A 45,887-nucleotide genomic window follows, 5' to 3' on the forward strand; every position below is an offset into this window, starting at 1 on the left:
TTTTCCGCCGTCTACCTGTTTGATTACATCCGGATCGTCTTTGGCAGCGAACCCGCCACGGTCGACGCGTCGCGGTTTCGAAACCCCGACGACCTGTTTCGATATGTGCAGGACACGATTGACCGCAAGCTGACGGATGCGAGTTTTACCATCGACTGCCTCGCGCGCGATGTCGGCCGGTCCCGGCGGCAACTTCAACGGGATTTCAGCGAAAACGGGACGAGTTTCACGCGCGAGGTACAGCAACGCCGCCTGATGTTCGTGCGCGCGCGGCTCGAACGGAATGCGCGGTTGGGAACGCGGGCGCCGATTTCGGAAATCGCCTTTCAATCCGGTTTCAATGACCTGTCGCATTTCAACCGGTTGTTTCGCAAACATCACGGGCTGTCGCCGCGTGAATTCTGTTCGCAGATCACCGCCAATCGCGGGAGTGCTGAATCGCAACATTAATTTTGGCGCGATCGGCAGTATACGTGGCGCACGACACCAAGATTTGTCATCGTCGCCATGATTAGGTGCCGTTCGCCGTGACAGGAACAGAGGTCGCGCGGCGGAGGAGTGGATGGCGTGTTGACAGAAGCGTCGCAGGGCTCGAGCGGTGGACGGCCGGGCTGGTGGGGCGCGCATGTTTCGCTTCGGCCATATCGGGAGGAGGATTGGTTTGAATAGTGTTGAGCATGATCGTTCGGCGCCGGTAGATGGCAGGTCGCATGTCGTCGGCGCGACGGAGCCGGACTTGAAGGATGTGACCATCCCGCAGTTGTTCCGTGAAACGCTGGATGCGTTCGGCGATCGAGAGGCATTGGTCTTTTCCGAAACCGGTCTGCGCCTGACCTATCGGGAGTTCGACGAGCGGATCGATCAATGCGCTGCGGGTCTGCTTGCGCTTGGCTTGCAAAAGGGGGATCGCGTCGGAATCTGGTCGCCGAACCGGTTCGAATGGGTCCTGACTCAGTTCGCCACCGCGCGGATCGGCGCGATTCTCGTCAATATCAACCCGGCTTACCGGTTGTCCGAATTGCAGCACGCGCTTCACAAGGTGGGGTGCAAGGCGTTGATCGCCGCGCCGGTGTTCAAAAGCTCGAACTACGTTGATATGCTTTGCGAGCTGCTGCCTGAACTGGCGAGTGCAAAACCCGGTGCCCTGCGTGCCGCGAGCCTGCCCGAACTGCGCCACGTCATCGTGATGAGCGCCGAGCCGGGGGCAGGCATGATGCCGTTTGACGACCTTGCAAAACTCGGCGGGGCCGACGAACGCGCACAGCTTGAGGTCATCGATGCGACGCTGACACCGCAGGAGCCGATCAATATTCAATTTACCTCGGGCACGACGGGATTGCCCAAGGGCGCGACCCTGTCGCATTTCAACATCGTCAACAATGCGAGGTTCGTGACCGACCGCATTGATATGACAGACGCGGATACCCTGGTGATCCCGGTGCCGTTGTATCACTGTTTCGGGATGGTCATGGGCGTGCTTGGCGCGGTCAGCAAGGGTGCGCGCATCGTCTTTCCCGGCGAAGCCTTTGACCCGGTGCAGACCCTGGATGCGACCGAGGCGGAACGCGCGACCGCGCTCTACGGGGTGCCGACCATGTTCGTGGCGATGCTGCAAGAACTTGGCAACCGATCGCGCGACCTGTCGAGTTTGCGGACCGGTATCATGGCGGGTGCGCCCTGTCCCATCGAGGTCATGAACCGGGTCGGCAGCGAGATGCACATGTCGGAGGTCACGATCTGCTATGGCATGACGGAAACGTCGCCGGTGTCATTCCAGAGCTTTACCAACGATCCGGTCGACAAGCGCTGTGAAACCGTCGGGCGCATTCATCCGCATCTTGAGGTGAAGCTGATCGACGAGTCCGGCGAGACCGTACCGGTTGGCGAACGCGGCGAGATTTGCACCAAAGGGTATTCCGTGATGACGGGGTATTGGGGCGACGAGGAGGCCACCGGCAAGAGCATCCGGGATGGGTGGATGCATACCGGCGATCTCGGTGTGTTCGACGAGCTGGGATTCTGTTCGATCGTGGGACGGGTCAAGGACATGATCATTCGAGGCGGCGAGAACATTTTCCCGCGCGAGATCGAGGAATTCCTGATCCGGCATCCCGCTGTCAGCGAGGCGCAGGTGTTTGGCGTTCCGGATGACAAACTCGGCGAGGTCGTCTGCGCATGGATCATAGAAAAGCCAGGCAGCGCGCTCGCAGCCGAGGAGATAAGGGCATTCTGCAAGGGGCAGATCGCCCATTACAAAGTGCCCAAACATGTGCGGGTCGTCGCCGAACTGCCGATGACGATCACGGGAAAACCGCAGAAGTTCGTCATGTCCGAACGTATGCAGGACATGCTGGCCAAAGAAGCGGAATAGGGGGCGCCGATGCGTGTCGTCGGTGCTTGCAGGCATGGTCCCGACCGTCTTGCAAGCAACAATTTTGTTGATCGGCTGATGATCACTTCGTAGCATCAAAGGGGTGGCTTCAGGTGCCGGTCTGGATTGAACTTTCTGCAAGAAAGGGCGTCTGCATTGAAAACAAAAGATAAAATTGGCGCATTTGTCCCGGCTTTTGGCGCGGCAGGCCAAGACCCGATCTTGGCCTTGTGGTGTCGTCTGATGCAACGTAGCCGGAACGCGATGATGGGGAGGGACGGCAATGGCTCTTGTGAGATCAGCTCCGGCATGACGAGGCGGATGCCCCGGTTGCGGACAGTCGCGAATGTCGTGCCGCGCGTTCGGTCGGATCGTTTGAGGCCCTGTTCCGCGCTCACCCAGCTCGCGCCCGGCAGATGGCGGGCCGACGCATGAAACTGAAACACCATTCACAACATACCAGCAGGTTGCCCATGAAAAACAAAGCTATAACCGCCCTTTCGCTCCTGGCCGTCCTTGGTGGGCAGGCCGGCGCGCAGGAAGTTGACCTGGAACCGGAAACGCTTGTTGTCGAAGAGCGCATTTCCGAGGGAGAACATGTCTATGTCATGGACATGGGCATTTCCGGTCCAAGCTCCATCACCGTACTGAATGCCGATGACCTGTCTCTGGAGGGGAATATCGGTGCCGGCAACTTCAGCCAGATGCTGATGAGTCCCGACAAGTCCAGCGTCTATACGTCGTCGGTTTTCATGAGCCGCTATACATATGGCGATGTCGAGGCCGTGGTGACAGAATGGGACTCGCAGGCGCTCACCGCCAAACGCGAAATCATCGTCTCCAACAAGCTCGCCCAAACCCTGAGCCAGCGCGGCGTGCTCAATCTGTCGTCCGATGGCGGTTATCTCGTGGTCCAGAACGCGACGCCCGCCACCTCGGTCAGCATTGTGGACCTGACCGAAAACAAGGAACTCGTCGAAATCCCGACGCCCGGCTGCTGGACCGCCTATCCGGCGCTGGATGACATGGCGTTCTCGACGTTGTGCGGCGATGGCACGGTGGTCAAATACAGCTATGCGGCGGATGGCAGCTTTGGCGACCCGGCGAGATCCGACAAGATATTCGATGCAGATACCAACCCGGTCTTTGGCAATGCGGTGCGCGTCGGCGGCAATCTGGTCTACGTGTCCTACGCGGGTGCCCTGCTGGTCGTTGACGACAGCGCAGACACGCCGACGCTGGTCAAGACCATCGAGTTTGCGGAAGAGGGCTGGGCACCGTCGGGATATAACCTGATGGGGTATCACGAACCGTCGCAGACGCTGTTCATCACGATGCATTCCAACCCGTTTGATGGCTCGCACAAGCTGCCCGCCGAAGAAATCTGGGCGATCAACATGGAGAGCGAAACCGTCGTCGGGCGGTCCGAAGCCAATGGCGAAGGCAATATCACCGTCAGCGGTGGTGATGTTCCGGCGGTGTTCGGTGTCGATCACCTTGGCGGCGTGCGTCGCTATGAAGTCACGCTTGGCGATACGGTGAGCCTGACCAAGGCCGCCGAAAGCGAAGGCGTCGCGTTCTTTGCCACCATCCTCTCGACCGACTACTGAGATGGAGGCCATCGCCCCCCTTGCATCGGTGACGATCACCACCTTTCTGGTGATCGTGATCATGCGCGCTGCCTGGCACAAGCTTGAACGGTTTCTTGAAACCGTGGGCTTCGCACAGGGCTATGGGGTGGTTCCGGACCGGTGGGCGGCACCGATCGTGCGAGTGTTGACGGCAATCGAAATCGGTATCGTGCTTGCCCTGCTGATCCCGGCGACGCGCATGCCGGGCGCCGTGGCCGCGGCCCTGTTGTTCACCGGTTACGGCCTGCTGATGGCAACCGCGCTGATGCGCGGGCGCAGCGAGATCGACTGCGGTTGCGGTGGTGCGCCGCAGATCGTGTCGGGGTATACGCTGCTCCGGAACGCGATACTCGCCGGACTCGCCCTGATCGTGGCCGTCTTGCCTGCGCAGGCCATCGGAGCGGTTGATGCCGCTGCGGCCATCGCAGCCGCACTGGTTCTTGCCGCGATCTACGCGGTCGTCGAAAAACTCGCCTCGCACCTGCCCAATATCCGCGCAGGAGAAAGCTGACATGACCCTGCTCGTCTTTTCCAACCTGTTGCTCTGGATCATCGTGATCGTTCAGATCGGAGTCATCTTTGCATTGGCCCGCCAGGTCGGCATCCTGTTCGAGCGGGTCTCTCCGGTCGGGGCGATGATTTCCGACAGCGGGCCGGGGCTGGGCGACAAGGTTGCGCCGATGGCGTTGCCAAACCTGAATGGCGAGGGTCTGACCCTCGCCGGCAAGGAGGGACGCGCGCAGCTGGTGTTTTTCCTCTCGACCAGTTGTCCGATCTGCAAGGCCCTGTTGCCGGCGCTGAAATCGATCCAGTCGGACGAGGCCGCATGGCTGGATGTGATCCTTGCATCGGACGGCCGCGAAGCGCTGCACCGCCGCCTGATCGAGGCGGAAGGGCTTCAGGGGTTCCCCTATGTCCTGTCCTCGGAACTCGGGATGAGTTTCCGGGTCTCCAAACTTCCCTTCGCCATCCTCATCGACAAGGACGGCAAGGTCGACGCCAAGGGTCTCGTGAACAGCCGGGAACAGCTTGAAAGCCTGTTCACCGCGTCCGAGACCGGAATACCCTCATATCAAGCCGCCGTTGCCGGCATGACCTCGTAACTCTTCGTTCCATCAAGAAGGAAACCGCCCATGACCCGTATCATCGACAAACTCCTTGAACGTCTCGACAAACGTGTCGAAACCAACATCCGCTCGTCCGCACGCCAACACGGCCGCCGCTCGTTTCTGGCGCGCACCGGATCGGCACTGTTCGGGGCCGCTGTTCTGTCGCCTGTGCTGCCCTTCGACCGTCGCGCTCATGCATCCGAAGGGGGCGGAGCGGAGGATCCGTGCAGCTACTGGCGCCATTGTGCCATTGACGGTTTCCTCTGCGATCAGTCCGGCGGTTCGCTGACCACCTGCCCGCCGGGATCTTCGGTGTCGGCGGTGTCCTGGGTCGGCACCTGCAGCAATCCGGATGACGGCAAGGAATACCTGATCAGCTACAATGACTGCTGCGGGAAACCGTTCATTCCGACCGCGACCTTCTGCAACAACAACAAGGGCGAGCGCCCCGGTTACCGCATGAGCCTGTATAATGACGTGAACTGGTGCACGGCCAACACCGACAAAGGCTATCATTGCACCGTGTCGATTGTCGTGGGTACGGCGGAATGAACCTGAGGGTTCTCCTTGGCGCGGCGACCCTGCTGTCCGGCGTTGGCCTGGCGCAGCAGGGGGCGGCGGATGGTGCGGAGCTGTTCGCGAATAACTGTGCCATCTGTCACAACGCGGGCGGTACGGGCACGCCGGGGCTTGCTCCGGCGCTGGACCGGCCCGAGTTCTGGCAGGCGCTGGGGGATAACGCGGGTGCCTATATCAGCACTGTCATGACAAAAGGGTTCAACATGCCGATCACCGTTCGTGGCGAGCGGTTTGCCGGTATGCCGATGATCCCGGTCACGGGTGTATCGGATGAGGACCTTGCCTCGATCGGCAGTTGGGTGCTCGCCAATCTGGGTGAGCTGGACCAGACTGTCACCGCGGAAGATGTCGCGCGCGCGCGCGGTGGTGCACTTAGCAACGCGGACCTCAAGGCGATGCGCCCCGAATCCGAATGAGGCTGAAATGAAACGGGTTCTGATTGCTCTGGCTGCGACGTGGATCGGCGCGGCACCTGCCGCCTCGTCGGAAAATGGAGCGACGCTGTCGCCGCACGCCAACTACCTTCTGTATTGCTCGGGATGTCATCGTCAGGATGGCGCCGGTGCGATCGAAGGCGGTATCCCCGCTTTTCAGGATTCGGTTGGCTATATTGCCGGTATCGAGACCGGACGGACCTACATCATGCACGTTCCCGGTGTGATTTCGACCAATATGTCCGATGCCGATGTGGCTGGCGTCCTGAACTACATTCTGGATCGATGGGGCGAAGAGGGCGGCGCGGATTTCTCCGCCGAGGAAGTCACGCGGCGCCGCGCCCTGCCGGTGGCAGATGTGGTCGTTTATCGTCGACAGGTCGTGAAAGAACTGAAAGAGGCCGGGATAGAGATCGCCGATTATCCCTGGCCCTGACCGGGGCCAGCCGCGCTTTGCGGCCGATCCGGCTCACCTGTTACTGCCCGCTGTCGGGTTCGCTTCGTGAAATGTGGTGCGACATGTCTTAGGTGGCCAATGACCATTCTCGCAATCGTGATTGCATCGGTATTCGCGACGACGTTTCTCGCGGGTCTGGTGGGCGGCGGATATTATTGGGATTTCGGCAATGCGCTCGGGTTCCTGGCATTGGCGGGCCTGCTGTTCCAGATGGTGCCCTATCCGCGATCACAGGCGGCGCGGCGGCATGAAAGACTCGGCTATTGGGTGCTGGCGCTTGCGATAGCCCATGCGCTCTGGTTTCTGGCAGGGGACGCGACGGTACGGGTTTACCTGCAGCCCGGCGCACCGTTCTACATGTGGGCCGGTTTGATCGGCCTCCTGGCGATGGCGGTGCTTTGCAGTCTCGCGCGATTGCCCGACCGGATGCGCGTTCACAGGCGATACAGCAGCTTTCGCACAACCCATCGTGTTCTGGGATTCGCCGTTGTCGCGGCCAGTGCGCTACACGTGCTGCCCAGCGGGTTTTACCTTGCGACATGGGTGCAATGGGGCGCGCTCGGGGCGATCGTGATGTGTACCTGCCTCGGTCGGGGCTACTGGGTTCGGCTGTCGCGTCCGCCATCGGCGTCCAGCGCCGTTTTCCTGATGTTTGGCGGCGTCGCGGTTCTGCTGTTTGTCCTGCTTCGGAATGGAGTGACATGAAGGAGATGCTGGCAATCCTGCTGCTGCTCGCTGTCGCGCTCGTCGTGCTCGGGCCCCCCTTTGCGTCTGTTTCGTCCGATCGTGCGGCCTTGTTCGAAAAGGGCGAACCGATATTGCCGATGACCTTTGCGCATAACGATCATTTCCGCGTGGCCTGCGCGACCTGTCACCACGAATTTGTCGACGGGACAGGGGGGCTGCCCTGCATCGCATGCCATGCCACCGACAAGCAGATCGCAGATCGGTTCGAAGATCAGTTTCACACCCTGTGCCGCTCCTGCCATGTACGGGAACAGGCACTGGGCCAACCGAGCGGCCCCACCCGACGCTGCGCCGATTGCCACCTGCCCGACACCGCGTTCTGATCGGCGTTTTGTGGCGTTAGATACGAGAACCAGCATCTCGTTCGCCGAACTGCTGCTCGGTCTGACGATGGCCAAGAAGACCTGGGGTTTTGGCCTTTGTTTCCTGTATCGGCGCAACGTCCAGGGCTATGGCTGAAACCATAAGCGGGTGTAAAGGCGGTCTTAAAGTGCGCCGGACCATCCTGAAACTGGTCCTGATCGAGCCGTTGAACTACTGCCGCGAAAGAGGCGCTAGAGCGCCGGAAATATCCTCACCTTCCAAGGAACTACGTGTGTTTCGCATCGATAAACGTGAAATGGTGCGGGTGAAGGGACTTGAACCCCCACGCCTTGCGGCGCCAGAACCTAAATCTGGTGCGTCTACCAATTCCGCCACACCCGCACATCCGCGTGGCATGCCATGCGGACATGCGCGGATTGGCGTTGCTTAGCAAAGCTCTCGCGGGGATGCGAGAAGAAATGCGTGTGGACTCGGGCAAATTACGCTTTGGGAAAGCCGCTGTCTCGGGCGCTACAGAGTGGCTCCGAACGCGGAGTCGGGTCACATTCCAAGTGCCGCGAAGACCTTGGGTATCTGCTCGGGGATGTCTTCGGCGATCAGGGCGGGGCCAAAACTCAGGGCGCATTCGGTGTGCAACCAGGTGGCGGTTTCGCTGGCCTGCATCGGACCCATGCTGCGCGCCATGAGCCCCGTGATGAATCCGGCCAGCACGTCGCCCGATCCGGCAGTGGCGAGCCACGGAGCGCGGCGATCATATTGCGCCGAGTGGATCGAACAGCGCCCGCCGGGTGCGGCAATCACCGTGGATGCGCCCTTGTAGAGGACGGTGCAGCCCGCTCGTTCCGCCGCCGCGCGCGTGGCATCCACCCTGGAATAGGCCGGACCGCGAGAGGGGTTGGCTGTCAGGCGGTCCGCGAGGTCGGGAAACAGGCGGGCGAACTCTCCGCCGTGCGGGGTCAGAACAACGCGATCGTGGCAGAGGTCGAACAGGTCGCCTGGCGCATCGCGAAACAGGCTCAGCGCATCGGCATCAAGCACGACAGGCCGCGCAAGCGGCAACACCGCCTCGATCAGTGCACGCTGCGCCGTGCCGGTGCCGAGTCCCGGACCGAGGCAGAGCGCGTTGAGACGTGTATCCCAGAGCAGTTCGGCGAGCGTGTCGGCGTCCGCGATCGGGGTCTGCATGATCGCGGTGACATGCGCGGCGACCTCGGATTGTGCGAGGGGCGGCACGCCCAGCGTCACCAGCCCGGCGCCAACCCGCAACGCGCCTCTTGCAGCAAGGCGGGCGGCCCCCGTGCGGCCGGGTCCACCCGACAGGATCAGCGCATGGCCCTCGGTATACTTGTGCCCGTCGGTGCGTTTTGACAGCGTCGCGGGGTCTGGCGGTTCCACCATCCAGACATGGCCTGCGCGTTCGTCGCTCTGTTCTGTGCGGGCAAGGCCGATATCCTTGACGACGACCTTGCCGCAACAGATGTCGGCGTTGTCGAGCCTGTGGGCGATCTTTTCGGTATGAAAGCTGACGGTGAGGTCGACTTTGGGGCAACACCCCAGCGATCTGCCGCTGTCCGAGCACATGCCCGATGGCACGTCGACCGAGACACAGCGGACGCCGAACTCGGCGCGGATGGTGTCAAGGTTGCCGAGAACGAATTCCGCATCGCCTTCGACAGGACGGGTCAAACCGGTGCCGAACAATGCGTCGACGACGACGTCGGGCATGGATTTGATGGTGCCGGCGCTACGCTCGTTCAGCGGGAAACAGGCGCCCTGCGCCACCCAGCGGTCGTGATTGGTGCGTGCATCGGGAGGCAGACGCCCGGCGTCGCCGAGCAAATGGCAGGTTACGCGCCATCCCCTGTCCTGTAGCAGACGTGCGATGACGAAACCGTCGCCACCATTGTTGCCGGGGCCGCACAGGATCGAGGCCGTGCGTTCCCCCGCTGCAAATTCGGGCCATTCCTGCAGAATCGCCTCGACCACGCCCGCGCCCGCCCGTTCCATCAGTTCAAGCCCGGTCACGGTGCCCGCCGTAATGGCGGCCTCTTCGATCGCACGCATCTGGGCTGCGCTTAACAGTTCAGGCATTTCAATATCCCGTCGATTCAATTTCGCCCCATTTTTGTGCAAATCGCCCAAACATGAGGCAGGTCAGCGGGTTTGATACGCGCGCCCCCCGTGTTGCCAGCGTAACCGATTGTGGACCCGAAATAGAAGTGGTCTGCCGCTGTTGAACACCGTCAGTCAGGAGGGGCTCATGAAGAAGATCGAGGCGATCATCAAACCGTTCAAGCTCGATGAAGTGAAAGAAGCGCTTCAGGAAGTCGGCGTGCAAGGGCTATCGGTGATCGAGGTCAAGGGCTTTGGCCGTCAGAAGGGCCATACCGAACTCTATCGCGGCGCGGAATATGTCGTGGATTTTCTGCCCAAGGTCAAAATCGAGGTTGTTCTCGATGATGACCAGGTGGATGGCGCAATCGAAGCGATTGTCGATGCAGCCAAGACAGACAAGATCGGCGACGGCAAGATTTTCGTCAGCCCGGTCGAGCAGACAATCCGCATCCGGACCGGCGAGACCGGCTCGGACGCCCTGTAGCCGATAGCAATACATTTTCCAGAGAGGGGAAATCAGGAATGAGCAAGGAAGCAGTTCTCAAGCTGATCAAGGACGAGGATGCCGAATACGTGGATATCCGGTTCACGGATCCGCGCGGCAAACTTCAGCATGTGACAGTTGTCGCCGATCTGGTCGACGAGGACTTTCTGGAAGAAGGCTTCATGTTCGATGGCAGCTCCATCGCGGGCTGGAAGTCGATCGAAGCGTCGGACATGAAACTCATGCCGGACACCGACAGCGTATATGTCGATCCGTTCTATGCGGAAAAGACGCTGTGTCTGCACTGTTCGGTTGTCGAACCGGACACCAGCGAGCCGTACGAGCGCGATCCGCGCGGCACTGCGGAAAAGGCCGAAGCCTATCTGAAAGCGTCCGGTATCGGTGATGTTGCCTATATGGGTCCCGAAGCGGAATTCTTCCTGTTCGATGACGTGCGCTACTCCAACACCATCAACAAGGTGTCTTACGAAGTCGACGCGACCGATGCGTCCTGGAATTCCGACACCGAATACGAGATGGGCAACATGGGGCACCGGCCCGGCGTGAAGGGCGGCTATTTCCCGGTCAACCCGATCGACGAAAGCCAGGACTTGCGGTCCGAGATGCTGTCGACCATGAAGCGTCTTGGCATGAAGGTCGACAAGCACCACCACGAGGTCGCATCCTGCCAGCACGAACTGGGCCTGATCTTTGGCACGCTGACCAAGCAGGCGGACGAGCTGCAGAAATACAAATATGTCGTGCACAATGTCGCGCATGCCTATGGTAAATCCGCCACCTTCATGCCCAAGCCGATTGCGGGTGACAACGGCTCGGGCATGCACGTGAACATGTCGATCTGGAAAGACGGAAAACCGTTGTTTGCCGGTGACAAATATGCGGACCTGTCGGATGAGGCGCTGTATTACATCGGCGGCATTCTCAAACACGCCAAGACGCTGAATGCCTTTACCAACCCGGGCACCAACAGCTACAAACGCCTGATCCCCGGCTTTGAAGCGCCTGTTCTGCGGGCCTATTCGGCAAGCAACCGTTCGGGTTGTATCCGCATCCCGTTTTCCGAGTCGCCCAAGGCCAAACGCGTCGAGGCCCGCTTCCCCGATCCTTCGGCAAACCCCTATCTCTGCTTTGCAGCCTTGTTGATGGCGGGTCTTGACGGGATCAAGAACAAGATCCATCCGGGCGAGGCGATGGACAAGAACCTCTATGATCTGCCGCCCGAGGAACTGGCCGGAATCGACACCGTATGCGGTTCGCTGCGCGAGGCGCTGGATGCGCTGGCAAATGACCACGACTTCCTGCTGGCCGGTGACGTGTTCACCAAGGACCAGATCGAAGGATATATCGCGCTCAAGATGGAAGAGGTCGAAACCTACGAGCATACGCCGCACCCGGTCGAATACGGCATGTATTACAGCTGCTGACCGGCACTGCATCAAGCGCGAGTTGAAAAGAGGCGTCCCGTTTTCGGGGCGCCTTTTTGCATGCGGGCAGGGCACCGGTCGTTTGGCCGATGATGTGCACAAGCCGGTTTCCATATGACGACGGTCTGCTAGACTCGGATGGCGGCAGACGGAGATTTGAGCAGCATGATGTCACTGTCCTTCAAACAGCTTGCCCTCGGGCTTGCGCTCGCGACCGGTCTGGCGCAGTCGGCCCTTGCCGCGACATGCGGCAATACCGGGGCCGGATTCGAAGCTTGGAAGGCGTCCTTCGCCAACGAGGCGCGCAAGGCCGGGGTCAAGGACCGTGGGTTGCAGGCCTTGTCGCAGGCGCAATATGCGACGCGAACCATCGCTGCGGACCGGAACCAGAAATCGTTCCGATATTCGCTGGACAAGTTCATGCAGGTCCGCGGCGCGGACACGATTGTTGCACAGGGTCGTCAGCGCAAGGCGCGCAATCCACAGTTCTACGCGGCGCTGGAACGGCAATACGGGGTTCCGGCGGGCGTGCTGATTTCCATTCATGGCATGGAAACCGGTTTTGGCCGTTTCATGGGCGATAGCCAGGTGGTGTCGGCCATCACGACTCTGGCCTATGATTGCCGCCGTTCGGATTTCTTTGTGCCGCATGCCATCGGTGCGCTGAAGCTGGTCGATCAGGGTACGCTAACCCCGGCGACGCTGGGGGCAAGGCACGGTGAACTGGGCCACACGCAATTCCTGCCCGGCAACGCGCTGAAATACGGAGTCGATGCCACCGGTGACGGCCGTGTCGATTTCTACAACATGACCGATGCCCTGGCGTCGACGGCGAATTTCCTGCGCAAGAAGGGCTGGAAACCGGGGCGCGGCTATCAGCAGGGACAGCCCAACTTCCAGGTGATCCAGCAATGGAACGCCGCCACCGTATATCAGCATGCCATCGCCATCATGGCCGCCCGGATTGACGGCTAACGCGCGATCACGATATCCGCGCAGAGCCCGCCGAGCGTTTCACTTGTGCCAAGCCGCAGCGCGCCGCCATGCGCGCGCGCCACGTCGGTCACGATGGCGAGACCGAGGCCAACCCCGCTGCCACGGTTCTGGTTGCGCGACGGGTCCAGCCGCGAGAACGGACGGATCGATTCGGCGCGCTGATCGGCAGGGATGCCGGGGCCGTCATCCTCGACGCGAATGCGCAGCGATTTTTCAAGCAATACGACAGAGACCTCGGCGCGGGAGCCATAGCGCACGGCGTTTCCGATCAGGTTCTCCAGCGCCCGGCGGATCGCCATGGGGCGCAACATGACCACGCCCTCGCCGGCCATCTCGCCCAGCTGCACGGGGGTGCCGGCGCGTTGCGCGTCCTCGACGATCCGGCGGACGAGGTCATGCGGGTCGGTCGCCTCGGGCTCGCCTTCGGCAACCCCCCTGGAAAAGTCGAGAAACGCGTCGAGCAGACGCTGCATCTCGTCCACGTCCCGCAGCAGGGGCTCGGCTTCGTCCTCGTCAATCATCGACAGGCCGAGCTTGAGCCGCGTCAGGGGCGTTCGGAGATCGTGGCTGACCCCGGACAGCATCAGGGTGCGTTGCTCGATCTGGCGCTCTATCCGTGACCGCATATCCAGGAACGCACCACCGGCGGCGCGCACCTCGATCGCACCCGTTGGCGTGTAGGGCACCGTTCTGCCACGTCCGAAGGCCTGCGCCGCATTGGCCAGCCGGGTGATCGGACGCAGCTGGTTGCGCATGTAGACAAAGGCGATGATCGTCATCAACGCTCCGAAAAACACCATTGTCACGATCAATTGGTGCGGGGCTGCTGCGGTCACGCTGCGGCGGCTGAAACTGATCCGGGCGGGGCCGAATTCGGATCGGAAATACAGTTGGATCGACCGGTTGTCGGGAAATGTGGCAGCCAGCAGATCGGGCATCGAATCGCGCACGGTCTGGCGGACGACGCGGGCAGAGTAATCATACCACCGGATGTAATCCCTCTCGGGCACCGCGTCGGGTGCGACAAACTGCACATCCATCTGGAATGCGGACAGGAAAGGCCGCATCAATTCCAGCGCCTCTTGCGGTGTGTCCGCCGTGGCAGCCTCGGCAATGATCACATCCAGTTCCCTGACCAGTGTCGAGGACATCTGGCTGGTGACATCTTCGAGGTGGCGCTGGATAAAGGCCACGGAGACCACCAGTTGCAAGCTCACAACCGGTAGAATAAGGATCAGGGCCGCCCGTCCATACAGGCTGCGCGGCATATATTGTTTGAGCCACCGGAAGAACATGGGCTAAGCCTATCGGGCCGCCACGGCAAGAGGAAGCGCAATGACCCAGCCGCCAGATGATTTCAACCCGATTCCGGGCATGCCCGAAACGCTGGAACCCGGTTTGCGGCGCGTTCTTGCGCCGAACCCGTCGCCGATGACCTATCGCGGCACCAACACCTACCTGCTCGGCACGCGCGGTCTGGCCGTGATCGATCCCGGCCCGCAGGATCCGGCGCATCTCGATGCGATCCTGAATGCTGTGACGCCGGGGCAGAGCATCACCCATATCGTGGTGAGCCATGCCCATCTCGACCACTCGCCGCTTGCCCGCCCCCTGTCGCAGCGCACGGGAGCGCCGATTCTTGCATTCGGTGCCGCCCATGCGGGTCGCAGCGCGGTAATGGAGCGACTGGCCGCCGACGGTCTGGCGGGCGGCGGCGAGGGCATCGACGAGACCTTTGAACCCGATCACGCGGTGTCGGATGGCGATACCATCGAGGGCGACGGCTGGGCGCTTAAGGTCATCCATACGCCGGGTCACATCGGCAACCATATCGCGCTTGGTTGGCAGGACCGGTGTTTTACCGCGGATCACGTGATGGGGTGGGCCAGCTCGCTGGTCTCACCGCCTGACGGGGATCTGACCGATTTCATGCTGTCCTGTCATCGGCTTGCCGAACGCGACTGGCGGGTGTTCTATCCGGGCCACGGGGCGCCCGTAACCGACCCGTCGGGCAGGCTGGACTGGCTCATCAGTCATCGAAAGGGCCGCGAGGCGTCGATCCTGGCGGCACTCGACTCGGGGCCGGCGACGGCGCGCGACCTTGCCGAACGCATCTATACCGATGTTCAGCCCGCTCTTTTGCCGGCGGCCGAACGCAACGTTTTCGCGCATCTTGTCGATCTCGCAGGGCGGTCGATGATCTCGCCGCTGGGCAGGCTCTCGTCTCAGGCCCGGTTCCGGCTGACAAACGCCTGAGACCGGTGGTGCTGTGACGCTATCGGTCAGAGGAGCGGTTCAAAGTCGTTCGAGCGGCTGACCTGACGTCTGTCACGCAGGATGCAACGATAGAGAATTGCGGTGGCGATGCAGGGTATGATTGCAAGCGCCGCAAGCGTCGTCATCGTTGCGGCGGGACCGATCCCTTCGATCAGGACCCCCCCGACAAGCGGTGCCACCGCGCTGGCCAGCAGCATTGGCCGCGCAAGTCTTCCCATGGTTTCCGCATAGGTTCCTGCGCCGAACAGCGCCAGCGGCAATGCCCCACGTGCGATTGACCACAAGCCGTTTCCAGCCCCAAACGCGATCAGCGCCACCGACGCCGGCAGGCCCATTTGCAGACCGGCGAACCCCAGAAGGATCAGCCCCGTCGCGGCGGCGGTCGTCCAGATCGGATGGTGACGTCCGCGTCCCAGCATTTCGAGTACGCGCGCGCCCACCTGCGCCGGACCGATCAATGTGCCAAGCCCGATTGCGGCGGCGATGGTCAGGCCGCCGGATGTCAGAATGGTCACCATGTGGATGGACCAGATGGTCGCCAGCAACGACAAGATCACGCCGATCACCGCGACGCAGAAAAAACGCAGATCGCCCGCGCCGATGCGTGCTGGCGGCGGGGCAGCGAAATCCCTGGCGGGGTGCCCTGCTTGCGCTGCCGCGCGCGGCAAAAGGAACAGGCATATCGGAACGGTCACCGTCAGATGTATGACCGCATAAATCAGGCAGGTGATGCGCCAGCCGTGCAACTCGACCAACCACGCGGATAAAGGCCAGCAGATCGTGCTGGCAAACCCGCCCCACAGCGTCAGATGCGTGATCGCGGACCGGGCGTTCTGGCCATAGATGTGGCCGAGCGTCGAGAATGCGGCATCATAAAGCCCGGCCGCCATCCCGACGCCGATGATGCTCCAGGCGACAAGATAGATCGGGGGTGACGGTGCCAGCCCCAGCATGACGAGACCCGCGGCGATGCATATCATGCCGAATGACAGGGTCGCCCGCCCGCCGCTACGTGCAATCCAACTGCCGATGGCCGGTGCGCCAAGCCCGGAGACAAGCAGGCCAAGCGACACGCCCGCGGACAAGAGGCTCATCTCCCAGCCGGTATCCCGCGCCATGTCCTGTGCCAGCGGGGCCATCAGATAGAAGGTGCTGCCCCATGACAGGATCTGCACGACTCCGAGGGCCGAGATGATTCTGGTCTGTTCCGTCATCATTTGGACGTCACCCTCTCATGACGGGTTCAGAGCGCGTTCCAGAGCTGGAATGCCAGTCCGGAAGCGAAGGAACCGCCGAGTGCGATGGCGAGATACAACAGGAAGACGGGGCGTTTGACCAGCGCCCAGACCGCGATTGCCGCCGGCAGCGAGGTCACACCACCGGCCACCAGAAATGCCAGGCCCGCACCTGGTGCCATGCCTTGCCCGATCAACCCGCCGACCAGCGGAAGCGCGGCATAGCCGTTGAGATAGGCGGGCACGCCAACCAGGGTCGCTATGCCGATGGGGGCGAGACCGGTGCCGCCCAGAGTGCGCGCCACAAGGTCAGCTGGCAGCCACGCCAGCATCAGACTCTCCAGCACAAAGGCGAGCGTGAGCCATTTTGCCAGGAACAGCGTTGTCCTGATACCTTCGCGGATAAATTTCGAGACCCTCTCGTTCTCCTGCCAGAAGGCCCAGACGACAGGTTGAGCGGTGCGAACCCTGGCCCCGCCGCATCCGCCATTGCCGATATTGTCGCGCAACGGGTCGGACAATCCACCTGACTTGGCCAGAACATGAACGACGGTGCCGCCGAATATCCCCAATCCGATTGCGGCGATCGTCTTTGCAATGGCGAATTCGACCCCCAGAACGCCGGTGGTCAACACGAACATCGACGGGTCCATCACCGGCGACGCCAACCAGAACGCCATCACCGCCGACAGCGGCACGCCCATCGAGAGCAATGCGGCAATCAACGGAATGACGCCGCAGGAGCAGAAGGGCGACAGCCCCCCGGCGAAGGCCGCGACAAGGATCATCATGGCAGGTGCGCCGGTAAAGGCCCGCGCGATCAACCCATCCGCGCCTGTTGCCCCGGCATAGGCGGCGATGCCGATCGACAGCGCAAGAAAGGGCGCGACATCCGCCAGATTCATCACCGTGAATCGGGCGCTCTGCGCAGCCTGGGCCGGATCGAACAGCAACAGGAACGCCAGAATACCGAATGACACGAGCCAGACCCGCTCGCTGGTCCAGAGCCTGTGGGCGATGTCGGCCACACGGGCACGGGTGGTTCGCGTGAGGGTGGTCATGGCTATTATCCTAGATAAATAGTTTCTTTTGCCCCGAAAAATCTGCCTCAAAAATCAATTGGACTCAGGCGGCATCGTCGCGCGTGAGCTTGACCCCGACACAGCATTCGGCGGTGAGAAACGAAACGGTTCGCTGCATCACGTCATAGTCGACCCGGTTCACGATCTGGCGTCCCATACGTTCCTGAACGACCAACCCGGCCTCGACCAGCGACTTGAGATGGTGGGCAAGAGTTGACGCCGGTATGCCAAGCTCGTGCCCGATATCCCCGACATTCAGCCCGTCATGACCCGCTCGCACCAGCAGGCGAAAGATTGAAAGGCGGGCATCATGGCCAAGCGCCGCAAGCGCGTGAACGACTGAACTATGTGTTGTCATGCCGTCAATATAGCTATTATTCTAGTTTTGTAAATATGTTCCGCTCAAGCCGCCCGGTCTCTACAGATCCAGTTCGAGCATGCCTCCTGCCTGCGTGGCGCGGGATTGACAGGTGATGATGGACGACTCGCGCTGGTGAGCGGAGAGCACAAGGTCGCGATGTTCCACTTCGCCCTCCAGCAAACCGCACTTGCAGACGCCGCAGATGCCATCCGAGCACTTGATGTCGATTGCAAACCCGTTGTCCTGAAGCACGTCGGCAATGCTTTGATCCACCGGAATCTCAAACTCGCGCTGCGATCTGGCCAATCTGACGCGAAACGGGTGGTTTTCGTAGTCAGGCAATTCCGGCACCGAGAAATATTCGAGATGCCGCGCGTCCTCCGGGAAGCCCGCCTGCCGGGCACTGTCCATGACGGCCTGCATGTATCGGTCTGCGCCACAGGCATAGATGTGCGTTCCGCGCTCGTAGGGTCCGATCAATCGCGCGAAATCTGCGCGGCCGCCTTCGTCCGAGATATGCAGATGCACCCGGTCGGCCCAGTCAAATCCCGACAAATCCGGCAGGAACCCGGCCCTTGCGCGGGACGGGATCGAATAGTGCAACTCGAAATCGCGGCCGTCCGCATGCAATTCATGGGCCATCGCGATCATTGGCGTGACGCCGATCCCGCCGCCCATCAACAGGTGACGCCGCGCTGGTACTGCGACCGGGAAGTGGTTGATGGGGCGCGAGACGAAGATCTTGCGCCCCTCGCGAAAGATCCGGTGCAGCAGGCGCGAGCCGCCACGTCCCGCGTCCTCTCGCAGGACGGCGATCTGGTAGCGCGAACGGTCCGCCGGTTCCCCGCATAGCGAATACTGGCGCAGGAACTCGGGAGCCACGACGATATCGATATGCGCGCCCGCCTGCCATTCGGGCAGACCGCCCCCGTCCAGCGCACGCAATTCATATTTTGTGATGCCCGGCGCCATGTCCTGCGCCAGCGAGATCTCCACATGCAGAACCGGGCTGGTGACATCGGCCCTGTATTCATGCGCCAGCCCGTCGGTTTCGCCCGCTGCCAGCCGTTTCTGGTATTCCTCGGCGGTGATCATCGCCTGATAGGCTTCGATGCCCTGTTCACGGTTCATCGGGAACGGGTAGGCATAGGGGTGCGGGGCTAGGTTCGCCGGATAGGCGGCCAGCGTCTGATCTTCGTACCTGAGGTCGAGATCTTTCTGCAATTCCCGGTGGTTGACCGGCGTTTTGGTCGGGTGATAGCCGCCATCTTCGTCCAGTTCCAGATCCCACCACCATTTCTTGACGGGGTTGATCGTGCCCTTGTCAAGCGCATCGTCCAGCCAGGCCAGCAGGGGCGCGGCCGACGGCATGTTCATCGCAGCCCAACGGAAGGGTTTTTCGACAAACAACCCTTCAAGATTCCACGGGCAGGTTTTCATGCAGCGTCCGCACATCGCGCCGCCCGGCTGCGTCACCCGGTAGGTGGTGCATTTCTGGCTGTCGGATTTCCAGATTTCATAGCCGTTGAACATCAGCTTTGGACCGGCGGTGATCGCGCCAGAGGGGCATTCGCGGGCACATTTGTTGCAGGATTCACAGAATTTCTGCAGGCCGAAATCAATCGGCCGATCGTGGGTCATCGGCATGTCGGTTGTCACCACACCCGATTTCAGGCGGGGGCCCAGGAACGGGTTCAGGATGACCTCGCCGATGCGGCTGACCTCGCCCATGCCCGAGAGCAGCAACAGGGGTGGTTGCAGGACTTCGCCATCCATCACGGTATGGGCCTTGGCCTTGTAGCCGAGGTTGCGCAACTGTTGCGCGACCACCCCCCCGATCAGCGAAAATCGCAGATAGGCGCGCATCGACTGGCTGACCGCGATCCAGTCGTCGCCGCTGGCACCCTCCATGGTTTCAAAACCCTGGTCGATGACCATCGACACGGCCTGATCATGCTCGGGTACGATCGGTGCCCCGACCGCATCGTGGGAATACCATGTCCAGTCCGGGCAGGCCGAGAGCCCGACAGCATCCGCCCCGAGGAAATAGCTCACCGCCTTGAGGTTTTCGGCATTGCGCGACGCATCCCCGGCAAGACGTTGGAGGGTCGGCTCACCATCCTGCAACAGTGTGAAGGCGCCCAGCAGCCGGCGCTGCGCAAAGGCGGGCGCCGACTTGCGCACGTAATGTCCTCCCTTTGCGCTGTCTTGCAGGCGCTTGCCCATTTCACCGAACTGCGCGCGCGCGAACATGTCCGCGCGTTTGGGAACGCGGGCAACGCGGTCTTCGTCGATATATGTCGTCGGCTTTTCGACACGGCGCAGGGTCTCGAACGGGTGGCCACCCTCCATGAAATCGCGGGTTTCGTAGGGATACTCCGCCAATGCCGGGCGCTTGCGCAGGGGATAGGGCCCACCGGTGACGGCAAGCGGCAGATCGCACCGCATCGCGAAGGTGGTGGTGACGGCCGCGATGCTGAAACGGGTTCCGGCGAAAGGATTGACCAGCGCCCCGCCCTGCACGATAGCAAGCCCGGAGGCGACTGCGACCCGATTCAGACAGACATCCGATGTGCTTTGCGTGTGCGCCTGCGCCTCCCATCCCAGAAGCCGGATATAGTTGGCCAGAACCACCGCAATTTCCGACGCGAGGATGCAACCGCGATGATCCTGCGCGTCCCGGATCCAGTCGGAGCCGCGTTCATCATCGCGGGGGTCGCGTTGATGCTCGATCAGGATTGCCAGCACGTGTGTATGAGGTGCAACGGGTTTCGGCGGTGCCTCCATTGACTCGCGCAAATCGGCCATCACCATGTCGATCCCCGACGCCAGCGTCTTGGTCTGTTGCGTCCTGAGCCGGTCGGCCAGCCTGTCTATATCAGGGTTGCGAAAAGGCTGCGCCAGATGTGCTGCGGCTGGCAGCTCCGCGATGCCCACCATCGATGCGTCGGCAAAATGGCAGAACGCCTTGATGTGGTTCGCCCGTTCGGCCGGATCATCCGGGCAGGTGGATTTGGTCTCGTTCACGAAACCGCCCCGGATCGCGTCCATCACCGCCTGATGATCCCGCATGGCGTTCACGATCGACACCGGATCGTCCTTGCGCGAAAACGACAGTTGCCGCGTCGCGGGAACGGCCGAAAGATCGGGCATCTCCTCCGTGCGCTTCAGGGTTTCAAGCGGAAACCGTCCGAGGTGAACCGGGCGTTTGGAATTGGAAAAAAGACGGGTCACGTGCGGTTCACCTGATAGTTTGGAGTGTTGGCGCAAGACTATGCGGGAAGCGGGGTGGTCACAACGCTCACACGGGGCTTGCCAGGAATGCCCGGGTCTGCCCCGCCGCCTGTCAGCGTAAGCAGCGGCCACCTACATCGTCAGCGACCGCTCGACGAGATCGCGCGCGCTCATGCCGGTCGTCGCCCCGAGCCCAGCAGCCTGCGCGTTCAGCGCAGAGATGACACCGCGTTGCCATGTGGAGCGCGCATCGCCGATGCGTGCAGAGCTGGCGGCGACCGTCGCGGCGGCGATGCCGCGCTCCTGCAAGGCGGGCAGGCGAGAGGTTGCCGCTCCGCCCGCGTCGTTGAACAGCGCGAGATACCCCTGCGCCTTGAGCGCATTTGCCGGATCATGTCCGAAGATCGCGCCATGCGACCCGGTGACGATGACCTTGCCCGCGTCCGCAGACGCAACAAGGCTGGCGGAATCCACCAGAACCAGCGCGCGCAATGCCCTTGCCGGGGACAGTTCCTCGCGGCCCTCCCGAACGTCGGGGCAGTCGCCCACCGGCATCGCAGCGGCCCGCAGCAGGTCGGCCGCCTCCTTGCAGGACAGTCCCGATGTCACGCCCAGGGCGGCGGCGGGCGCGTTGGCATGTGAAATGATGCCCCGATCCCGGATCTCGCGGGCCTGACCGATCGGCGCTGTTGCGTGATCGACAGCCGCCGCCGCCATACCCTGTGAGGCGAGCCAATCGAGTCCGCCAATTCCGGCGCGATCCAGCCCGATACCTGCATCGTGAAACACGCAGGCACGCAACCCGGCACGACGCGCAAGAAAAGCGGCAAAGACGCCACCATGCGATCCGGTGACGACGACCCGGCCCGCATATTCCGGCCCGAGCCTCGATACGCTGTCCGCCAGCAGGGGATCGTCAGGCAACCCGGTCCCCTTTCTTCACGGTAATCGCCCGACTGTCGGCGGCGGGCAGCATCCTGGAGGCATCCCGCGTCACCACCACATCCAGAACCGAGGGGCGCCCGGTTTCGGCCAGCGCCTGTTTCAGCGCGCCGGCAAAGGCATCGGGCGTTTCAACCCGCAGCCCCAGACAGCCCATGGCATTCACCACGTCGGCATAGTTCGTCTCTTCCAGGTCGGATGACTGATAGTTGCCTTCGCCATACATCAGGTGTTGCAATGCCTTGACATATCCCGACGCGGCGTTGTTGACCACGATGATGGTTGGCGCGATGCCCAGTCGGCGCGCCGTTTCCAGTTCGCCCAGCACCATGTTGAATCCGCCATCTCCGGTGATTGCCACCACAGCGCGGTCAGGGGCGGCCATGCAGGCGCCGATGGCGCCGGGCAGGCCATAGCCGATCGATGCAAAGCCGCGATCCGGGACGAAGCCCCGCCCGGCCCGGCGGCTGTCATACATCAGGCCGCCCCAATGCGCCGCAAACCCGCCATCCGCGATCAGGATGGCATCCTCGGGCAGGTGTCGGTTCAATTCGCCCATCATCCGACCCATGGCGACCGGGGTTTCGTCGCTTTCCAGCCGGGGGCGGGCCATCTCGCGCCAATCGCCCATGCGGGTCACGACGCTATCGCACCATGCGGCGCGGGCATCCGGCACAGCCTTGCCTGCCAGCGCCTCGGCCAGATCGCGCAGCCCTTCACGGGCGTCGCCCCAGAGCGGCAATTCGGGTGCATAGGTGCGTCCGATTTCCTCGGCGACGCAATCCAGATGGATCACGGTCTTGCCCGGTGCGGGAACCGTATAGCGTTTGGTTGCGATTTCACCGAGCTTGCAGCCGATGACCAGCAGGCAATCGCTCTCGTCGATCATGGTGTTGGCGATGCGGTCATAGCGCCCGAACAGCCCTGCCGACAGCGGGCTGGTGCAGGGGATCGCGCCCTTGCCGCTCATGGTGTGGGCAACGGGTATCCGTGCGGTTTCGGCCAGTTTCGTCAGCTCCGTCGCGGCCCGCGAAATATGCACGCCGCCTCCGGCGAGGATCAGCGGGCGTTCCGCCGCCGCCAACATCGCCGCCGCTCTGGCCAGGGTTTCTGCCTCGGGCCGGCAGCGCAGAGCTGGGGCGGATTGATAGCGCGGGTCACAGACAAAATCCGCGTCGCCAAAGCCGTGCGTGCCGTGGCACACATCTTCGGGCACGATCAGAACAACGGGCCCGGGGCGCCCGGTCGTGGCCACCTGAAAGGCACGGCGCAGCAGTTCGGGGATGCGATGCACCGCTTCGACCCGGATCACCTCCTTGGCGGCGGGACGCAGGATGTCGGCCTGATTGGTTTCCTGCGTCATGTTTTTCCAGCTGTGATCGCGATGCGTGTCGCCGACGATGGCCACGAGAGGCGATCCGGCGTTCAACGCTTCGACCAGCCCCGTGACCAGATTCGTCGCGCCCGGACCCAGCGTCGCGTCCACCAGCCCGACCCGGCCGGATACCTTGGCATAGGCATCGGCGGCAAAGGTGCCGCAGCGTTCGTCGTTGATCAGGTGGTGGTTCAGACCCAGACGCCGCGCCGCGTCGTAGAAGGGCAGCAGCTGGAATCCTCCCATGCCGAAAATCGGACCGGCATCGTGGGCCAGAAGGGTGCGGGCGAGGGCCTCGCCCCCGGTCATTTCGTTCGTATCGGTCATTTGGTCCTCGGATCAGGTGATGCGATAGCCTAGCAGCCGGGGCAGCCAGAGCGCTATTTCAGGAAAGATGATGATGAGAGCCAGGGCCACGGCCATCGCCAGCAATAGCCAGCCGACCCAGCGGAACGTGGATTCGAGCGGTATGCCGGCAATCTTGGCGGTGACCATAAGGTTGACCGCGACAGGAGGCGTGAACTGGCCCATCGCGATATTAATCGCCAGCACCACGCCAAACCAGACATAGGACCATTGAAAGGCCTCGATGATCGGCACCAGCAACGGCAACGTGATGAGATAGATCGACACCCCGTCCAGCACCATTCCCGCAAGCAGCATCACGAACATCACAAGGAACAGGATCACCCACTGGTTGTCGCTGACGCTCAGCAGCAGGTCCGCCGTTGCCGAGAATGCGCCCATGGTCGACCCGGCCCAGGCGAACAGCCCGGCAAGTGACAGGATGATCATCAGGACGCCCGAAATCTTGGCGCTTTCGGCAAGCACGTTATAGACATCGCGCCATCCCATCGTGCGATAGAGGACGGTGCCGACGAACAGACCATAGAACACGGCGACCACGGCGGTTTCCGTCGGGGTGAAAAGACCCGAGCGCAGCCCGCCCAGGATGATCACCGGAGCCATCAGGCCCGGCAGGGCGCGGCGCAGGCTGGGCCAGAAGGGCGGCCGTTCGGATTGCTCGTCGGCCCCGAAATCGTGACGTTTGCTCAGGATCAGGGTGGGAACGGCAATCGCGACGCCCAGCAGCAGGCCGGGGATCATCCCGGCGGCGAAGAGCGCGCGCAGGTCCATGCCCGGTATGATGACGGAATAGACGATCATCGCGATGGAGGGCGGGATCAGGATCGCGGTCGAGGCGCTGGCGGCGATCACACTGGCGGTAAACGGACGGGGATAGCCCGCCTTGACCATCGACGGCAGCATGACCGTGGCGACGGCCGCAGCGTCGGCAGGACCGGATCCGGACATGCCGCCCATGATCATGCAGACGAGGATCGCCACCAGAGCCAGCCCGCCCCGGCGCGGCCCGATCAGCGCTTGCGCAAATTCGACAAGGCGCGCCGCCACGCCGGAGCGTTCGAACATCGCTCCGGTCAGGATGAACAGCGGGATCGCGATCAGCGGATATTTTGCGACGGCCGCATAGGTATTGGGACCGATCATGCCCAGTGCGGTTGCATCAAGCCCCAGCCAGACCCCGACGGCGCCGCCCAAACCGAGCGCGACTGCAATTGGCGTACCGATCAGCATCAGACCGACGAACACGGCCAGCAGGAGAATATTGGCCAGGATCATGCGCGACGCCCGTTGCGAAAGCGCGCCCATGCCCGACCCAGCACCCGCATCAGGATGGCGATACAGAGAATTGGCATCCAGATCGTGTAAATCCAAGACGGATTGCCAAGCCCCGGTGTCGTTTCCTCCCATTTCCATTCCGAATAGGTGACGCGCGCGCCGAAATAGATGACGAGCGAGAACATCAGCGTGGTCGCCAGCACGGTGATCGCCTCGCAGAGGCGCTGCCAGAAGACGGGCAGGCGATCGACGAAAAATGTGATGCGAATGTGCTCATTGCCGGCAAAAGCCGCCGAAGCGCCCACGAATGTCATGAAGACAAGCAGAAATACCGAGTATTCTTCGGTGAAGGCAAAAGAGACGTTTGTGGCATAGCGGACGATCACGTTGGCAAAGGAGATCAGGCAGATCAGAGCCATCGCCGCAGCGCCAAGCGCTTCTTCGATCCGAACGGGGACGACGGTGTGTCCGGTTCCGGTTTCACTGTCAGGTTGCTGCTCGATGCTGTCCATGTCGCGCCCTTTGTCTGGGCCGGGCCCGGTTCCGGACCCGGCGGTCGTTTTCGTCAGCGGTTGGCGATGGATTGTTCGGCCATGTCGACAAGATCCGTGCCGATTTTCTCTTTCCAGGCGTCATAGACCGGTCGCGTCACGTCGACAAAAGCCTGGCGCTCTTCTTCGGTCAGGGTGATGACTTCGACACCATGCCCTTTGATTTCCTCGATCACGCTCTGGTCGTCCTCGGTCAGCCCCTTGCGGGCGATCTCGATGCCGTGGGCGCCCGCATCAACCGCGGCTTGCCGCAAGATGTCCTGATCTTCTGGGGTGAAACTCTCCCAGACCTGCGGGTTCACGACAAAGATCAGCGGATCGGCCACATAGCCCCAAAGCGTGACATTGGTCTGGCCCAGTTCGTGCATGTTCAGAACCGTGTAGATGGTCAGCGGATTTTCCTGCCCATCGACGGCTCCGGTGGTCAGGGCGGGCTGCGCGTCTGCCCAACTCATCTGGGTTGGGTTCGCGCCCATTGCAGTGAACATGTCGTTGTAGATCGGAGAACCGACGACCCGCAGCTTCAACCCCTTCATGTCTTCCGGTGTGCGGATCGGGGTTTTCGAGTTGGTCACCTCGCGAAAACCGTTCTCGGCCCAGGCCAGCGGGACCGCGCCCTTGGATTCGATGATCTCGAAGAGCTTTTCGCCCACCGGACCCTGTGTCAGAGCGTCCAGCGCCGCGTAGTCCGGCATCAGGAATGGCAGGCTGAACAGGTTGAGTTCGGTGATCTGGGGTGACCAGTTGATGGTCGAGCCCACGGCCATGTCGATCACACCCTGACGGATCGCGGTGAATTCGCGGGTCTGGTCGCCCTGCACCAGTTGCACACCGGGATAGATCTTCATGTTGATCCGTCCATCGGTGCGTTCGGCGGTCAGTTCCGCCCATTTCTCGGCGGCGATTCCCCAGGGAAACGGTGCGGGCACCACGGTCGAGACCCGGTATTCGGGCTTGTAATCCTGCGCCAGCGCCGCGCCAACGCCGAGCGTCGCGACAGCCGCACCTGCCATCATAATGGACTTGAGTAATTGCATCTTGGTCCTCCCTAATCGTCGTTGTGGCGGGCTTTCCGCCGGTTCAGTTTGCCGGGCAAGGCGCGACAAGCGCCCGCGCGGCGTCGATGATAGCTGCGTCGCCGACACGGGCGCGATCCTCCAGCGCAGGCGCGTAGGCGACAGGAATGCGTGGTGCGCCCAGCCGGCGTACCGGGGCCTTGAGTTCGTGGTGCAAGGCCTCGGCGACACTTGCGGCGATTTCCGCACCGAACCCCGAGACGCTGACCGCCTCCTGCACGACCAGCAGGCGACCGGTGTGCCTGACCGAGTTGAACACGGTCTCCTGATCCCATGGCCAGAGCGTGCGCAGGTCGATCACCTCGGCCTCGATGCCGGCTGTTGCGAGCGCCTCGGCGGCGCGCAGGCACCCGTGGCGCATCCCCGACCATGTCACGATGGTCACGGCATCCCCGCGACGGGCGATGTCGGCCTTGCCCAGCGGTACGACGTGCTCTCCCTCGGGCAATTCACCCTCAAGCCCCCACAGGTTCTTATGTTCGAGGTAAACGACGGGATCATCATTGCGGATCGCGGATTTCAGCAGGCCGAGGTTGTCGGCCGGCGTGGCAGGGGCAACCACGACGAGGCCGGGAATATGGGTGTACCAGCTTTCCAGCGATTGCGAATGCTGGGCGGCGGACGACCGCCACATGCCGATGGGTTCGCGCACGACCATCGGGACTCGCATCTGCCCGCCGAACATGAAACGCGCCTTGGCCGCCTGGTTGACGAGTTCATCGATCGCGCAGAGGGCAAAGTCGGAGAACCGCATTTCGACGATGGGCCGCGTGCCGGTCATGGCTGCACCGACCGCGGCGCCCATGATACAGGCCTCCGAGATCGGCGTGTCGGCAATCCGGTCTGCACCGAACATGTCTTGCAGGTCGCGATACTGTCCGAAGACACCGCCACGACCAAGGTCTTCGCCAAGCGCCCAGACCGCCTTGTCGCGTTGCATTTCTTCGATCACGGCCCGTCGGCCGGCGTTCAGGTAGGTGTCCGTTGCCATCAGAATGCCCTCTCGCGGGGATCGCCCATGTCCTGCACATCGCTGAAGGCGGCCATCGGATCGGGCCAATCCGTGTCGCGTGCCTTCGCTGCGATTTCGGTCATTTCATCGACGGCCTGTTGACCGGTTCTCGCCAACACATCGGGCTCCATGCCCGCCATCGTCAAGGCCGCGCCCAGTCGGGCGATTGGACAATTCCCGCGCTGGGCTTCGACCTCTTCGGCAGGGCGATAAAGGGCGGGATCGACCGCCGTGTGGCCCGTGATCCGATAGGTGCGGCAGTGCAACAGGACCGGTCCCTTTCCGGCGCGAATATCGGCAATGGCAGTCCGCGCTGCGGCATCGACGGCCAGAACGTCATTGCCGTCAACCTCGACCGCCGGAATGCCGAGGCTTTCTGCACGTGCTGCGGCTCCTGCGCCGGCGGTCATGTCCCGCGTGCGGGTGGTTGCCGAAAAACCGTTGTCCTCACACACGAACAACACCGGCAAATCGAATACGCGCGCCCAGTTCAATCCCTCCAGAAACGGTCCGCGGTTGATCGCGCCGTCGCCAAAGATGCAGGCGACAATCTGCTCCGATCCCTGAAGCTTGAGGCCATGTGCCGCGCCGGTGGCAATCGGAATGTTGGCGCCGACAACTCCGTTCGCACCAAGCATGCCGACACCGAAATCGGCGATATGCATCGATCCGCCCTTGCCGCCACAGGTTCCGCCTGCGCGGCCGAACAACTCGCGCATCATGGCCAGCGGGTCGGCTCCCTTCGCCAATGTGTGCCCGTGGCCGCGGTGCGTGGACAGCAGCAGGTCGGCGGATTGCAGGTTGCAGCATACCCCTGCCGCGACGGCTTCCTGGCCGATCGACGGGTGAATTGCGCCGAGAACCAGCCCTTCCTTCTGAGCGGCGATTGCCGCCTCTTCGAAGGCGCGGATGCGATGCATGAGCGCGAACATTTCGCCAAAGCGTTCGCGATCGAGGTTATGTGCATTATCCATCGGCACCAATGATCCTTTCGGCGTTTTCAGGGGGTCTCCGCCCGAGGGCGCGGGCCTCGGCCTGCAGCAGCGCGACCAGTTCGGCACGGCGCGGTTCCTCCATGCGTTCCCGGATGGCGGCGATTGACAGCGCCGCTATGACGCGTCCGGCATCGTCCAGAACAGCGACGCCAACCGCATTCATCGCGTTGACGATCTGTCCGTCGTTGAAAGAGTAGCCATCCCTGCGCGCTGCGGCGATCATGCGTCGCAGCGCGTCATCGCCAAATCGGGTGAAATTGCGACGTTCCGGGGCACTGATCGCAAGAACCCTGTCGATTTCGTCATCGGGCTCGGACGCGAGAAGGGCGAGCGAGCCTGCGCCGACACCAAGCGGGCGCCGGTCGCCAACCGAAAGGGTCAGCGAGCGTATTGGATAAGAACCTGTGCGCCGGTCGGCGCAAACCGCCTGATCGCCATCCCGGATCGACAGGAATACGGTGTCGCCTGTCGATTCAGCAAGGCGATCCAGTGCCGTGCGGGCCTGGTCCAGTACATGAAAACGCCGTGCGGAAAGGCCCAATGCAAACAGACCGTACCCCAGTCGATAGCGCCTCGCGGCTGCGTCATACTCGACATAGCCGACCTCTCCGAGTGCCCCGAGCAATCGCAACGTCGTGCTTTTACCCAGCCCGGTGGCTTCGGCGACATCCGACAGGCGCAGGCCGTCAGACGTTTCGTCAGACAAGACACGAAGGACCGCAGCAGCGCGGTCGATGGTTTGCATCGTTGGCAAGAAGCGCCTCTCCTAAAGTTCCGCTGAGTGGAACTTTTCCCCTTCTGTGATGGAACAACTTTTTTTCGCTTCTGGCAAGTGCCTCTTTTTGAGAATGCGGGCGATGCCGATCCGGAACCGACCATGCCCGGGCGGGATGTTCAGGATGTGCACGGCATGTGAACGCATGGTCGCGAAACGGGGTTTTATTCGACCGGATAGGCGGCCGAGGTATTGGCGCCGTTATTCACCTTCGTGACGGTGCAGGACAGGACATCGCCCTCTATCGACGGATCGATAACATGGATCGGGTTCCGTTCCCCGGAGATCATCTTGTTGCTGCTGCTCCAGCGAATGCGATCGGTTTCGAATTGTTCACGCCCTCCCATGATCAATGCCCGGTCGGGTCACCCGCGCATGTAGTCACGATACCATTTCACAAAGGCTTTCAGACCCTCGCGATAATCGGTCTGCGGCGTATATCCCGTAAGGGATCGCAAAAGGTCGGCATTAGCCCAGGTCGCCTGAACGTCGCCTTTTTGCATTCCCAGATAGTTGCGTTGTGCCTTGACGCCGAGCGCATCTTCCAACGCCTCGATGAAATCGAGCAAACGTACTTTTTCCGAGTTTCCGATATTCACGACGCGATAGGGCGCAACTGTGGACAGGCTGTCTCCGGGGGCGATGTCATCTGGTGTTTCCGGCCGCACCGGAACCGCATCGATCAGCAAGCGAATGCCACGCACCAGATCGTCGACATAGGTGAAATCGCGGTACATGTCACCGTGATTGTAAATGTCGATGGATCGTCCGCCCAGGATCGCATCCGTGAACTTGAAATAGGCGAGGTCGGGTCGCCCCCACGGTCCGTAGACCGTGAAAAAGCGAAACATCGTGGTCGGGATGTTCCAGAGATGGGCATAGGAATGCGCCATGCTCTCGTTCGCCTTTTTTGTCGCGGCATAGATCGTCAACTGACGGTCGGCCTTGTCCGTCTCGCGAAAGGGCATGTCTTCGTTCGCGCCGTAGATCGAGGATGTCGAGGCCATCAGAAGATGGCGCACCCTCAGCTTTCTCGCGGCTTCCATCACGTTGAACGTGCCGATGATGTTGCTGTCGATGTAAGAGCGCGGCGCTTCCAGCGAATAGCGTACACCGGCCTGTGCCGCCAGGTGGACAATCACTGCCGGCTGGAATTCCGTTGCCGTGCGCTCCAGTTGATCGTCGTCTTCGAGCAGCGCCTCCGTCGTGGAAAATTCCGGGTTTTGCAGAAGGATCTGCTGCCGCCGCCGTTTGAGCGTGACATCATAGTAATCCGTCATCCCGTCATAGCCGTGTACGCGAAAGCCCTCGGCCAGCAGCAATCGGCACAGATGAAATCCGATGAACCCCGCGCTTCCAGTCACCAGAACCCGGGGTGTTTCGGTTTGCGCTGTCATCCGGAAAGCCTCTGACTGATCTGGTGAGCGCGGCAAGTGCGCCCGCTGGGTCAGGCAGTTACATCACGTCACGCCAGGGGTATTCAAGGGGTGCAGCGCAAGGCCGATGAACCGGCCTAGTTGATCACCGCGAATTCGATCCGCCGGTTGCGCGCCTTGTTTTCGGACGATGTGTTGGCAACCAAAGGCTGCGCTTCGCCATAGCCGATTGCACGCATCCGTGACGCCGGGATGCCCTTTGACTGAAGATAGCCGGCAACCGCCTCAGCGCGGCGTTCGCTCAGCCGCAGGTTGGCGACATCGCTGCCATCGGAGTCCGTGTGTCCCGCCACCTCGATGGCGAGTTCCGGGCATCTGTTCACGATATCGAACAGGTTGTCGAGCAGTGGCGTGCTTTTTGCATCGAGGCGCGCGCTGCCGGTCGCAAAGTAGATATTGCCGGTCCGCGACAGGATTTCGAACCGCCCGACACAGGCTTCACGGTCAAGGTTTCCCTTGGTTTCCAGCGCGGCAGAACCCGGCGCCACGACATTCGTCAGCACCGCCATGTCCGGTGGTGTGCCGGGGCTTGAACGGTCAAAAACAAAGTCGAAGCTGACAATTCCCAGGGGCGCTATGTCAACATTGGCCGCTTCCTGCAACTTTATGCGCCCGGCTTCCAGGTTGTGTTCCTCCAGCGTGACCGCGATGGGGGTCGTCGTCGAGACAGCCACGCGATCATTATCGATCAGGGTCACCGCAACTTCGGCGGATTTGCTGACCGAAACACCGTGCACGGTTGCGGTATAGTCGACATCGATCATCTTGCGCCGGCTGGTGTGCAGGTCGGTCAGTTGTGCCGGATCAAGATCGACGGTGATGGTCGCTTCCGGATGCAGGAAGGTTTCAAAGAACAGGAACCGCATCCGCACATTGCGCAGGTCGACCTTGGTATCGACAGAGTCCATCAGAACGCGGATCTGCGCCTTGCCCTCCTCTGTGATCAGTCCGCTGATCGTGGCGAAGGTGTTGGTTTCCGCGACATTGCCCTTCTTGATCGACATGAACCGCAACTCCGACGCTGCTGCATCAAGGGTCCAGCCGTTTTCAAAAGGATCCGTGGTTTGTGCGCCGGCGCTTGGCGGCGCTCCAATCAACAGCGAACAGCCCAGCAGGCAGGTATAAAGCGAATGGCGGACAAATCGGAGTATCATGGCAGTCCCTGCTTATGCGAAAGTTAACAAATTCTAAACGGTTGCATGGCACTTGGGTCAGAGTAACAGGAAACTTGCACCCTTGTGGGAGAAAAGCGATAGTTGCATTGAAAATATCTGAATTTGGCTGACTTCTCGCGAAGTTTGGCGCTGAAAATACACGATCCCTTTGGGAAAAGCGGCTATGAACAGGAAGAGGGCGTTGCACCTGCGCATTGCATTCAATGTCTGTTGTCTTTTGTTCCTGCTTGTGGCTGCGCCGCTGCGGGCGCAGGAGCGTCTGGCCCTTGTCATTGGCAATTCCGCCTATAGTGCGGTGTCACCGCTCGATAATCCGTCGAATGACGCAAGGCTCATCGCGGAAACGCTCGAAGGGCTCGATTTCAATGTCACGCTGCTTCTCGATAGCGACCAGGCCGCGATGAAGCGCGGCATTTCCCGCTTTGGTCGCGACCTGCGCAACGCCGGGGCGGATGCGACCGGGCTGTTCTATTATGCCGGGCATGGTGTGCAATCCTTTGGCACAAACTATCTCTTGCCTGTGGATGTGGCGCTTGCGGATGCCGCAGATCTCGACCTCGTGGCGGTCGAGGCGCAATCGGTGCTGCGCCAGATGTTTTCCGCGCGCAACAAGACCAATATCATGATCCTCGATGCGTGTCGCAACAATCCGTTCACCGATATCCCGCAATTCAACGACAACGGTCTTGCCGAGATGCAGGCACCGACCGGCACGTTCCTGGCCTATGCGACCGCGCCGGGCGGCGTTGCGTTGGACGGGCAGGACGGCAACAGCCCTTTTACACAGGCTCTGGCGTCGCAAATCACCACTCCGGGCATGCGTATCGAACAGATGTTCAAGAAGGTGCGGATCGACGTGATCGACAGAACGGCGGGGCAGCAGACGCCATGGGACTCTTCCTCGCTGACCAGTGACTTTGTCTTTGCCGAAGAAGAGCCGCTGACGCCGGCGGAACTGCAGGAGCTACAACTCTGGAACTCGGTCCAGGCTTCGGGTGATCCGGTCCAGATCATGCTGTTTCTGCGCGGATACCCTGACGGGACCTATGCCGGCGATGCCCGAGCGCTTTTGTCGGTGCTGATGGAAAGGGAACTGTCGCAACCGGAAGCGGCCAACCCCGCGCCGGTTGCACAAGGCCCATCCGCTGAAGAACAGAAAATGTTCGAAATGGCGCAGTCGGAGGCCAGCACCGAATCCTACCAGGCCTATCTTGATGCCTACCCCGAGGGTGTCTTTGCCGAATTCGCCAATGGCGAGCTCGTCGCGCTCCGCGAGAAAGCCGGTCATGATCCAGAGGGTGAGGGCGTGACCGCCACGCCCGAGGTCGCGGCGGCAGCTGTGCCAGCAACACCCCCGGCCCCTGCGGCGGCGGGTCCGATCAGCTTTGAAACGGCCCTCGTGTCCGACCTGCCAGAGATATCCGGGCGGTCGATTGCGGAACTCATCAAGATGTCGCCGCTCTTTCCGCCGGTGGAGGGGTTGCCCGAGGAATACTGGAAACAGCAGACCTGTTCGAATTGTCACCAATGGACACAGGAACGGCTCTGCGATCAGGCCGGTGCCTATCTGAGCGCCAGCATGGAGCGTTCACTCGACAAGAAACACCCGTTTGGCGGCGCCTTCAAGCGGCATCTCAGGACCTGGGCCGAAGCTGGGTGCAACTAAGGCGTTGCAGGGTATTTCGACAAGCGGCGTTTGTGGTCAGGAGGCGTGCGGATCAAGCCGAAGGTGCAGGAATACGCTGTTGGGGTCAGGGCCATAGCCGGGGATCGGGTCGCATGGGGTGAACCCGAGAGAATTATAAAGTGCGCGGGCAGCTTCGAAATCCGGAAGCAGCTCGGAACCTGTCTCAAGCGCCATCGCCGTGTTTCCGGTTTTGGCGGCCTCTGCTTGCAGGAACAGCATGATCCGACGTGCCAGCCCGCGGCGTCTCGCAGTCCGCGCAACGTGAACTGACTTGATCTCCACCAGACCGTCACCCAGATCCTTGAGTGCGCCACACCCCTGCGGCACACCATCCCCGAACAAGGCCCAGAACCGAATTTCCGGGGCACGCAAGGACTGAACCGGCAAGGCGTGAATGCTGTCTGCGGGGGTTGTTTCCCGGCTATGTGCAAGATGCGCGTCGATCATCGCGCGGATCGTCGGTGTGTCGGGATCGGCCGGGCGAATCTCGATGCGCTTTGCCGGGGGCCTCAATGGGTCCAGACCGTGCGCCGGCTCGCAGCGAAATTGTCCGCATAGCCACCGGGGCGGATGTTCTGTTTGCGGGTCTTGGGCTCGATCACCTGGGCGTCGATACCATGGTCCCTGGCATAATCCAGCGCGGCCTCCTTGCTGGAAAAGCGCAGCCGTACCTGGCTCTGCGTATCTTCCGAGGAGGTCCAGCCCATCAGCGGATCGACATCACGCGCGCTGGCCGGGACAAAGTCGAGCACCCAGGTACGGGTCTTGGCCATGCCCGATGTCATCGCGTTTCTCGCCGGCTTGTAGATGCGTGCACGCATTGGTCGCTCCTGTGGTCGTTGCGGCTTTTATCAGCGATTTAGCGTCTCGGGGCAAGCGTGGTTTGCTCGCGCGCAGGCGGTGTTCTCATGACAATAATTGGCATGAGCGACGCAGATGCTCTGAATCCGGGGTTGAACCCGGACGGAAAGAGAACAAGTTTGAGGAACCTGCCGCCCGGAGAACCACATGCCTCACGTTCATACCGATCGCTCGATGCCGATGATGTCCGCGCCCGATGCGGCACCTCGCGAAAAGCTCGAAGGCGGCAAGCGGCTGGTGATGTCCACCGAGTTCGAGCCGGCGGGAGACCAGCCCACCGCAATCGCGGAACTGGCGCAGGCCGTGCGGGATGGTGAGCGCAATCAGGTTCTGCTCGGTGCGACGGGCACCGGCAAGACATTCACCATGGCCAAGGTCATCGAAGAGACACAGCGACCGGCGATCATCCTTGCGCCCAACAAGACACTGGCCGCGCAGCTTTACGGCGAGTTCAAGGGGTTCTTTCCCGACAACGCGGTCGAGTATTTTGTCAGTTTCTACGATTATTATCAGCCCGAAGCCTATGTGCCGCGCAGCGACACCTATATCGAGAAGGAAAGCCAGATCAACGAACAGATCGACCGGATGCGCCACTCGGCGACCCGGGCGTTGCTGGAGCGCGATGACGTGATCATCGTGGCCTCGGTTTCGTGCATTTACGGTATCGGCTCGGTCGAAACCTATGGCGCGATGACACAGGATCTGAAGGTCGGGCAGGAGTATGACCAACGCAAGGTCATGGCAGGCCTCGTGGAACAGCAATACCGCCGCAACGATCAGGCGTTCCAGCGCGGCAGCTTTCGCGTGCGCGGTGACAGTCTAGAGATTTTTCCGGCGCACCTCGAAGACCGGGCCTGGCGGCTGTCGTTCTTTGGCGAAGAACTTGAAAGCATAACCGAATTCGATCCGTTGACCGGGGAAAAGACGGACACGTTCGAACAAATCAGGGTCTATGCCAACAGTCACTATGTGACGCCGAAACCAACGCTGAATCAGGCGGTTATCAATATCAAAAAGGAACTGCGCGAGCGGCTGGACCATCTGGTTGCAGAGGGCAAACTGCTTGAGGCGCAGCGGCTGGAGCAACGCACCAATTTCGACATCGAGATGATCGAGGCGCAGGGGTTCTGCAACGGGATCGAGAATTACTCGCGCTATCTGACCGGGCGTGCGCCGGGCGAACCGCCGCCAACTCTGTTCGAATTCATCCCCGACAACGCCATCGTGTTCGCCGACGAAAGCCATGTTTCGGTGCCTCAGATCGGCGGCATGTACAAAGGGGACCACCGGCGCAAGTTCACGCTGGCCGAACATGGATTCCGGCTGCCCAGTTGCATGGACAACCGGCCGCTGAAGTTCGAGGAGTGGGACGCGATGCGTCCGCAATCGGTGTTCGTTTCGGCCACCCCTGCGTCCTGGGAGGTCGAACAGGCGGGCGGTGTCTTTGTCGAACAGGTGATCCGGCCCACCGGCCTGCTGGACCCGGTGGTCGAGATCCGCCCGGTCGAGACGCAGGTGGACGACCTGCTCGACGAGGTGCGCAAGGTTGCGGCCAACGGGTTCCGCACGCTGGTGACCACTCTGACCAAGCGCATGGCCGAGGACCTGACCGAATACATGCACGAGCAAGGTATCAAGGTGCGCTACATGCATTCGGACATCGACACGCTGGAGCGGATCGAGATCCTGCGCGATCTGCGGCTTGGGGCGTTTGACGTGCTGATCGGGATCAACCTCTTGCGCGAGGGGCTGGACATCCCGGAATGCGGGCTGGTTGCCATTCTCGACGCGGACAAGGAAGGATTCCTGCGCAGCGAAACCTCGCTGATTCAGACGATCGGACGCGCGGCGCGGAATGCGGACGGGCGGGTCATCATGTATGCCGACAAGATCACCGGGAGCATGGAGCGCGCGCTTGGCGAAACCGACCGCCGCCGGGCCAAGCAGATCGCCTATAATGAAGAGCACGGGATCACGCCGGAAACGGTCAAGAAGAATGTCGAGGACGTGCTGGCCGGGCTGTATCAGGGCGACACCGACATGTCGCGGGTCACGGCGACCATCGACAAGCCATTGCATGGCGGCAATCTCGAGGCGGTGCTCGATGGCTTGCGCACCGACATGCGCAAGGCGGCAGAGAATCTCGAATTCGAAGAGGCCGCCCGCCTGCGCGACGAGATCAAGCGGCTGGAAGCGGTGGACCTCGTGGTGTCCGACGACCCGCTGGCGCGGCAATACGCGGTCGAGAAAGCCAGCGAACAGGCGGTCAACTCCCGTGGGCGGTCAACGGCCGGACGACCGGGGCAGCGCGGCGGGAATGTGAAGCGGCGGGGGCGCTAAGCCCAGCCCGTGCCCGGCCCGATCTGCATCAATAGCGCGCTGCGTACCCGCTCGTTCTTGCCCCCCCTACAGACTCAAAAGGTCCGCTGGAGCTTTTGCAAGACGCCTTCCGGACTGAGGTCGGACTCAGGGGATCAGCTTGCCTTCTGCTGGTTCTCCGCCAGTTTCCTGTCAACCAGTTCCACCGTGGCGGCGAGGTCGGCGTTGTTCTGGCCGAGCGATTGGGTGATCAGCAGGATCAGCTTGTCGACCCTTTCGATGGCAGGAGCTCCGGCGGCGATGGCGCGGGCGGCGGAGGAGGGTTTCAGGAGACCCTCGGCGGCGCGCGCGTATTTCTCGAAGGGCACCATGTCTTCGGGCTCGGCGCCAAGGCCCACCACCAGATCATTCACCGCGCCATAGATCGCGCGGGATTTGTCGAGGTCGCCATGCACCGCGTCGCGGATGGCGATGGGATCGCCGGGCTGGATGCAGCGATAATTGCCGGTGGCCAGCATTGCCCATTTGGCAAACGGAACGAACAGCGAGTCGAAGGCGCGCAGTTTCACCGGCACGTCCTTGCCGTCGATGCGATAGTCGAGGATGCCCTGTTCCAGTTCGGCGAGCATCGCATCGGCCTTGGTGTCGTGGAAGCGGGTGACCTTGAAGTTGGTCGGCAGCCCCACATGCAGCACGTTTGCTTCTTCCTCCGGCGGGCGGAAGGCCTGGGGATCGGGCGAGCAGAGGGTCATCAGCGCCGGGTCGAACTTGGTCCAGATGTCCGGATCCTGATAGGCGCCGCCAAGCGGCGTGCAATCTAGATCGGGGATGCGGCGCATGTAGGGCAGGGGGGGCATGTTCATGATCGACATGCAGGGCACCCGCGCTTCGGCCACCTTGGCCAGCAGCTCACGCAGGGACGGGTGGGAATATTGCGGCTCCTGCATCGCGAGGCAGACCAGGTCATATTCCTGCGGCTGAGCATCCTGTGGCGTCTGGGCGTCCAACGTGCCGTCAAGATCGCCTGACAGGATGCTGCGGTGGTTGTCCTCGTCGCGCAGCTTGATCCGTACCTCGGTGCCCTTGCCATTGATCAGCGCCGCCGTCTTGTCGCGGCAGACCAGGGTGACGTCATGCCCCGCGGCGAGAAACTTGGTGCCCAGAAGCGAGCCATAGGACGCGCCGAGAATGAGAATTTTGTAAGGCATGAGAACAGTCAGCTCCGTAAGTTGCGCAATCCGGCGGGCCGGATAGAAACAGGTGGAGGCCGTTTGGCCGATCCGTCGGGTTCGATGTAGAAAGCATTTGCCGCTCATGCGCAATATTCTATCGCGGCAATCGTGCAGACTTTAGTCGCGGGTGTGGTTTTGACGCGCGCGTCGCTGTGGGCGGAAGGTGTGACGCCTTCCGCCCCTGCGCGGTCAGCCCAGAAGGTCGACCAGAGTTTCACCCAGTTTTGCAGGCGAGGGCGAAACACGGATACCGGCCGCTTGCATCGCTTCGATCTTGTCTTCGGCACCGCCCTTGCCGCCCGAGATCACTGCGCCCGCGTGGCCCATCGTGCGGCCCGGAGGGGCGGTACGCCCGGCGATAAAGCCGACGACAGGCTTCTTGCGTCCCTTCCTGGCTTCGTCGATCAGGAATTGTGCAGCGTCCTCTTCGGCGCTGCCGCCGATTTCGCCGATCATGATGATCGACTGGGTCTCGTCATCGGCGAGGAACAGTTCCAGCACGTCGATGAACTCGGTTCCCTTGACGGGGTCGCCGCCAATCCCTACCGCCGAACTCTGGCCCAGCCCGGCCGCAGTGGTCTGGAACACCGCTTCGTAGGTGAGCGTGCCCGAGCGGGAGAGGACGCCGACCGATCCCTTCTTGAAGATCGAACCGGGCATGATGCCGATCTTGCACTCGTCCGGCGTCATGAGGCCGGGGCAGTTGGGGCCGATCAGGCGGCTGTTCGAGGCCGCGAGCTTTTCCTTGACCCGCACCATGTCGAGCACCGGAACGCCTTCGGTGATACAGGTGATCAGGTCGATGCCCGCATCGATGGCTTCCTCGATGGCGGCGGCCGCGCCTGCGGGCGGAACGTAGATCACCGATGCGGTGGCGCCGGTGGCGTCCTTGGCCTCGGCAACGCTGGCGTAGATCGGCAGGCTTTCACCATTGGAGCCGGTCCAGTTGGTGCCGCCCTTTTTCGGATGGGTGCCTGCGACCATCTGCGTGCCGTGATAGGCCAGCGCCTGTTCGGTGTGGAACGTGCCGGTCTTGCCGGTCAGGCCCTGAACGATGACCTTGGTGTTCTTGTCGATCAGAATGGACATGCTCTTACCCCTTCACGGCCTTGACGATTTTCTGTGCGGCGTCATCCAGATCGTCCGCTGCGATCACATTGAGGCCGCTGTCATTGATGATGGCCTTGCCTTCTTCGACTTTCGTGCCTTCCAGCCGCACGACCAGTGGCACCTTGAGGCCGACGTCCTTGACCGCCTGCACCACGCCCTCCGCGATGACGTCGCAGCGCATGATACCGCCAAAGATATTGACGAGAATGCCTTTGACGTTCGGGTCCGAGGTGATGATCTTGAACGCGGCGGTGACCTTTTCGGTGGTCGCACCACCGCCCACGTCGAGGAAGTTGGCGGGTGACGCGCCGTAGAGCTTGATGATGTCCATCGTCGCCATCGCGAGGCCGGCACCGTTGACCATGCAGCCGATCTCGCCATCCAGCGCGATATAGGCAAGATCGTATTTGCTCGCTTCGATTTCCTTGTCGTCTTCTTCGGTTTCGTCCCGCAATTCCATGATGTCGGGATGGCGGAACAGGGCGTTGCCGTCAAACGAGACCTTGGCGTCGAGCACCTGTATATCGCCCGCCTTGGTCACGATCAGCGGATTGATTTCCAACAGGCTCATGTCCTTGCTGGTGAACGCTTCGTAGAGTTGCGCGAAAAGTGCCTTCCCCTGCGCGCGCGTGTCGCCGGTGAGCTCATAGGCGTCGGCAATCTTTTCCGCGTCCGCGTCGGTCACGCCCTGCGATGCGGTGATGCCGATCGTATGGATCTTGTCGGGTGTTTCCTCGGCCACGGCTTCGATGTCCATGCCACCTTCTGTCGACGCCACAAAGGATGTCTTGCCGGTTTCACGATCGACCAGGATCGACAGGTAAAGTTCCCGGTCGATGTCGGCGCCGTCCTCGATATACAGCCGATTGACCTGCTTGCCTGCCGGGCCGGTCTGCTTGGTCACCAGCGTGTTGCCGAACATTTCCTTGACATTGTCGAGCGCCTCTTCGGCGGAAAAGGACACGCGGACGCCGCCCTTGGCATCTTCGGCCAGTTCCTTGAACTTGCCCTTGCCGCGTCCGCCCGCGTGGATCTGGCTTTTTACAACCCAGACGGGACCGGGAAGCGATGCAATGGCCGCCTCGGCCTGATCCAGGCTGGTGATGGGAACGCCGTTGGCGATCGGAGCGCCGAATCCTTTCAGCACCTGTTTGGCCTGGTATTCGTGGATATTCATTCGTCTTAGACTCCCGGTGTGGAATTTTACTTGATGAGTGGCAAAAGCTCTTTGAATTCGGGGGTTCCTGCGCGGCCAAGCCATTCGAAGACCACCATCTCCGCGGTTACGATGCCAACGCCCGCCGCACTTAGCCGGGCAAGACAGGCGCGCTCGCTTTCAAGCGTGCGGGACGCTGTCGCATCGGAAACGACAAAGACATCAAAGCCCGCTTCGACGAGGCTTTCGGCAGTTTGTACCACGCAGATATGTGCCTCCATTCCGGCAATAACGGCCTGCTTGCGTCCGAGCGCGAGAAACGCGTCGGCGAATGCCGGGTCTTCCATACATGAAAAATGCATCTTGGGCAGGACTAGTGCGCCTTCTGCGGCGTTTCGTACCTCTGGCACTGTCTTGCCAAGCCCTTGCGGATACTGTTCAGTCAGCAGTGCCGGCACCCCGGTGCGTCTTGCGGCGGTCAGCAGTAGCCGCGTATTTGCGATGGTGCGCGCAGGGGCTTGCATGGCAGGCACGAGCCGTTCCTGCATGTCGATCACAACAAGTGCCGAATCCGTTGCTCTGATCAGCATCCCTTGCTCCAAATGGCAGATTCGATTTCGCAGGTATGTGGTATACCACAGAGAGTTTTGTCAAGGTAGTTTGCTGATTTTCCACAATATAAAATCTGTTGACCGATGATGTTCCTGATGTATGGTATACCACATACACAATTTCAGCCGCCTCTATCTGGGGTCTGACTGAAACGCCTTGGGAGGGGTGCTTCGCGTGTCGATTGGTGACAGTCTGAATCCGATTTCGGTGAACTTCACGCTGAAGGATCACACGTTCGAGGTTCTGAAAGAAGCCATTCTGAACATGAATATCTACCATCCTGACGCCGATCTTCGGCTGGATGAGCGGCAGCTTGCCGAACGCCTCGCGGTTTCACGCACCCCTATCCGCGAAGCCTTGGCGCGGTTGGCCCATGAGGGGCTGGTGCAGATCGTGCCGCGCCGGGGTGTGTTCGTCCTGCGCAAGTCGCGCGACGAGATCCTGCAGATGGTCGTGACCTGGGCGGCGCTCGAAAGCATGGCCGCGCGGCTTGCGACCGAGGTGGCGAGCGATGCGGATCTGAAGGCGCTGCGCCGCTTTGCCATGCGCCACAGCAGCGATGCGGTCCGAGCCGAGCTCGAAGAGTATTCGGATGCCAATATCAAGTTTCATCAGACGATTCTTGAATTGTCAGGTTGCGAATTGCTCAAGACGACAGCGGACGGGTTGTTCACGCATATGAAGGCGATCCGCAGGCGGGCGATGGGCGAGAGCGATCGCGCGCGCAAGTCGGTTGCAGATCATATCGAGATTATCGAGGCGCTCGAGGCGCGGGATGCCGACCTCGCGTCACGACGAGTGCGCGAGCACACGATGAGGTTGCACGACCATATTCACAAGACCTGGACCCGGCTGGAAAGCATGGGATCAGCAAGAACTGAAGCTGGCTAGAGATACGGAAAGAATTCGGAGATCAAAAATGACACAATCCGCCGCCGTGCAGGATGATGCATCAGACATCGCGCCGCAGAACTTGACCGATGGGTTTCACCTGTTGATCGACGCTCTCAAGCTGAATGACATCACCACCATCTATAACGTGCCGGGTATCCCGATCACCGATCTGGGCCGCTATGCCCAGGCGCAGGGCATGCGGGTGATTTCGTTCCGGCACGAGCAGCATGCGGGCTACGCTGCGTCGGTTGCCGGGTTCCTGACCAAGAAGCCGGGTGTCTGCATGACGGTGTCTGCGCCCGGCTTCATGAACGGGCTGACCGCGCTTGCAAATGCCACCACCAATTGCTGGCCGATGATACTGATCTCCGGATCGTCCGAGCGCGAAATCGTCGATCTCGCGCAGGGTGACTACGAAGAGATGGACCAGCTCGCAATGGCGCGGCCGTTTTGCAAGGCTGCCTATCGCCTGACCTATGCAGAGGATATCGGTATCGCGGTAGCGCGCGCGATCCGCAGCGCCGTCAGCGGCCGTCCGGGCGGCGTTTACCTGGACATCCCGGGCGCCATGCTGGGCCAGACCATGGAGGCCGCCAAGGGGGCGCAGTCGCTGGTCAAGGTGATTGATCCGGCGCCGCGCCAGACCCCGTCACCGGAAGCGATTTCCCGCGCCATCGGCGTGATGAAGGAGGCGAAACGCCCGTTGATCGTGATCGGCAAGGGGGCGGCCTATGATCAATCCGACGACACCGTGCGCGAACTGGTCGAGAAATCGGGCTATCCTTTCCTGCCCATGTCGATGGCCAAGGGCCTGTTGCCGGATACCCATCCGCAATGTGCATCGGCGGCGCGTTCGCTTGTGCTCAAGGAGAGCGATGTCGTCATCATGCTGGGCGCGCGGATCAACTGGCTGCTCAGCCACGGAAAGGGCAAGCAGTGGGGTGAACCGGGTTCCAAGAAATTCATCCAGATCGACATCGACGCCGAGGAGATGGACAGCAACGTGGAAATCGCGGCACCGCTGGTCGGCGATGTCGGGTCCTGCGCGAGAGCGCTGATTGACGGGATGGAGAACGAGGGCATCGCGCCACCCAAGGACTGGCTGGATCAGGTGCATTCCAAGGCCACGGCCAACATGGAGAAGATGGCGGCACGTCTTCAGAACAACAACATCCCGATGGATTACCACGCGGCACTTGGTGTGCTGAAGCAGGTGATCACCGACAAGCCTGATACGATCCTTGTGAACGAGGGCGCAAATACGCTCGATCTCGCGCGTTCGATCATCAACGTGCACAAGCCACGGCACCGGATCGACGTTGGCACATGGGGCGTGATGGGCATTGGCATGGGCGCCGCGATTGCGGCCTCGATCGAGACCGGCAAGCAGGTTCTGGCGGTCGAGGGCGACAGCGCCTTTGGTTTCTGCGGCATGGAGGTGGAAACCATCTGTCGCTACAACCTTCCGGTCTGCGTGGTCGTGTTCAACAATAACGGCATCTATCGCGGAGATGGCGAAAACTGGGGTGGCGGCGACGATCCGGCGACCACGGTGTTCGTGCCCGATGCCCGCTATGACCAGATGATGGCGGCCTTTGGCGGCGTCGGCGAGCATGTCACCACGCCAGACGAGTTGCGCCGTGCGGTCAATGCCGCGCTGGAAAGCGGCAAACCCACCCTGATCAACGCCGCAATCGACCCCGCCGCCGGCAAGGAAAGCGGCAATATCGGCAACCTCAATCCGCAGTCGGTGGTCGCGCAGGCGCGCTATCCGCAGGCACGCAAGTAAGTCACGAACAGGAATACAGTCATGAAAGCACTCGAAGGAATCAAGGTTCTCGATTTCACACATGTTCAGTCGGGACCAACCTGCACCCAGTTGCTGGCCTGGTTCGGTGCGGATGTGATCAAGGTCGAGCGCCCCGGTGTCGGCGACGCAACCCGCAAGCAACTCGTTGATGTGCCGGGCGCCGACAGCCTGTATTTCACGATGCTCAACCACAACAAGCGGTCGATCGAGCTCAATTCCAAGAACGAGACGGGTAAAGAGGTTCTGACCCGGTTGATCGAGGAATGCGATGTGCTGGTCGAGAATTTTGCTCCCGGCGCGCTGGATCGCATGGGCTTCAGCTGGGAGAACATCCAGAAGATCAATCCGCGCATCATCATGGCTTCGATCAAGGGGTTCGGCCCGGGCAAATACGAGGACTGCAAGGTTTACGAAAACGTCGCGCAATGCGCGGGTGGCTCGGCCTCGACCACGGGGTTCCGCGATGGCCCGCCGTTGGTGACAGGCGCGCAGATCGGAGATTCCGGCACCGGGCTGCACCTGTGCCTTGGTATTGTGACGGCATTGTTCCACCGCGAAAAATCCGGTCGCGGTCAGAAGGTCTCGGCGGCGATGCAGGACGGTGTCCTGAACCTGTCGCGCGTGAAGCTGCGCGACCAGCAGCGTTTGGCGGCGGGTCCGCTGACCGAGTACAGCCAGTATGGCGAAGGCGTTCCGTTTGGCGAAGCAACGCCGCGCGCGGGGAACGACTCGGGCGGCGGTCAGCCCGGCCGTATCCTGAAATGCAAGGGGTGGGAGGACGATCCCAACGCGTATACCTATTTCATCACACAGGCTGCGGTTTGGGAAAAAATCTGTGACCTGATCGGCGAACCGGATTGGAAAACCAAGGACGGTTACAAGACGCCGCCAGAACGGCTGGACAAGCTCAACGAGATATTCGAGCGCATCGAGCAATGGACGATGACCAAGACCAAATTCGAGGTCATGGACATCTGCAACCCGCTGAATATCCCGGTCGGTCCCATCCTGTCGATGAAGGAAATCGCCGAGGACGAAGGGCTTTATGCGACCGGTACGCTGGTCAAGGTCGATCATCCGGAGCGCGGCGAATACATCAGCGTCGGCTGCCCGATCAAGCTGTCTGACAGCCCGGTCGAGGTTGAGCGTTCGCCGCTGCTGGGCGAACATACCGAGGAAATCCTGTCGAGCGTGCTGGGCTACACCGGCGAGGAACTGGAGCGTGTGATCGGATCCGGCGCAGTGGGCGAAGTGACGCGGAAGGCTGCGGAATGACCAAATCCATGCGTATCATCGTGATGGGCCAGCAGGCGTTCGGCAAGGATGCCCTGGCCAAGATACTCGATACCGGTGTCGACGAGGTCGTTGCTGTGTATTGCGAGCCTGACCGCGACGGCAAACCTGTCGATCCGATCAAGGAATACGCGCTGGAGCGCGGCTTGCCGGTCAAGCAGCCCGCGCATTTCAAGGATCAGGAAACACTGGACGAATTGGCCGCATTCAAGGCCGATCTGATGGTCATGGCCTATGTCAACGTCTTTGTGCCCGAGGCGGCACGCGACGTCCCCACTCACGGTTCGATCTGTTTTCACCCGTCGTTGCTGCCGCTCTATCGCGGACCATCGGCGGTGAACTGGCCGATCATCATGGGCGATACCAAATCCGGGTTCTCCTGGTTCTATCCCACCGACGGGCTGGACGAGGGGGACGTCCTGCTGCAATGGGTGTGCGACATCGCGCCCGACGACACGGTGATCGATCTCTATTTCAAGAAGATCTATCCGGCGGCGGTCGACTCGGTACTGGAGGTTTGCGATCTCTTCCGCGCCGGCAATCCGCCCCATAGCGAACAGGATGAAAGCGCCGCCACGTATGAGCGCCGCTGCACCAAGAAACATGCAAGGATCGATTGGAACAAGCCGGTCAAGCAGGTCTATGACCTGATCCGGGGCACCAACCCGGCACCCGGCGCCTGGACCATGCACGGGGACGAAGAACTGAGCGTCTATGACTGCGAGCGTGTGCCCGGCGACGGCATTTCCAGCCGGATCATGGAAATCAGCGAAAAGGGCGTCACCGTGCAGTGCATCGGCGGACGCATCCGGATGAAACGCGTGAAACCCGCAGGCGGCAGCAAGCAGCCGGCAGCAGACTGGGCCGGTAGCGTGGCCCTGAAAACCGGCGATACCCTGGGAGGATAAGACCAATGGCCTACAAGAGTGATATTGAGATAGCGCGTGAAGCGGAGAAGGCGCCGATCCAGGAGATTGGTGCGAAGCTCGGGATTTCGAGCGATGACCTTGTGCCGTACGGGCATGACAAGGCGAAGGTGAGCCAGGGGTTCATC

General features: G+C 61.6%; 44 protein-coding genes and 1 tRNA gene. 21 read left to right on the forward strand and 24 right to left on the reverse strand.

Features of this window, described 5'->3' with window-relative positions; genetic code table 11:
• The 10 genes from AB9K34_RS17175 to AB9K34_RS17220 all read left to right on the forward strand — a co-directional run.
• Positions 1 to 450, forward strand: a 450-nt coding sequence (locus tag AB9K34_RS17175) for a helix-turn-helix domain-containing protein (protein ID WP_369955659.1), incomplete at its 5' end; no start/stop codon positions are given.
• A gap of 175 nt (positions 451 to 625) precedes the next feature.
• Positions 626 to 2,371 (forward strand): AMP-binding protein, encoded by a 1,746-nt coding sequence (locus AB9K34_RS17180; protein WP_369955660.1) that lies wholly within the window; start codon positions 626 to 628, stop codon positions 2,369 to 2,371.
• A gap of 473 nt (positions 2,372 to 2,844) precedes the next feature.
• On the forward strand, positions 2,845 to 3,981 hold the full coding sequence (locus tag AB9K34_RS17185) for an amine dehydrogenase large subunit (protein WP_369955661.1): 1,137 nt from the start codon (positions 2,845 to 2,847) through the stop codon (positions 3,979 to 3,981).
• A 1-nt stretch (position 3,982) separates the two neighbouring features.
• Entirely contained in the window at positions 3,983 to 4,513 is a 531-nt protein-coding gene (locus AB9K34_RS17190) for a MauE/DoxX family redox-associated membrane protein (RefSeq protein ID WP_369955662.1), read from the forward strand.
• A gap of 1 nt (position 4,514) precedes the next feature.
• Complete coding sequence (locus AB9K34_RS17195) at positions 4,515 to 5,105, forward strand: redoxin domain-containing protein (RefSeq protein WP_369955663.1); 591 nt, start codon at positions 4,515 to 4,517, stop codon at positions 5,103 to 5,105.
• 30 nt (positions 5,106 to 5,135) lie between these two features.
• Complete coding sequence (locus AB9K34_RS17200; protein ID WP_369955664.1) at positions 5,136 to 5,663, forward strand: methylamine dehydrogenase light chain; 528 nt, start codon at positions 5,136 to 5,138, stop codon at positions 5,661 to 5,663.
• Complete coding sequence (locus AB9K34_RS17205; protein ID WP_369955665.1) at positions 5,660 to 6,106, forward strand: cytochrome c; 447 nt, start codon at positions 5,660 to 5,662, stop codon at positions 6,104 to 6,106. The genes AB9K34_RS17200 and AB9K34_RS17205 overlap by 4 nt, the downstream gene beginning before the upstream one ends.
• 7 nt (positions 6,107 to 6,113) lie before the next feature.
• Entirely contained in the window at positions 6,114 to 6,560 is a 447-nt protein-coding gene (locus AB9K34_RS17210; RefSeq protein WP_369955666.1) for a cytochrome c, read from the forward strand.
• A 99-nt stretch (positions 6,561 to 6,659) separates the two neighbouring features.
• Positions 6,660 to 7,286, forward strand: a complete 627-nt coding sequence (locus AB9K34_RS17215; protein WP_369955667.1) for a ferric reductase-like transmembrane domain-containing protein — start codon at positions 6,660 to 6,662, stop codon at positions 7,284 to 7,286.
• Positions 7,283 to 7,651: a cytochrome c3 family protein gene (locus tag AB9K34_RS17220; RefSeq protein ID WP_369955668.1), complete on the forward strand. Its 369-nt coding sequence runs from the start codon at positions 7,283 to 7,285 to the stop codon at positions 7,649 to 7,651. The genes AB9K34_RS17215 and AB9K34_RS17220 overlap by 4 nt, the downstream gene beginning before the upstream one ends.
• A gap of 297 nt (positions 7,652 to 7,948) precedes the next feature.
• Here the strand turns inward: AB9K34_RS17220 and AB9K34_RS17225 are convergent.
• Both AB9K34_RS17225 and AB9K34_RS17230 read right to left on the reverse strand, forming a co-directional pair.
• Positions 7,949 to 8,033 (reverse strand) — tRNA-Leu (locus AB9K34_RS17225).
• Between the two features lie 159 nt (positions 8,034 to 8,192).
• Positions 8,193 to 9,743: an NAD(P)H-hydrate dehydratase gene (locus AB9K34_RS17230; RefSeq protein WP_369955669.1), complete on the reverse strand. Its 1,551-nt coding sequence runs from the start codon at positions 9,741 to 9,743 to the stop codon at positions 8,193 to 8,195.
• 169 nt (positions 9,744 to 9,912) lie between these two features.
• On the opposite strand from AB9K34_RS17230, the gene AB9K34_RS17235 reads away from it, so the two are divergent.
• The 3 genes from AB9K34_RS17235 (at position 9,913) to AB9K34_RS17245 (ending at position 12,671) form a co-directional block, all read left to right on the forward strand.
• Positions 9,913 to 10,251, forward strand: coding sequence for a P-II family nitrogen regulator (locus AB9K34_RS17235; protein WP_369955670.1), 339 nt, complete (start codon positions 9,913 to 9,915; stop codon positions 10,249 to 10,251).
• A 38-nt stretch (positions 10,252 to 10,289) separates the two neighbouring features.
• Positions 10,290 to 11,696, forward strand: coding sequence for a type I glutamate--ammonia ligase (glnA, locus tag AB9K34_RS17240; RefSeq protein ID WP_369955671.1), 1,407 nt, complete (start codon positions 10,290 to 10,292; stop codon positions 11,694 to 11,696).
• A gap of 168 nt (positions 11,697 to 11,864) precedes the next feature.
• Positions 11,865 to 12,671 carry a lytic transglycosylase domain-containing protein gene (locus AB9K34_RS17245; protein WP_369955700.1) on the forward strand — a complete coding sequence of 269 codons (807 nt, stop codon included), beginning with the start codon at positions 11,865 to 11,867 and terminating at the stop codon, positions 12,669 to 12,671.
• On the opposite strand, the gene AB9K34_RS17250 is transcribed toward AB9K34_RS17245, so the two are convergent.
• A complete protein-coding gene (locus AB9K34_RS17250; protein ID WP_369955672.1) occupies positions 12,668 to 13,987 on the reverse strand; it encodes an ATP-binding protein in 1,320 nt (439 codons plus the stop codon). The two genes, AB9K34_RS17245 and AB9K34_RS17250, sit on opposite strands and share 4 nt — an antisense overlap.
• A gap of 40 nt (positions 13,988 to 14,027) precedes the next feature.
• Between AB9K34_RS17250 and AB9K34_RS17255 the strand changes: the two genes are divergently transcribed.
• Positions 14,028 to 14,948: an MBL fold metallo-hydrolase gene (locus AB9K34_RS17255; protein WP_369955673.1), complete on the forward strand. Its 921-nt coding sequence runs from the start codon at positions 14,028 to 14,030 to the stop codon at positions 14,946 to 14,948.
• Positions 14,949 to 14,974: 26 nt separating this feature from the next.
• Here the strand turns inward: AB9K34_RS17255 and AB9K34_RS17260 are convergent, their stop codons facing one another.
• The 15 genes from AB9K34_RS17260 to AB9K34_RS17330 form a co-directional block, all read right to left on the reverse strand.
• Positions 14,975 to 16,186 carry an MFS transporter gene (locus AB9K34_RS17260; RefSeq protein ID WP_369955674.1) on the reverse strand — a complete coding sequence of 404 codons (1,212 nt, stop codon included), beginning with the start codon at positions 16,184 to 16,186 and terminating at the stop codon, positions 14,975 to 14,977.
• A 26-nt stretch (positions 16,187 to 16,212) separates the two neighbouring features.
• Positions 16,213 to 17,265, reverse strand: coding sequence for a permease (locus AB9K34_RS17265; protein ID WP_369955675.1), 1,053 nt, complete (start codon positions 17,263 to 17,265; stop codon positions 16,213 to 16,215).
• 64 nt (positions 17,266 to 17,329) lie between these two features.
• Positions 17,330 to 17,644: an ArsR/SmtB family transcription factor gene (locus AB9K34_RS17270; RefSeq protein ID WP_369955676.1), complete on the reverse strand. Its 315-nt coding sequence runs from the start codon at positions 17,642 to 17,644 to the stop codon at positions 17,330 to 17,332.
• A gap of 60 nt (positions 17,645 to 17,704) precedes the next feature.
• Entirely contained in the window at positions 17,705 to 20,881 is a 3,177-nt protein-coding gene (locus AB9K34_RS17275) for a reductive dehalogenase domain-containing protein (RefSeq protein WP_369955677.1), read from the reverse strand.
• Between the two features lie 132 nt (positions 20,882 to 21,013).
• Positions 21,014 to 21,805 carry a hypothetical protein gene (locus AB9K34_RS17280; RefSeq protein ID WP_369955678.1) on the reverse strand — a complete coding sequence of 264 codons (792 nt, stop codon included), beginning with the start codon at positions 21,803 to 21,805 and terminating at the stop codon, positions 21,014 to 21,016.
• Positions 21,798 to 23,525, reverse strand: a complete 1,728-nt coding sequence (locus tag AB9K34_RS17285) for a thiamine pyrophosphate-binding protein (RefSeq protein ID WP_369955679.1) — start codon at positions 23,523 to 23,525, stop codon at positions 21,798 to 21,800. Before AB9K34_RS17285 ends, AB9K34_RS17280 begins: the two co-directional genes overlap by 8 nt.
• A 12-nt stretch (positions 23,526 to 23,537) precedes the next feature.
• Complete coding sequence (locus AB9K34_RS17290) at positions 23,538 to 24,869, reverse strand: TRAP transporter large permease (RefSeq protein ID WP_369955680.1); 1,332 nt, start codon at positions 24,867 to 24,869, stop codon at positions 23,538 to 23,540.
• A complete protein-coding gene (locus AB9K34_RS17295; protein ID WP_369955681.1) occupies positions 24,836 to 25,351 on the reverse strand; it encodes a TRAP transporter small permease in 516 nt (171 codons plus the stop codon). Before AB9K34_RS17295 ends, AB9K34_RS17290 begins: the two co-directional genes overlap by 34 nt.
• A 53-nt stretch (positions 25,352 to 25,404) precedes the next feature.
• On the reverse strand, positions 25,405 to 26,427 hold the full coding sequence (locus AB9K34_RS17300) for a DctP family TRAP transporter solute-binding subunit (RefSeq protein WP_369955682.1): 1,023 nt from the start codon (positions 26,425 to 26,427) through the stop codon (positions 25,405 to 25,407).
• Positions 26,428 to 26,470: 43 nt separating this feature from the next.
• Positions 26,471 to 27,457: an alpha-ketoacid dehydrogenase subunit beta gene (locus AB9K34_RS17305; protein WP_369955683.1), complete on the reverse strand. Its 987-nt coding sequence runs from the start codon at positions 27,455 to 27,457 to the stop codon at positions 26,471 to 26,473.
• A complete protein-coding gene (locus AB9K34_RS17310; RefSeq protein WP_369955684.1) occupies positions 27,457 to 28,452 on the reverse strand; it encodes a thiamine pyrophosphate-dependent dehydrogenase E1 component subunit alpha in 996 nt (331 codons plus the stop codon). Before AB9K34_RS17310 ends, AB9K34_RS17305 begins: the two co-directional genes overlap by 1 nt.
• Positions 28,445 to 29,218, reverse strand: a complete 774-nt coding sequence (locus AB9K34_RS17315) for an IclR family transcriptional regulator (RefSeq protein WP_369955701.1) — start codon at positions 29,216 to 29,218, stop codon at positions 28,445 to 28,447. The genes AB9K34_RS17310 and AB9K34_RS17315 overlap by 8 nt, the downstream gene beginning before the upstream one ends.
• Positions 29,219 to 29,412: 194 nt before the next feature.
• Complete coding sequence (locus AB9K34_RS17320) at positions 29,413 to 29,595, reverse strand: hypothetical protein (protein ID WP_369955685.1); 183 nt, start codon at positions 29,593 to 29,595, stop codon at positions 29,413 to 29,415.
• 18 nt (positions 29,596 to 29,613) lie between these two features.
• Positions 29,614 to 30,645 (reverse strand): NAD-dependent epimerase/dehydratase family protein, encoded by a 1,032-nt coding sequence (locus AB9K34_RS17325; protein WP_369955686.1) that lies wholly within the window; start codon positions 30,643 to 30,645, stop codon positions 29,614 to 29,616.
• Between the two features lie 116 nt (positions 30,646 to 30,761).
• Positions 30,762 to 31,838, reverse strand: coding sequence for an OmpA family protein (locus tag AB9K34_RS17330; RefSeq protein WP_369955687.1), 1,077 nt, complete (start codon positions 31,836 to 31,838; stop codon positions 30,762 to 30,764).
• A gap of 184 nt (positions 31,839 to 32,022) precedes the next feature.
• On the opposite strand from AB9K34_RS17330, the gene AB9K34_RS17335 reads away from it, so the two are divergent.
• Entirely contained in the window at positions 32,023 to 33,525 is a 1,503-nt protein-coding gene (locus AB9K34_RS17335) for a caspase domain-containing protein (protein ID WP_369955688.1), read from the forward strand.
• A 36-nt stretch (positions 33,526 to 33,561) separates the two neighbouring features.
• Here the strand turns inward: AB9K34_RS17335 and AB9K34_RS17340 are convergent, their stop codons facing one another.
• A complete protein-coding gene (locus AB9K34_RS17340) occupies positions 33,562 to 34,059 on the reverse strand; it encodes a GNAT family N-acetyltransferase (protein WP_369955689.1) in 498 nt (165 codons plus the stop codon).
• Positions 34,056 to 34,367: an ETC complex I subunit gene (locus AB9K34_RS17345; RefSeq protein ID WP_369955690.1), complete on the reverse strand. Its 312-nt coding sequence runs from the start codon at positions 34,365 to 34,367 to the stop codon at positions 34,056 to 34,058. Before AB9K34_RS17345 ends, AB9K34_RS17340 begins: the two co-directional genes overlap by 4 nt.
• Positions 34,368 to 34,554: 187 nt before the next feature.
• Here AB9K34_RS17345 and uvrB point away from each other — a divergent pair, with 187 nt between their 5' ends.
• A complete protein-coding gene (gene uvrB, locus AB9K34_RS17350; protein ID WP_369955691.1) occupies positions 34,555 to 36,747 on the forward strand; it encodes an excinuclease ABC subunit UvrB in 2,193 nt (730 codons plus the stop codon).
• A gap of 134 nt (positions 36,748 to 36,881) precedes the next feature.
• Here uvrB and AB9K34_RS17355 read toward each other — a convergent pair whose 3' ends face one another.
• The 4 genes from AB9K34_RS17355 to AB9K34_RS17370 all read right to left on the reverse strand — a co-directional run bounded on the left by AB9K34_RS17355 (position 36,882) and on the right by AB9K34_RS17370 (position 40,814).
• Positions 36,882 to 37,934 (reverse strand): ketopantoate reductase family protein, encoded by a 1,053-nt coding sequence (locus AB9K34_RS17355; RefSeq protein WP_369955692.1) that lies wholly within the window; start codon positions 37,932 to 37,934, stop codon positions 36,882 to 36,884.
• Positions 37,935 to 38,147: 213 nt separating this feature from the next.
• Positions 38,148 to 39,047, reverse strand: coding sequence for a succinate--CoA ligase subunit alpha (sucD, locus tag AB9K34_RS17360; RefSeq protein WP_369955693.1), 900 nt, complete (start codon positions 39,045 to 39,047; stop codon positions 38,148 to 38,150).
• Between the two features lie 4 nt (positions 39,048 to 39,051).
• Positions 39,052 to 40,245: an ADP-forming succinate--CoA ligase subunit beta gene (gene sucC / locus AB9K34_RS17365; RefSeq protein WP_369955694.1), complete on the reverse strand. Its 1,194-nt coding sequence runs from the start codon at positions 40,243 to 40,245 to the stop codon at positions 39,052 to 39,054.
• 26 nt (positions 40,246 to 40,271) lie between these two features.
• Entirely contained in the window at positions 40,272 to 40,814 is a 543-nt protein-coding gene (locus tag AB9K34_RS17370; RefSeq protein WP_369955695.1) for a hydrolase, read from the reverse strand.
• Positions 40,815 to 41,010: 196 nt separating this feature from the next.
• Between AB9K34_RS17370 and AB9K34_RS17375 the strand changes: the two genes are divergently transcribed.
• The 5 genes from AB9K34_RS17375 to AB9K34_RS17395 all read left to right on the forward strand — a co-directional run.
• Positions 41,011 to 41,727: a GntR family transcriptional regulator gene (locus AB9K34_RS17375; protein ID WP_369955696.1), complete on the forward strand. Its 717-nt coding sequence runs from the start codon at positions 41,011 to 41,013 to the stop codon at positions 41,725 to 41,727.
• A 28-nt stretch (positions 41,728 to 41,755) separates the two neighbouring features.
• Positions 41,756 to 43,519, forward strand: coding sequence for an oxalyl-CoA decarboxylase (gene oxc, locus AB9K34_RS17380; protein WP_369955697.1), 1,764 nt, complete (start codon positions 41,756 to 41,758; stop codon positions 43,517 to 43,519).
• A gap of 21 nt (positions 43,520 to 43,540) precedes the next feature.
• Positions 43,541 to 44,815 (forward strand): formyl-CoA transferase, encoded by a 1,275-nt coding sequence (frc, locus tag AB9K34_RS17385; protein WP_369955698.1) that lies wholly within the window; start codon positions 43,541 to 43,543, stop codon positions 44,813 to 44,815.
• Complete coding sequence (locus AB9K34_RS17390) at positions 44,812 to 45,741, forward strand: methionyl-tRNA formyltransferase (protein ID WP_369955699.1); 930 nt, start codon at positions 44,812 to 44,814, stop codon at positions 45,739 to 45,741. The genes frc and AB9K34_RS17390 overlap by 4 nt, the downstream gene beginning before the upstream one ends.
• Before the next feature lie 5 nt (positions 45,742 to 45,746).
• Positions 45,747 to 45,887: formate--tetrahydrofolate ligase (locus tag AB9K34_RS17395; protein ID WP_369953462.1), on the forward strand; the 141-nt coding region annotated here is incomplete at its 3' end.

This window comes from Sedimentitalea sp. XS_ASV28 (assembly GCF_041224545.1).
Lineage (GTDB): Bacteria > Pseudomonadota > Alphaproteobacteria > Rhodobacterales > Rhodobacteraceae > Sedimentitalea.

Coding starts and splice junctions, on each gene's coding strand:
- AB9K34_RS17180 (WP_369955660.1), top strand. CDS start 626: ATGTTTCGCTTCGGCCATATCGGGAGGAGGATTGGTTTGAATAGTGTT.
- AB9K34_RS17185 (WP_369955661.1), top strand. CDS start 2,845: ATGAAAAACAAAGCTATAACCGCCCTTTCGCTCCTGGCCGTCCTTGGT.
- AB9K34_RS17190 (WP_369955662.1), top strand. CDS start 3,983: ATGGAGGCCATCGCCCCCCTTGCATCGGTGACGATCACCACCTTTCTG.
- AB9K34_RS17195 (WP_369955663.1), top strand. CDS start 4,515: ATGACCCTGCTCGTCTTTTCCAACCTGTTGCTCTGGATCATCGTGATC.
- AB9K34_RS17200 (WP_369955664.1), top strand. CDS start 5,136: ATGACCCGTATCATCGACAAACTCCTTGAACGTCTCGACAAACGTGTC.
- AB9K34_RS17205 (WP_369955665.1), top strand. CDS start 5,660: ATGAACCTGAGGGTTCTCCTTGGCGCGGCGACCCTGCTGTCCGGCGTT.
- AB9K34_RS17210 (WP_369955666.1), top strand. CDS start 6,114: ATGAAACGGGTTCTGATTGCTCTGGCTGCGACGTGGATCGGCGCGGCA.
- AB9K34_RS17215 (WP_369955667.1), top strand. CDS start 6,660: ATGACCATTCTCGCAATCGTGATTGCATCGGTATTCGCGACGACGTTT.
- AB9K34_RS17220 (WP_369955668.1), top strand. CDS start 7,283: ATGAAGGAGATGCTGGCAATCCTGCTGCTGCTCGCTGTCGCGCTCGTC.
- AB9K34_RS17230 (WP_369955669.1), bottom strand. CDS start 9,743: ATGCCTGAACTGTTAAGCGCAGCCCAGATGCGTGCGATCGAAGAGGCC.
- AB9K34_RS17235 (WP_369955670.1), top strand. CDS start 9,913: ATGAAGAAGATCGAGGCGATCATCAAACCGTTCAAGCTCGATGAAGTG.
- glnA (WP_369955671.1), top strand. CDS start 10,290: ATGAGCAAGGAAGCAGTTCTCAAGCTGATCAAGGACGAGGATGCCGAA.
- AB9K34_RS17245 (WP_369955700.1), top strand. CDS start 11,865: ATGTCACTGTCCTTCAAACAGCTTGCCCTCGGGCTTGCGCTCGCGACC.
- AB9K34_RS17250 (WP_369955672.1), bottom strand. CDS start 13,987: ATGTTCTTCCGGTGGCTCAAACAATATATGCCGCGCAGCCTGTATGGA.
- AB9K34_RS17255 (WP_369955673.1), top strand. CDS start 14,028: ATGACCCAGCCGCCAGATGATTTCAACCCGATTCCGGGCATGCCCGAA.
- AB9K34_RS17260 (WP_369955674.1), bottom strand. CDS start 16,186: ATGATGACGGAACAGACCAGAATCATCTCGGCCCTCGGAGTCGTGCAG.
- AB9K34_RS17265 (WP_369955675.1), bottom strand. CDS start 17,265: ATGACCACCCTCACGCGAACCACCCGTGCCCGTGTGGCCGACATCGCC.
- AB9K34_RS17270 (WP_369955676.1), bottom strand. CDS start 17,644: ATGACAACACATAGTTCAGTCGTTCACGCGCTTGCGGCGCTTGGCCAT.
- AB9K34_RS17285 (WP_369955679.1), bottom strand. CDS start 23,525: ATGACCGATACGAACGAAATGACCGGGGGCGAGGCCCTCGCCCGCACC.
- AB9K34_RS17290 (WP_369955680.1), bottom strand. CDS start 24,869: ATGGGCGCGCTTTCGCAACGGGCGTCGCGCATGATCCTGGCCAATATT.
- AB9K34_RS17295 (WP_369955681.1), bottom strand. CDS start 25,351: ATGGACAGCATCGAGCAGCAACCTGACAGTGAAACCGGAACCGGACAC.
- AB9K34_RS17300 (WP_369955682.1), bottom strand. CDS start 26,427: ATGCAATTACTCAAGTCCATTATGATGGCAGGTGCGGCTGTCGCGACG.
- AB9K34_RS17305 (WP_369955683.1), bottom strand. CDS start 27,457: ATGGCAACGGACACCTACCTGAACGCCGGCCGACGGGCCGTGATCGAA.
- AB9K34_RS17310 (WP_369955684.1), bottom strand. CDS start 28,452: ATGGATAATGCACATAACCTCGATCGCGAACGCTTTGGCGAAATGTTC.
- AB9K34_RS17315 (WP_369955701.1), bottom strand. CDS start 29,218: ATGCAAACCATCGACCGCGCTGCTGCGGTCCTTCGTGTCTTGTCTGAC.
- AB9K34_RS17320 (WP_369955685.1), bottom strand. CDS start 29,595: ATGGGAGGGCGTGAACAATTCGAAACCGATCGCATTCGCTGGAGCAGC.
- AB9K34_RS17325 (WP_369955686.1), bottom strand. CDS start 30,645: ATGACAGCGCAAACCGAAACACCCCGGGTTCTGGTGACTGGAAGCGCG.
- AB9K34_RS17330 (WP_369955687.1), bottom strand. CDS start 31,838: ATGATACTCCGATTTGTCCGCCATTCGCTTTATACCTGCCTGCTGGGC.
- AB9K34_RS17335 (WP_369955688.1), top strand. CDS start 32,023: ATGAACAGGAAGAGGGCGTTGCACCTGCGCATTGCATTCAATGTCTGT.
- AB9K34_RS17345 (WP_369955690.1), bottom strand. CDS start 34,367: ATGCGTGCACGCATCTACAAGCCGGCGAGAAACGCGATGACATCGGGC.
- uvrB (WP_369955691.1), top strand. CDS start 34,555: ATGCCTCACGTTCATACCGATCGCTCGATGCCGATGATGTCCGCGCCC.
- AB9K34_RS17355 (WP_369955692.1), bottom strand. CDS start 37,934: ATGCCTTACAAAATTCTCATTCTCGGCGCGTCCTATGGCTCGCTTCTG.
- sucD (WP_369955693.1), bottom strand. CDS start 39,047: ATGTCCATTCTGATCGACAAGAACACCAAGGTCATCGTTCAGGGCCTG.
- sucC (WP_369955694.1), bottom strand. CDS start 40,245: ATGAATATCCACGAATACCAGGCCAAACAGGTGCTGAAAGGATTCGGC.
- AB9K34_RS17370 (WP_369955695.1), bottom strand. CDS start 40,814: ATGCTGATCAGAGCAACGGATTCGGCACTTGTTGTGATCGACATGCAG.
- oxc (WP_369955697.1), top strand. CDS start 41,756: ATGACACAATCCGCCGCCGTGCAGGATGATGCATCAGACATCGCGCCG.
- frc (WP_369955698.1), top strand. CDS start 43,541: ATGAAAGCACTCGAAGGAATCAAGGTTCTCGATTTCACACATGTTCAG.
- AB9K34_RS17390 (WP_369955699.1), top strand. CDS start 44,812: ATGACCAAATCCATGCGTATCATCGTGATGGGCCAGCAGGCGTTCGGC.